Origin of the sequence: Sphingopyxis sp. SE2 (assembly GCF_032227185.1) — a bacterium.
Classification (GTDB): Bacteria; Pseudomonadota; Alphaproteobacteria; order Sphingomonadales; family Sphingomonadaceae; genus Sphingopyxis.
Window position 1 is genome coordinate 2551077 of sequence record NZ_JAPMXW010000001.1, and the last position, 57671, is coordinate 2608747.

Below are 57671 nucleotides of genomic sequence, written 5' to 3' on the forward strand. Positions count from 1 at the left end.
GGGCGAAGCCTTCGCACAGCGCCGCGTGCCACCGCGCCGCGAAGCCGGGATTGCGCCGCCGCTCGCAGTACATCGCATTCGCCGATATTCCCGCTTTGCGAGCCGAGGCGGCAACGTTCGAGGATTCGGCGAGCGCATCCAGAAAGACATCCATCTGCCGCCGGCCGGGGCGCGCATTGCCGGAACCGTCCGCCACCTTACCTGTCCGTCCCATCGCCCGTCTCCCGAAAAAGATCCGGGCCGGAAGGCCTCCCGCAAAACGGAAGGCCGCCGGCCCGACTCGCAATTCTTCATGATGTGACACTTGTGCCATAACAGCGTGACGATGTCAAGATATTTTCACCTATTAGGTTATATTATCCGATCGTGCGCGATTTCGATGCCGCTTAAAACCCGTAGCGCAGCGTCACGCGTGCATTGCGCGGTTCGCCATAGATGAAGCCGCCGAACCAGCTGTTGGTGTTGTAATAGCTCTTGTCGAAAACATTGTTGACATTGACCTGCACCGACCACGCCTCGGTCAGGGCGTAAGCGCCCATCAGGTTCACCAGCGCGTAGGCCTTTTGCCCAACCGGTTCATCCTGCCCGGTCACGGGATTGGGCGCCGTCTGCGGCGGCCGGCTTTCCCAGCGCAGCGAGCCGCCGAGGCTGAAGCCGTTCAGCGCGCCGCCGAATTCATATTTGGTCGCCATGCGGAACACGCGCCGCGGCTGGTGCGCCTGCACGTCGACGCCGTCGGGATCCTTCGCCTTGAAATGGCTCCACCCGACGCTGATGTCCCAGCCCCGAAGCGGCTCGCCCTGCATTTCGAGTTCATAGCCCTTCGACACCACGCCCTTGGCGGGGCGCGAGGCGACGTCGGTGGTGCCGGGCACGAAATAGGGATCGCCCGTTTCGGGATCGATGTCTGGAACGGCGAAATTGCTCTGCTCGACGCGGAAGACCGCCGCCGACGCGCGCAGCCGCCCGTCCATCAGGTCGGCCTTCAGCCCCGCTTCATAATTGTCGCCCTCGAGCGGGTCGAGATAGCGGCCGGTCCGGTCGCGCGCGGTCTGCGGGTTGAAGATGCTCGTATAGCTCGCATAGGCGGAGAGGAAGTCACCTAGGTCGAGGATCAACCCCGCATAGGGTGTAAACACCCCCTTGTGCTCGATCCGATAGGGTTCGGGCGTGTAAAGCGCCTCCTCCTCGTCGCGCGTCCACGAACTCAACCGCCCGCCCGCGATCAGCTTGAGCCGGTCGAGGATCTGGAAACGCGTCACGCCATAGATGGCGGTCTGCTCGGTCGTGCCGAAGCCGCTCATGCGATAGCGTTCGCCCCAGACGGGCTCGGGATAGCTGCCGTCCCATGCGTGGAAATCGCCAACCGGGGCGACGCTCGCGGGGTCGGGATCGCGATTGGTCCAGCCGCCCTTCTGGTGGCTGTACATCGCGCCGAACACCAGCTCGTGCTGCCGGCCGAAGAGCTGGTAATCGCCCTTCACCTGCAAATTGGCGCTCCATTGCTTGGGCTTGGAAAGATACCAATAGGGCCATATGTCCATTCCCGTCCCGGTTTCGCGGTCGGGGCTGCCCCACAGCCAGATCAGCTTCGAATCCTCGACCTGTTCGAAATAGGAGAGGTCGCCGCGCAATTGCCAGCTGCCGCCCAGATCCTGTTCGAGCGACACGAACGCCGCCTTTTCGGTGGTGTCCCATTCGTTCCAGTCGGCGCCGGTGGCCTTCGAACGCGCCCAGTCGGGACGCGAGCCGTCGGCATACCAATAGGGCAGCTGCGCCCACATCACGCCGTCGCGCTCGTCGCGCTGATAGCTCGCGCCCGCATTGATCCGCGTGCCGGGGCCGAGATCGGCAGCGATCGTGCCGTAAAGGGTGAAGCCGTTGCTGCTTTCAAGGTCGACAAAGGCATCCTGCGAATAGACCTCGGCGACAAAACGCGCGCGCACCGATCCGTCGGCGGTCAGCGGCGCGCCGATGTCGATCAGCCCCGAAACATGATTCCAAGAACCCGCTTCGAAATTCACTTCGCCGGTCAGCTCGCGGGCGTCGGCGCGCTTGCGGACCATGTTGATCGACGCCGAAGGCTCGCCCGCGCCCTGCAGCAGGCCGGTCGCACCGCGGACGACCTCGACCCGGTCATAGATGGCGGTGCTGGTCTCCTCGAGCCCGACATTGCCCGTCGCAAAGGGCAGGCCGTCGAGCTGGAAGGCGGTGATGTCGAAGCCGCGCGCCGACAGCAGGTTACGGCCGCGATCGACGCGCTTCACCGAAAGCCCGGTGGTATATTCGAGCACGTCGGCGACCGTCGACGCCCCCTGGTCGTCGATCTGCTCGCGCGTGATGATCGTGATCGACTGCGGCGTCTCGCGCGGCGTCAGGTCGAGCCCGGTGGCGGCACTATTGCGGTCGATGCCGCTGCCATAGACGACGATCGTATCGTCCTTGCGGCCGCTCGCCCCGCCCTCTTCCTGCTCCGGCGCGGTTTCCTGCGCAAAGGCCGGAACCGAAAGGACGCTGGCGGCGAGCAGCGCGAATTTGAAGACTGGACGAAACGAACGAACCATGATGCCCCCGGATATCCCTGCGATGAACGGGGGCCGCCTAAACTAATTGCAACTGCGACGCAATAGACAGTGAAGTCAGGGCTGGCGCGCTTTGGCCGATTGGATCGCGCCCGTCATTCGGCGGTCGCATAACTCGCCTCATAGGACACGGGGAAATTCACCGAGCGCGCGATAAAGCAGACCTTGTGGATTTCATGGTGGATCGCATCCGCGCGCGCCAGATCGCTGCCCCGCTCGACGACGATATGCGGTTTGAGGATCGCGCGAACGAAGCGGCCGGCGCCGTCGGGCGTGCTTTCGGCCGCTCCGATGGGCGTGTCCCGATAGCATTGCACGACAATCCCCGCCGCGCTGGCCAGATGAAGATACCAGAGCATGTGGCAGGCGGCGAGCGCCGACAGCAGCATGTCCTCGGGATTGGGCAGCGCCGGGTTTCCGCCCAGCCGCGGATCGTTCGAACAGTGGATGACGGGCTGGCCCGGCGTGGTCACGCTCCAGCTGCGATCGTAGCCGCGATAGCTGCGCGTTCCGTCGCCGCGATTGCCCGTCCACTCGATACGGCTCGTAAAATCATGCCGGGTCGCCACGATCAATCCTCCTCTTGAATTCATTGGGGCCAATGATCCCCGCACCATCGCCTCAGGCCGCAGCCGGAACCATCCGGATGGCATCGCCGGGCACCAGATAGTCGTCGAACCAGATATGGGGAAGCGCATCGGCCTCGCGCATCCATTCGGCAACGGAGGCACGCTCGAGCAGCGCCGTCGTCCAATTTCGCGAAAGGGGCCAGCGTGCGAAGTCGAGGTCGTGACGCGCCAGGCGCACCACCGTCGGCACGAGCATCAGGTCCGCAAGGCTCAGCGCCCCGAACAGATAAGGCCCGCCGCTCTGCTCGAGCGCCTGATCGAGGCAGTCGAACAGGCGTCGGCATTCGGCGCGCTCGGCGTCGGTCAGCGAACGCTTGAGCGGATAGAAAGCGCTTTCGAACGAGATCCGCGCGCAAATGCCCGACAGCCCCGAATGCTGCCAGGCCACAAGCGATCGCGCCCGGGCGCGCGCCACGCGGTCGGCGGGGAGCAACGCCCCGTCCGCCACCTCGTTCGCATATTCCATGATCGCGACCGAATCGAAGATCGCCATTTGATCGACGACCAGCACCGGAACCATGGCCGGGGGCGAGAAGACCCCGATCCGTTCCAGATTGGCGAACCGTTGCGGCCGCCGGATATCGACGACCTCTTCGTCAAAGTCGATCCCCGCCTCGCGCAGCGCGAGCCACGCGCGCATCGCCCAGCTCGAGGCATTCTTCGTTCCCGAATAGAGAAAAGGTTTCATGGCGAATGTCCAAAATCGTTGCTACGGATTTCATAGCGCGCTATCGAATCGATAGCAAGGACATTCCCGAAGACCGCCACCGCTTCTTCCGCAGCCGGGCTAGCGATCAAAATGCTAGCGCGCTACCAGCGGAGCAACGATCATCCGCACTCGCACAGGACCGTGCCCGCTCAGGAGAAACCCATGGCGAAACTGCCCAAACCCGGCCAACCCGTTCGCGGGTCGCGCTCCGGGGCGCCGATCATGGCGCTGTTCGATCTGCTCGGCCGCCGCTGGGCGATGGGGGTGCTCTGGACGCTCAGCGAAGGCGGGGCGATGACGTTCCGCGAGCTTCAGGACCGGTGCGAGACGATCTCCCCCTCGGTGCTCAACCAGCGCCTCGGCGAGTTGAAGCAAGCCGGATTCGTGACGCGATCGGCGCGCGGATATGTCCCGACGCCGCTCGGCGAGCGCATCTACCGGCACCTCGTCCCGCTGGGGGACGCGGCGCGCGATTGGTCCGATATTCTCGATCAAAGCGATCCGGTCTGAAGCCCGGCTCGATCCGCGGCGCGGCCATTTTTTCGCCTGACCGCCCCGATCAGCCCTTGGCGGGAGCCGCCTCCGCACCGTCGGCATATTTGATCGAACAGCCATAGGCTGCGCAAACGCCGTTGTCACCGGCCGCCCCGCGGCATGATCGTCGAGCGCCGCGCCCACGAAATTCTCCGCGTCGTCCAGATCCTCGACCTTGCTGGTCGGCTTGTCATCGATGCCGCCGGCGTAGATGATCCGTCCCTCGCCATCGATCACCCGCATGTCGGGGGTGGTCTTTGCGTTATAAGCCTTGCCCGTCGCGCCCGTCGGATCGAGCAGGAGATGGGTGAAGCCCGCATTGAAACGCTGGCCCCAGTTTCTCGCGCCTTCGCCCTCGACCAAGCCTTGCTCGCCGGGCGCCGACGAGATGATCGTCCGGAGCGAAGCGATCATGGATGGACCTGTCGACAGCTTTCCAACGCGACGCCCCGGTTTGCGCAGGGCAGGAGCATCACGACCTTGTCGCAACATTATGGCAGCGCGAAAGAATCTGTTCCAGGCTGGCCGGCTATGCAAGCCGAAGCCCCGATCTCCGTCGCTGCCCGCGGCGTGTCACGTCGGTGCATCATGATTGTCATGGCCGCGTCGTATCGCGGCCATCGAAACGCAACCCTGCGCGCCTAGCGGACGTGCCGACCGCAATCGGCGGCAATCCAATCCAGGGGTTTCAGAATGACGATCAGAGGTCTTGCCTCCGCCAGCCTATTTGTCCTTTTTGCGAGCACAAGCAGCGTCGCGCTGGCGCAGTCGGATGCCGATGACACCTCCGCCGCCGCGGCCGAATCGCAGGGCGAGGAGATCGTCGTGACCGGCCGCGCCGGCGCCGGCGACCGCACACGCATCGAGACCAGCTATGCGGTCACTTCGATCGACAATGACACGCTGCGTTCGCGCGCGCCCTCGAGCGTCACCGAAGCGCTGAAGTCGGTCCCCGGTTTCTGGGTCGAGGCATCGGGCGGCGAAGGCAGCGGCAACGTCCGCGCGCGCGGCATTCCGGTCGACGGCTTTGGATCGATCACCCTGCTCGAAAACGGCCTGCCGGTACAGCATGACCCCTCGCTCGGCTATCTCAACGCCGACCAGGCCTTTCGCATCGACGAATCGATCGAACGCATCGAGGTGGTCCGCGGCGGCCCGTCGTCGATCTTCTATTCGAACGCGCCCGGCGGTGCGGTCAATTTCATCACCCGCCAGGCCACCGACGAAATGACCGGTGTCGCGCGCATCCTCTATGGCCCGACCGCCGACCTCTTCCGCTTCGACGGCTGGGTCGGCGCACCGCTCGGCAATGGGTGGAGCTTCGGCGTCGGCGGCTATTATCGCAAGGAAGACGGCGTCCGCGATCCCGGTTTCACCGGCAATCAGGGCGGACAGGTGCGCGCCGACTTGGGCTATGATTTCGGCGATGGCCGGATCACGCTCGGGTACAAGCGGATCGACGACAGCACGATCTTCTACACCGGCATTCCGCTCACCAAGGACCGCAAGGGCGACATCGTCGGCCTTCCCGGCTTCAACCCGCATTATGGCACGACGGCGAGCCGCGCGACCGCGTTCCTGACGCTGCGCAGCGCCGACGGCCCGGTCCAGTTCGACAATGCCGACGGCACCGACGTCAATCTCGACCAGTTCAGCCTGCTCGCCGAATGGGAATTCGCGCCGGGCTGGAAGCTCAGCAACCGCGCGCGCTATCGCGATTCGCTGACGGTGCGCAACGGCGTCTATCCGGCCTCGATCAGCACCGCGACCGCCTTTCTCAACCAGAATAGCGCGTCGCTCCTCGCCGCCTTCCCGGGTGCGACGAGCATCCAGCTGCGTTACAGCGACACCGGCGAGGCGTTCGACGTCACCGGTCAGAACGGCAATGGCGACGTCTTCATCAACGCCGCGCGACCGGTCACCGTCGACGAGAGCGAATTTCTGAACGACCTCCGCCTCGCGCACAGTTTCGACATGGGCGGCACGACGCATGACTTCGCCATCGGCTTCTATTACGCGCGGATCGAGGAGACCTTCCGCCGCTATTCGGCATCGACGCTGCAGGACGTGTCGGACAATTCGCGCCTCCTCGACCTCGTCGCGCTGAACGGCGCCGGGCAGGTCGTCGGCGCCGCAACCGAAAACGGCGTCGTCCGCTACGGCTCCGAATTCGCGAACGGCAGCGGTACGCAGGACACGTTCGCGCTTTACGCCGCGGACGAATGGCAAATCCTTCCCTCGCTGCGCCTCGACGCCGGTATCCGTTGGGAAACGGTCAAGACCCGCGGCGCGCAAGAGGGCAGCCGCACGGTCGATCTCGGCAACGCGGCGACGCTCGCCGACAACAATGTGTTGACCGGAAACGGCGTCTTCACGCCCTTCGACAAGAAATTCGACAAGGTCGGCTACACGGTCGGTGCCGATTGGCAGTTCGCGCCGCGCGCCGGGGTCTTCGCGCGCTACACTTCGGCTTTTCGTCTGCCGAGCGTCGGCAACTTCATCACCAGCGCGACCGCCGTTCCGCGCACGCAGGGCATCGACCTTTGGGAAGCGGGCCTCAAATACCAGTCGCGCTTCGCCAGCGTTTATCTCACCGGCTTCCTCACCGACTTCAACTCCTACGGGATCGGCAACACGCGGTTCGACCCCGACACCAACGGCTATGTGTCGCAAACGGTCTACACCGACACGCGCGCCTATGGCATCGAGTTCGAGGGCACGGTGCGGCCGGCGCCCTGGTTCGATTTCACGCTCAACGCGACCTGGCAGGACCCGACCTTCCGCAACCTGCGCTACGACGAGCTCACGACGGTTGACGGACAACAGACGCTGGTGCCGCGCGACTATACGGGCAATCAGCTGATCCGCGTCCCGAAGATGGCGCTGCGCGCGACGCCCGCGGTGACGCTGCTCGATGACCGGCTGCGCGCCCAGCTCGACGTCGAACATTATACGAAGCGCTTTGCCGACGCGGCGAACATATCGAAGCTGCCGGCCTATACGGTCCTCAACGCCAGCGTCCGCTTCCGCGTCACCGACCAGATCACGCTTTGGGCCTATGGCGACAATCTCACCAACGAGATCGGCCTGACCGAAGGCAATCCGCGCGCGGGCGAGCTCACCAGCGGACAGGCCAACGACCTGTTGTTCATCGGACGTCCGATCGTCGGCCGCAATTTCCGCTTCGCGGTGGACTTCCGCTTCTGATGTGGACCCGGGCAACCCTGTTTGCCGCTGCGCTGGCGCTCGCCGGCGTAGCGGCGGCGGCCGAATCGTCGCAGCCGGACGTCACGGTTGCGGGCGAGATCACCGGCGCCGATCATCAGACCTATCGCGAAGTGCCGTTCGACGTGCCCGAGGGCACCGAACGGATCACCGTGACGCTGACCTATGACAAGGCGAACCGGACGGTCGTCGACATGGGGGTCTGGGATCCGGCGCGTTTCCGTGGCTGGAGCGGCGGCACGCGCGACCGCTTCACTATCGCGCCGAGCGATGCAACGCCCGGCTATCTTGCCGGGGCGCTGCCGTCCGGGCGCTGGCGCGTTTTGCTGGGCGTTCCCAATGCGCGAAAGGACAGCCGGGCGGCCTATTCGGTCAATGTCTTCTTCGATCGCGCAGGGCAGTCGCGCGCCAGCGCCGCGATCGCCGATCCACCGATCAAAACCGCGCCGGGCTGGTATCGCGGCGACCTTCACATGCACGATGCACACAGCGACGGCAGCTGCCAAAGCCGCGGCGGCCGAAAAGTGCCGTGTCCGCTGTTCCGTACCGTCCTCGCCGCCGCCGATGCGGGGCTCGATTTCATTGCGGTCACCGACCACAACACCACCGCGCATTTCGGCGGCCTGCGCGAACTCCAGCCCTATTTCGACACGATGCTGCTGATCCCCGGTATCGAGGTGACGACGTTCGGCGGTCACGCCAATATTTTCGGCCCAGCCCGTTTCGTCGATTTTCGCGTCGGAACGGCCGGCGTGCCCGATGTCGACGCCTTGCAGCGCGACGCCGCAGCGTCGGGGGCGATCCTGTCGCTCAATCATCCCGCCCTCCCATCGGGTGAGCAGTGCATGGGCTGCGGCTGGACCTGGCCCGACACCGATTATGGCAAGGTCGCCGCGATCGAGGCGATCAACGGCACGATGACCGAGGGCCCCTTCGCCGGGCTCGGCTTCTGGTATGCGCGGCTGAACGAAGGGCACCGGCTGACCGGCATTGCGGCCAGCGACAATCACGATCCCGACGTCGCGCCGGGCAATCCGCCGCCCGGCCCGGCGCCGATGGGCCGGCCGCGAACGGTCGTTCATGCGCGCGCGCTCTCGATGCCGGCGATCCTGAACGGCATCCGCGACGGCAATGTGTTCATCGATGTCGAGGGAACGCGCACGCGGCTCCTGGAAGTCGAAGCCGCGGCCGACGGACGCCGTGCCGCGATGGGGGAGATATTGCCGGGACGCCGCCCCACGACGATCCGGGCGCATGTTACGGACGCTGCGGGGTCGTTCGCCGAACTGATCCTCAACGGCCGGCCGGCCGGCGCGCGTCAACCGGTCGCGTCGGACGATGCCCGGCTGACACTGGTGTTGAAAGCCGAACAGGCTTGCGGCTGGGCCGCCGTCAATGTTCGCAGCGCCGAGGGCAAGCTGCTGCTTGTCGGCAATCCGGTCTATTTGTCCTGCGATACGGTCCGGCCGCAATAAGGAGGCGGCTGGCCCGGCGGCAAGCGCGCACCGAAAGGACCGAAAACAGCCGTTCTTAAGACCGCGGGGGCCGATCGTCGATTCACTCTAGTCGTCGCGGTTGGCGATGTTGGTGAAAGCGGCCCAGGCGGCGGGATGCGCCCAGCCGGCTTTCCAGCCCGCGACCGCCGAGCCGTCGGCGCGCTTGCCGCTGCGCACCGCCTTCATGCCCATCTGCAGCGCCTCGGCGCGCGAGGTTCCGGGGTTCGCGCGGCGCGCGGTGAGCGTTTCGACCGTGAGCACCGCGGTCGCCTGATCCGATACGCGCCAGTGGCTCGCGAGCAGGGCGTCGGCGCCCGCGTAGAGGAAACCGCGCGCGAGCGCCGACAGGCTGTCGCCGCCGCCCGAATTTTCGACCGACGCGGTGTTGCACGCCGACAGGATCACCCAGTCGGCCGACAGCGTTAGCCGCGCCGCCTCGGTCGCGGTGAGCAAGCCGTCGTCGGTATCGCTCGCGACGCCCGGCGGGGTGAGCACCAGCCCCGGCTCGCCGAAACCCAGCTCGGGATCGGGAAGCAGGCCGTGCGTGGCGATCGCGACGATGTCGCTCGTCGGTAGCGCCGGATCGCCGCGCAGCGCCGCCTCGGTGGCATCGCGGTCGAGCGTCAGGCTGGCGGGCGCGGCGCCGAACAGCTCGGCCATCGCCGCGAGTTCGACCTTCGTCCCCGGCAAGGGGGCGAGCTTGCGGAGCGCGTCGGGATCGGCGAGCGGCGAGCCCGCGGCCGACACCCCGTCGAAGACGCCGATCCCCGCCGCGGCGCGCGAACCCGTGTCGCCGCCGAGCAGCACGGGCGCGCCATAGCCGCGGAAATTCTTGCCGCGGCCGGTCCGTCCTTCGACGGGCAGCATCAGCGCCGCGACCGACGGCAGGCTGGTGAAGGCATAGCGATCGGCAAGCCAGCCCGCGCGGGCAAGCGTGTCGGGATCGGCCAGGTCGGCGCCTTCGGGCAAGGGGGTCGACGACAGCATAGCGAGCGGCAGATCGCCAAGCTTGCCCGAACTCGCGACATAGAGGCGCCGCGTGTCCTTCAGCAGCGGCTCGACCGGTGCGATCAGCTCCTTGTAGAGCGCGTGCGCGGTGTCGAGGTCGAAGCGGCGATGCCCCTCGAGCTCGCGCGTCGTCATCGGCAGCGCGTCGAGTTCGGCCTTGCGCGCCGCCGAACAGGTCGCGAAGTCGACGTCGCAGCGCAGGTCGGAAATCTGTTTCAGGATGACGTCGATCTCCTCTGCCGGCCGGCTCCAGCCGACGGCGTCGGGGGTGACGACGAAGAGGTGAAAGGTGTTCGCCGCCTCGGTCATCATCAGCAAGGCTTCGCCGGGCCGCAGCGCCTTCTGCGCTTCGGCAAGTCCGACGGGACGCGGCGACACGAGCTGGCGGTACGACGGATATTTCTTGTCGATCAGCGCGCCGATGTCGGCGAGTTCGGCCTGCACCCCGTCGAGTTCGCCGCGCAGCCGTGCGGCCTCGACGGATTTCCGGTTGCCGAGCGCGCGGAGCAGATTCTTGTCGATGACGTTCGCGCGCGCGGCCAAATCCTGCTCGCGGCGCACCGCCTCGGCCATTTGCGGCGTCTTCGCGGCACTGCGCGCGGCGGATTGCAGCACCGCGCGCCCCGAAGCCGAGCTGTTCGCATCCTGCGCCGCCTGAAAGGCGAGGTCCTGGAGCCGCGACTGTCCGGCCGCGTCGGGCGTATCGCTCATCAGGCCGAACGCCGCATTCATATAGGTGGTGAAGGTATCGCGGTTGGGGTCGACCTGTTGCCGGTCGAGCGCCGACAGGACGACGGCGTTGCCGCCCGCCGCGGTCCGGTCGTTCAGACGCCGCACGATCGCGACCGCCTTGGCCGCTGCCGCCTCGGCTTCGGCCGCCTTGCCCTGCCGGAGCAGACTCGCGGCAAGACCGCTATAGGCGTGCGCGGTCTCGATATGCGCTTCGCCGAGGCTGCGCTGGCGGATGGCCAGCGCCTGACGATAATAGGGCTCGGCCGCCTCGTCGCCGGCACGGTCGAGGCCGCTGCGGCGAACGAGCGCCGCGGCGACGCTGGCATAGCCATCGGCGGTGAGCGGATGATCCTCGCCGAGCAACCGGCGGCGGATAGCGAGCGCCTTGATCGCCATCTCGGCGCCCTCGGCGTGCCGGCCGAGCAGGCTGAGCGTTGTGCCGAGGCTGGCATAGGCATGCGCGGTCTCGGGATTGTCGTCGCCGAACTTGGCGCGGAAAATGCCGAGCGCCTCGCGCATCAACGGTTCGGCGGCTTCGGGGCCGAGATTATAGGCCAGGTTGATCAGCTGCGTCGCATAGGAGGGATGGTCCGCGCCCGCCACGCTCTTCTGGATTTCGATGCTGCGCCGGTACATCGGCTCGGCTTCGTCGAAGCGGCCCTGCTGGACCAGATTATGCGCGACATTGCCGTACATGATGGCGGTGCGATGGCTGCTTTCGCCGAACGCCTGCCGCGTGATGTCGAGCGCCTTGCGCAGCAGGGGTTCGATCGCCGAGGGCGGCAGCCCACGGTTTTCCATGATCAGCGCGACATTGCTATGGGCTTCGCCGGTCAGCGGGTGGGTCTCGCCAAGCGCCTTGAGCCGGATCGCGAGCGCCTTGCGGTAGGCGGCGTCGGCTTCCGCATAGCGTCCCTGCAACCGCAGGCTGTTGGCGACCGCGGTATAGCCGAGCGCCGCCTCGGCGCTTTCGTCGCCCTTGGCCGCGCGCCAAAGGTCGAGCGCCTTGTTCGCCGCTGCCGACGCCTCGTCATAGCGCCCGATTTCGGAGAAATTCGCCGAAACATTGTAATGGCTGAGCGCGATGTCGGCGGCTTTGCCGTCGGGCAGCGCTTCCTCGATCGCCAGCACCTTGGCGAAGATCGGCGCCGCCTCGTCGAAGCGCCCGAGGGTGCTTAGGACGGTCGCGAGATTGCCGTAATTCGCCGCGGTCTCGCGGTGATTTTCGCCATGGACCGCGAGGCTTGATTCGACCGCTTCGCGGTACAGCGGCTCGGCGCCCTTCATGTCGCCGCTTTCGGCCATGGCGCGCGCCAGATTGCTGGTCGCGATGATCGACTTGGGGTGGTGCTTGCCATTGCTTGCAAGGCGCGCCACGAGGATCGCGCGGCGCAGCGGGATCGCTTCGACGGGGCGACCCTGCGCCATATAATTGGCCGAGAGGCGGGCGTAGGCGAGCAACGTCTCGTCATCGCTTTCACCGAGCGACGCCCGGTTGATCGCGAGCAGCTGCTTCAGGAAAGGCTCGGCCTCCTTCAGCCGCCCCTCATCCTCCAGCACGCCCGCGAGCAGCCGATAGCCCATGCTGGTGATCAGATTGTCGGCGCCGTAGCGCTTCGTCGCTTCGCCGGTCCAGCGCCGGTAGACCGCCTCCGCGTCGCGTCGTTTGCCGGCGCGTTCGAGATCCATGCCGCGGTTGAGGAGGTCGAGCAGCTTCTGCTCGTCGCCGTCGAGTTTGGCGGGTGGCGGTGCTTCCTGCGCGAACCCCGTCGGCGCGGTCGTCCACAGCGGCGCCGCGAGGAGAAGAGCGAAAAAGCGAAGTCGGCGGCTGGCCATGGCGCTGCATTTCCCTGTTTTGACCCAACATACAGAATCTCTTGGGTTATTGTCATCCCGTTCGCGCTAGAACAGGGCGCGCGGCGGCGTTGTGACCACGGTCACGCTCGGTCGATATCGCTCGCAGAACACTTCGCTGAGCGACGACGGGCCTTCCAAACGCGAGCGTCCTCGACGCGGGCTCGGCCGATCGTCGCCCGTTGCGGCGGACCCATGGGTTATGCTAGTTTCGGTTTCGATCCAAAATCGTCAGGGGGCGCGGCAACGCATCGTCCCCTTTTGCATTCATTTGTAAGGACAACCGCCGACGAAGCCGTCGCGCGGAGAAAAGATGATTGGGACAGCGCATGGCAATACCGCACGACATTTCCATCTCCCGGCGCGGGCTGCTCGCGGGCGGCGCAATCTCGGTCGCTACCGCCGCGGTATCCGATCCCGCCGCCGCCGCGACACAGGAATCGGGGCGCCCGGCCAACGGACCGCCGACCGCACGCGTGCGCTTCGAGGTCAATGGCAAGGCGCACGACCTCGAACTCGACACGCGCACGACGCTGCTCGACGCGCTTCGCGAACATCTTCGCCTGACGGGCACGAAGAAGGGGTGCGATCATGGGCAATGCGGGGCCTGCACCGTCATCGCCGACGGTCGCCGGATCAACAGCTGCCTTTCGCTCGCCGTTCAGCATGACGGCGACAAGATCACGACGATCGAGGGGCTGGGCCTTCCGGGCAAGCTCCATCCGATGCAGCAAGCCTTCGTCGTCCACGACGGCTATCAATGCGGCTATTGCACCCCGGGACAGATCTGTTCGGCGGTCGCGGTCCTGGACGAAATCGAAGCAGGCATACCGAGTCATGTCACGATGGACCTGAGCGAAGCGCCCAAGGTCACGGCAAGCGAACTGCGCGAACGGATGAGCGGCAACATCTGCCGCTGCGGCGCCTATTCGAACATCATCGATGCGATCACCGATGTCGCGGGAGTGAAGGCATGAAAAGCTTCACCTATGAGCGTGCAGAGACGCCCGCGGCGGCAACCGCCGCCTTCGCGCGCACCCCGGGCGCGCGCTTCATCGCCGGCGGCACCAACCTGCTCGACCTGATGAAGCTCGAGATCGAGACGCCGGCGCATCTGATCGACGTGAGCCGCCTCGGCTTCGACAGGATCGAGGCGACGAACGACGGCGGACTGCGGATCGGCGCGATGGTGCGCAACACCGACCTCGCCTCGGACGCGCGCATCCGGCGCGACTATGGCCTCCTCGCGCGCGCGCTCGTCGCCGGGGCTTCGGGCCAGCTCCGCAACAAGGCGACGACCGCGGGCAATTTGCTCCAGCGCACGCGCTGTCCCTATTTTTACGACACCAACCAGCCGTGCAACAAGCGCAAGCCCGGCAGCGGCTGCGCCGCGATCGGCGGTTTCAGCCGCCTGCATGCCGTGATCGGCGCGAGCGAGGCGTGCATCGCCATCCACCCCAGCGACATGGCGGTCGCGATGCAGGCGCTCGACGCTGCGGTCGAAACGGTCGACGCGGCAGGCAAGGCGCGCAGCATCGCGCTCGCCGATTTCTATCGCGCGCCCGGCAGCACGCCGCATCTCGAAACGGTGCTCGCGCCCGGCGAGCTGATCACCGCGGTGACGCTGCCGAAACCGCCCGGCGGCACCCACATCTATCACAAGGTCCGCGACCGCGCCTCTTACGCCTTCGCGCTGATCTCGGTCGGCGCGGTGATCCGGCGCGACGGCAGCGGGCATGTTGCGCTCGGCGGGGTCGGGTACAAGCCCTGGCGCGTCGCGGCGGCCGATGCCGAATTGCCGCGCGGCGCCAAGGCGGCCGCCTCGGCGCTCCTTGCCGGCGCGAAGACGAGCCACGAAAATGCCTACAAGCTGCCGCTGGTCGAGCGAACGCTCGCTGCGGTGCTGGCGCAAGCAAAGGGTTGAGCCCATGAAGTTCGACACGCCCGCAACCGACAATCCGATCGACCGGCTGAAGGTCGTCGGCAAGCCGACGAACCGCATCGACGGCCCGCTCAAGACGAGCGGCACCGCACCCTATGCCTATGAACGGCACGACGTCGTGCCCAACCAGGCCTATGGCTATGTCGTCGGCTCGGCGATCGCAAAGGGCCGCATCACCTCGATCGACACCGCCGCCGCAAAAGCCGCGCCCGGCGTCCTCGCCGTCGTCACCGCCGCGAACGCCGGCAAGCTCGGCAAGGGCAACTTCAATACCGCGCATCTTCTCGGCGGTCCCGACATCGAACATTATCACCAGGCGATCGCGCTCGTCGTGGCCGAAAGCTTCGAGCAGGCGCGCGCGGCCGCCGCGCTCGTTCGCGTCCAATATGATCGCGCGAAGGGCAATTTCGACCTCGCGAAATCGATGGACGGTGCGGTCAAGCCGCCGCCGGCCTTCGGCACCGAGGCGGACACCCGCTTCGGCGATTTCGATGCGGCCTTTGCAAGCGCGCCGGTCAAGCTCGACGCGCGCTACACGACGCCCGACCACAGCCATGCGATGATGGAACCGCACGCGTCGATCGCGAGCTGGGACGGCGACAAGCTGACGCTATGGACGTCGAACCAGATGATCGCCTGGTCGGTCGGCGACATGGCGAAGACGCTGGGCATTCCCAAGGAGAATGTCCGGCTGGTCTCGCCCTATATCGGTGGCGGCTTCGGCGGAAAATTGTTCATCCGCTCCGACGCGTTGCTCGCCGCGCTCGGCGCCAAAGCCGCCGGTCGTCCGGTGAAGGTCGCGCTGCCGCGGCCGCTCATGACCAATAACACCACCCACCGCCCCGCGACGATTCAGCGCATCCGCCTCGGCGCGACGACCGACGGAAAGCTCACCGCGATCGGCCACGAAAGCTGGTCGGGCGACCTCAAGGGCGGCAGCCCCGAAACCGCCGTCGCGCAAACGCGCCTCCTCTATGCCGCGCCGAATCGGATGACCGCGATGCGCCTCGCGACGCTCGACCTTCCCGAAGGCAATGCGATGCGCGCGCCCGGCGAAGCGCCCGGACTGATGGCGCTGGAAATCGCGATCGACGAAATGGCGGAAAAGCTCGGCCTCGATCCGATCGCGTTCCGCGTGCTCAACGACACGCGGGTCGATCCCGAAAAACCCGAGCGGCGCTTTTCGCAGCGCCGCCTCAACGAGTGCCTCGAAATCGGCGCCGAGAAATTCGGCTGGAACGGCCGCAAGGCGAAACCCGGCGCCACGCGCGACGGGCGCTGGCTCGTCGGCATGGGCGTCGCCGCGGCGTTCCGCAACAATCTCAACGAAAAATCCGCGGCACGCGTCCGCCTCGACCGCAATGGGACGGTAACTGTCGAAACCGACATGACCGACATCGGAACCGGCAGCTACACGATCATCGCGCAGACCGCCGCCGAGATGCTCGGTGTCCCGCTCGACCGTGTCGAGGTTCGCCTCGGCGATTCGGCCTTTCCAGTCTCGGCGGGCTCGGGCGGCCAGTGGGGTGCGAACAGTTCGACCGCCGGTGTCTATGCCGCATGCGCAAAGCTGCGCACGGCGGTCGCCGAAAAGCTCGGTCTCGACCCCGCGGCCGCGGTCTTCGAAAACGGCAAGGTCCGCGCCGGGGGAAAGAGCGTCGCGCTCGCCAAGGCCGCGGCCGACGGCGACCTCGTCGCCGAGGATATGATGGAATATGGCGACCTCGCCCAGACATATCAGCAGTCGACCTTCGGCGCGCATTTCTGCGAAGTCGGGGTGGACGCGATGACGGGCGAGATACGGGTGCGCCGTATGCTCGCGGTCTGCGCTGCCGGGCGCATCCTCAACCCCAAGGCCGCGCGCAGTCAGGTTATCGGCGCGATGACGATGGGCGCGGGCGCGGCGCTGATGGAGGAACTGGCCGTCGACAAGAGGTTCGGCTTCTTCGTCAATCATGACCTCGCCGGCTACGAAGTCCCCGTCCACGCCGACATTCCGCATCAGGAGGTGATCTTCCTCGACGAGGTCGATCCGACGACGTCGCCGATGAAGGCCAAGGGCGTCGGCGAACTCGGCATCTGCGGCGTCGCCGCCGCGGTCGCGAACGCCGTCTATCATGCGACGGGCGTTCGCGTGCGGAACTACCCGGTCACGCTCGACAAGCTGATCGACAAACTTCCGGACCTCGCGTGAGTCACCATCCCGCTCAGCGCAGGTCTTCGGGACGGTCGATGTCGGCAAGCTCGAGCGGATCCCCGGCGACGAGCAGGGCACCGGCGAGCAATGCGCGGCCCCCGCGGTCGCCTTCGATGTTTCGAAGCGCCTCGAAGTGCGAACGTGCGAAAAGCGCCGGCGGCATGGCGGTGCCGTCGCGTCCCGATGCGACGATCGACGCTTTGGCGGGGTCGAATGCCGCCAGCAGCGACTTGATATGCTCCTGTCCGACGAACGGCATGTCGCCGAGCGCCACCAGCGCCGCATCGGCGCCCGACAGGTCGGCCCGCTCGATCCCGAGGGCGAGCGAGGATGACAGTCCGCGCGCGGGCTCGGCATTGACAATGATTTCGAATCCCAGGGCCGACAGGATTGCGGCGACCTCGCTTCCCGCGCGGCAGACGGCGATCAGGCGGCCGGGCCCGATCGCGACAAGGTTTTTCGCTGCGATGACCGCGACCGGTTCGCCGCGAACCCGCGCAAACAGCTTGTCGCGTCCGAAGCGCTCGGAACGGCCGGCCGCCAGCAGGACGGCGGCGATGCGATCGGCTTCGATCACGGCATTGTCTCCCATTGCGCGGCGGCCGGGCAACCCGGCGGGTCGATCGCCATGACCGGCTTGGCGACATCTTCGCTCGACATATTGCACTTTCTGCGCCGCCGGGGCGAGTCCGGCGACGCCTGCGTCCTCGCGACGCTCACCGGCATCGAAGGTTCGTCCCCGCGCGCGCTCGGCGCACAGATGGCCATCGCGGCGAACGGCGATTATGCCGGTTCATTCTCGGGCGGCTGCATCGAGGCGGCCGTCGTCGCCGAAGCCCTCGACGCGCTCGCGGCGGGTGCCCCGCGCCTCGTGCGGTTCGGCCTCGGCTCGCCCTATCTCGACATCCGGCTGCCCTGCGGCGGGGGCATCGACCTTCTGTTCGCGCCGCAGCCCGATCCCGCGGCGATCGAGACGGCCATCGCGCTCCTCAGCGCACGAAAGCCGGCAGCGTTTGCGCTCGCGCCCGCGGGGCTCCGCCTTGCCGAGGCGAGCGCGCCGACCGGCTGGCGCGGCGACGACTTCGTCGTCACCTATGTGCCGCGGCTCCGCATCCTGGCGTTCGGGCAGGGCGAAGAACTGACGGCGGCAGCGATACTGGCTGCGGCCTCGGGCGCCGCCACCGCCGCCTTCTCGCCCTATGCGCGCGACATCGCTGTCCTTGGCGCGGCCGCGGTCGACGCGGCGCTTCTCCCCTATCGAGGCTGGCGCCCGGACATCGGCTCCGACCCCTGGACCGCATTTCTTTTCCTTTTCCACGACCGCGACTGGGAAGAAGAGCTGATACCCTGGGCATTGGAACAGTCCCGCTTTTACGTCGGCGCACTCGGCAGCCGCCGGACGCATGCCGATCGCAAGATCATGCTCGAAGCCGCCGGCGTGGCGGCCGAAGCGATCGCATCGCTCCGATCGCCGGTGGGCCTCATCCCGTCGACGCGCGATCCCGCGACCCTTGCCATTTCGGTGCTGGCCGAAATCGCCGAGCAGTTTGCGGCCGACGCCTTTCTCCCCTTGGCAGCTCCGCGCCGCGAACCCGCCCTGAGCAAATCCTGACGTTTCTGGCCCATCGCCGCCCTTATAGTCGAACCGGTCGAGCGGCGTCCGGTCGCCGTCGAAGTCGTCGGCCGCGGCGCCCAAACCGCGATCGGTCCGGTCGATTATGCCGGGATGCGGATCGCCGTCCTGACCGATCCCGATGGCCACCAGATCGAGCTGCCGGCGCGCAGCCCGGCGACTTCGCTCGAATAGGCGGCGGCTCTCTGCGGAAATTATTCGCGGTGGATTCCGGGCTGTTGCGGAAGCGTCACCAGCGTCGCGATCTTCTGCTTGGCGCCGCTCCGATCGCTGACCTTGGTCACGCCGACCACATCGGTCCGCCAGCTGTCCTTCCCGATCGTGAAAAGCTGATACCCCCGGCGGTCGTTCAGCAATTTCGTATGGGGGTTTTGCTCGGGAACCTTCTCCCAGCCCGCGGGGATGTCCGCGCCGTCGCCGCCCGACGCAATCGAGCTCGCCACATATTCCGTCGCCGCGGCGGGTCCGTCGAGTTCGCCTTCGCGCAGCGGAACGATGCCCGCATGATGTTTGTGGACGTCGCCGGTGGATACGATGACGTTGGTGAGCTTTCGTTCGGCGATCGCGTCGACCAGCCGCCCCCGGGCGTCGGAATAGCCGCTCCAGGAATCGAGGTTGGTGGGCCCTTGGGCGCGGCTTTCGGGATAGACGAACGGCATCATCATCACCTGCTGGGCAAGCAGGTTCCAACCGAAGTCGCCCCCCAGCCCGTCCTTCAGCCACGCCTCCTGTTCGGCGCCCAGCATTTGCGAGGGACCGCGATCGCCGGCGGGACGACAGTGCGCCGCTTCCCCGGGACCGCAGCGCTGATCGGCGCGATACTGGCGCGTGTCGAGCAGATGGATACGCAGCAGCCGGCCGTAATCGAGCCGCCGGTGCATGCGCAGGCCCGCGGGCGTCGGGAACAGCGCGCGCCGGACGGGCATATTTTCGTACCACGCCTGCATCGCGGCGAAGCGGCGCAGCACGAATGCTTCGGGCGGCGTGCCGTTTTCGTCGCGATCGTCCGCCCAATTATTGTCGACCTCATGATCGTCCCAGGTGGACAGGAAGGCCGCGGCGCGGTGCGCCGACTGAAGGTCTTCGTCCATCTTGTACTGCGCGTGGCGTCGGCGATAATCGTCGAGCGAATAGATTTCGTCGCCGGCATGGCTGCGGAAACAGGATCGCTCCCCCTCCCCCGTCTTCGGACAACTGCGCCCCGACCGGCCTTCGTAGATATAGTCGCCATAGTGGAAGATGGCGTCGAGATCGGGCTCTTCGCTCAAATAGCGATAGGCGGTGAAATAGCCGCTCTCGTAATTCTGGCAGCCGGCAACGCCGATGCGGAGCCGGTCGACCGCGGCGCCCGCCGCCGGCGCCGAGCGCACGGTGCCGACCGGACTCGCTTCGCCTTCCACCAGGAAGCGATACCAATAGCGGCGGGCGGGTTCGAGCCCCCGGACCTCGGCATGAACCGAATGGCCGAGCTCGGGCCGCGCCATCGCCTCGCCCGACTGCACGACCTGCGCGAAACGCTCGTCCTTCGCCACTTGCCATTGCACGGGAACCGTCGCCATCGGCATGCCGCTGCCGGGTTCGAGCGGGTTGGGGGCGAGGCGGGTCCAGAGGACAAAGCCGTCGGGGTGGGGATCGCCCGAGGCGACGCCGAGCGTGAACGGGTAACCCTCGATCGGTCGCGCGAAAACGGGCCGGACGGACAAGCCCGCGAAGATGGCGAGCGAACCGGCGGATTTGATGAGGTTACGGCGATCCATGAGATTCTCCGGGACAGAATGAAAGGAAGCGGTCAGGAACCGCGCTTTGGCGGCGCGGCATCCGGCGCGCCGAAGCGCCGGTGGAAATCGTCCAGTTCGATCGTGAATTCGTCGCGCTTCAGATAATCGGCGTCGGACAGATCGTCCTGCCCGTCGTGCGCCTTGTACCACCCCGCATATTCGGGAAGCTCCGACGCATATTTCCCATAGTGGGTCGAAAAGGTCCGGACGTCGATACTCGGCTTCGCAGTGTCGAGGCGGAACGTCAGGAGCCGCAGCCAGCCATCGCCGACATCGCTGCCTTCGGCGCCGGCGTCTTTCGCCGTCTGGCCCCGTCCCTGATAGTCGGCCATCATCTGATAGACCTTACCGCCCGACCGGTTCGTGTCGATGCTGAAACCCTGGCCGCCGACATGACCGCTCAGCACCAGGAAAATCTGGTCGTGACGGCTGATGAACTCGTCCCACATCATCTCCGGATCATTGTCGAGCGGGTCGAGTATGCTGTTGCGGGGGTTCGACTTCAGATTGCGCCGTCCGTCGCGCCCCAGATAATCGTGCGTCGACACGATGGTCGGCAACCCCGGAAAGCGGTCGATCATCGCGCGCGCCCACGCGAGCGAGGCGTCGGGGGCATGATATTGCAGGCCGATATGCAGAAAGCGGCACTGTCCCGCGCGAAAGACCTGCGCGCTGTCGGCGCCGCCGTCATGCGATCCGACGTACCAGGGCTGCCCCGCAAAGAATGCCGATTTGTCCGAAAAGGCCGATCGGAAACCGGTCAGCCCCCCGACATGGCGCACCCCCGCCTTTTCTTGCTCGGGCTGCGGCGGATGCGCGGGATCGGTCCAGAGCGCGTCGAAGTCGTGATTGCCCGGCACGACCGAAAAGGGCAGCTTGCCCGCCACGAGCTGGTAGGCCTGCACCGCCACTGGTATCTCGAATCCCCTTGTATGGACCTTGGGCGACATCGCGACTTCCGAACCGCCGTTCGGAATCCATTTGAAGTCACGCGCGGCGTGCGCCGGGTCCATCCATTCGGAATAATGCTGCCAGACGTCGCCGACATGGGTCGCGAACACGATATCGCCGCCCGCCCCTGCGGAATTTTCGGCCACCCAGCGCATCTGCCCATAGAATTGTTCGACCGCATCGAAGGGAAAACCCGACCATTTCTGATGCCGGTAATCGACATAGTTCTGCGTATCGGGAATCATCGCGACCCTGAATTCGCCGCACGTCCGCCGGGGTGCCTCCGCCGCTGCGGCGCTGGCAGGACCGGCAAGCGCGGCGAGCAACGCCAACCCCGCCTTCAGCATGTTTCGATAGCGGACCATGGATGCCTCCTTCGCAGCGGCTAGAAGCGCGCCCGGACGCCGACCACGCCGCTGCGGCCATTGTGGACATAGATCGCGCTGTGATCGCCCAGCGGGCCGCTTTCGGCGAGACTGCCGGGCACGATGATGTTCACCGGTTCGTTCAGCAGGTTGCGAATCGAGAAAAAGGCTTCCCAGCCGCGATGGAAGGCGACGCTGCCCGACAGATTCATGTCGATGCGTTCCTCGAACCACGACGGCGTCGTGCTGCGATATTTTTCGCCGGTCCACACGCTGTTGAGATACAGCTTCACCGGTCCCTTCTTGTAGGAGAGGGAGAAGCTGCCGACATGATCGGCGACGCGGACGATCGGGATATCCGGGTCGTTATACATATAGGAACCGCGGACCGACAGGCCGTCGAACGGCGCGGGCAGATAGGTCAGCGCGTGGTTGAACTCGAACTCGACGCCCTTGATGTTGACCGCATCGCCGCCCACCGTCGTCGTGGTGATGAAGATATAGTCGGCATATTGGGTGCCGGTGTAGCCGAACTCCTCGGCGGTCAGCTCCTGTTCCTGAAACAGCCCCTTGGTCCGGTTCATGTAGAGGTTGATCGCGACCAGGCCGACAGGCTCGAAATAATGCGCGAGCCGCGCCGAAAAATTGTCCGAAACCGCGGGTTCGAGGTTGGGGTTGGGCGCCCGGATGATCCGGTCGAGATCGTTCACCGACCAGACGCCGGCCAGCTCGCTGACGGGCGGTCGCAGGATCGTGTTGCTGTAGCCAAGCTGCAGATCGGTATTGCGGCCGAGCGAATATTTCAGCGAAGCGCTGGGGAAGAAATAGTCATATTTCCCCTTCCGATAGACTTTCGGGCGCGAGAGATATTGATATTCGAGTCCCTCGATCGTCGTCGCCCGTCCGCTATCCTCCGACACATCGAAACCCGCCGCGCGGACTTCCTCTGCCGTCAGCGCGTCGAATTCGCGCGACGCGGTGCGGGTCTGCTCCCAGCGCAAGCCGCCGCGCAACCGCAGGCTCTCGAACGGCGTGATCGTCGCCATGCCATAGACCGCGGCGTTGGTTTCGCGGAAATGGGCTTCGCTCGCGACATTGGCGCTGTACCAGTTCGCCGCGGTGAAGCTGCGCTGCCAATGATCGGGATTCGCTTCGTACAACTGCCAGACCTTGTACAGGCTGGGCATGTAGAAATTCTCGCTTCCCGACAGCGTACTCAGGCTCAGACCACTATCGGAATAGGACGAAAGATCGGTGAACGAACCGATGGCGCGAAGGAAGTCGGCGTTGCTCATCGGACCGACATAGGAATATTCATTCTCGGCCGAGCGGTTCGAAAAATCATATTCGGCTCGCCGCACCTTGAAACCGGTCTTGAACGAAGCCTCGATCCCGCCAAGCGACGTATCATAGGTGAGGTTCATCGCCGCCGTCTTGAAATCCACCTCGGACGTATTGCCGTTGTTGAGCCGGATTCTCGGCGCACCCGACAGGGTGAAGGAATCGGAATCGCTCCAGTCGGGACCGCTGACCTGCCGGATGTCCCAGTCGGATTCGGTGAGTTCGCTCCGCGCGGCCGAGAAATTCCCGGTCGAATTGACCGTGCTCAACAGGGCGTTGACCGCGCCCTTCGACGGCGTGTCGTAATGGCTCTTGGCGCGCGACCAGGACAGATAGCCGTCGAGCCGCAGCCCCCCGCGGGTCCATTCGAAACCGGGCGTGAGCGAAAAACCCTTGTTGATCTTGTACTGGACCGCGCTCGCGGCCCGGAAGCTGTTCGTCGCCGCGCCTTGCTGGGTCGTGAAATCCAGCCCCGCATCGCCCGTCACGCCGACGGTCCGGGCGCCGGTGGTGAAGGTCGGCGTGAGTTCCTGCTGATAGACCCTGCCCCGGTTGAGGTTGCTCGCGAGCGACAGGATCAACTCGTCGCTGGCCCTGAAGTCGAGGTTGAGCGCGCCCGCCATCCGTGACGTCTTGCGATACTGGCTCTGCGCCGCGATGACCGTCGTCGCCATCGGATCGGGGCTGATCGCCGTCGGGACATAATTGCGGCTGTTGGTGATTTCCTCGCGCTCGACATAGGTGTTGGTGAAGCCGAAGCTCGCCATCACGCCAAGCCGCCGGCCAAAGAAGCTGTCGGAGAACTGGACCTCGCCGTTCGGCAGCAACGGCGCGTCGAAGCCGCCCTCCTGCGGACCGGTGTTGCGCCCCTCCCACAGATCGGCGCTCGTCGCGCCGCTCAACTGCACGCTGAACAGCCGGCGCTTGCGGTCGAAGGCGCGCTTGGTGCGGATGTTGATCGTTCCCGCCGGCGCATTGGCATCGACGTCGGCGCTGATCGTTTTCGAAATCTCGATCGAATCGATACCGGCGAGCGAGACGCCTTCGAAACTGAACACGCGCGCCGAACCCGCGCCGGTATTGGCATCGGCCGAGGCCATGCTGGTGCCGTTGAGCGTCACCTGCGTATAGTCCGACGGCATGCCGCGCAGCGAAACGCTGATCGCGGTGCCGTTCGTGCCGTCGGTGTCGACGCCCGGCATGAATTTCAGGAATTCGGCCGGGTTGCCGTCGGCGATATCGCCATAGGATTCGGCCGACAGATTATTCTTGATATCCATCGATTCGCGCTGGTTCATGATCGCGCGCGCATCGCCTTCGAGGACGCTGGCGACCACGACGATATCCTGCGCGCCCTCCGCCCCCGGGCGGACCAGCTCGACGTCGTGGCGTGTCGTGGCGCCGGCGGCGACGTCGATCGTTTCGACATGATCGCTGTAACCCGTATAGCTGATGGCGATGCTCGCCGGGCCCGCCGGGACGTCGACCATCCGATATTCGCCGCGCTCGCCCGAATTGGTCGAGCGGCGGCGGCCATCGGCGGTCTCGACGCTGACGATCGCGTTGCGCAGATATTCGCCCGTCGCGGGGTCGAGCACGCGGCCGGTGACGATGCCCTCGCCCGCGGCGCGCTGTTCGCCGGACCGGGCCGGGCTCGATCCGGCCGGGCTTGCCGAACCGTTCGCCGCGGCCCGGGCGCGCAGGACGACGACGCCGCCCGCGTCCGATACGATTTCGAGGCCCGTGCTCACCAGCAGCTTGCGCAGTGCGTCGCGCGACGTCATCTTTCCGACGATCGGCCGCGACTTGACATGTTCGAAGCCGGCGGCGGGCGCCACGATCTGAAGCCCCGCCTGGCGTCCGAAGGCCGAGATCGCCGCCGGAAGGCTCTGCGACGGAATGTCGAAGCTGATCGTCTGCGCCGCCGCCGGCGACGAAATTGCGAGTGCGGCAACGGCGACGCCGCTGCTCAATACCGACCTCAAATTCATGTTAACGCCCCCGAGCTTGTTGCTTCAGCCATGGTTCGGGGGCTGGATGACGTGCAGCGATCTTTCCGCCATCGCCGACGGAAAAAAACTTCGATCGCTATGGAAGGGCGAGCCTTACTCCGTCGGATGTCGGCTCGGCGCGGATACCCAGACTGAGCGCGGCCGCCTCGGCAAAGCCGATCGGATCGCTCGTCGAATAGACGCCCGCCACCTTCATCGCGCCGACCGTCCGGTCGCCGATCTCGATGCGATGGTCGGAATAGCGGGCATATTCGGCGGCCGCCTGGTCGAGCGTCATGCCTTCGAGGTCGAGAAGTCCGCGGCGCCAACCCACCGACCGTTCGAGCACGGCCGGCGCCAGACGCTCGGTGCGAAAGCCCCCACCGGCGAGGAGGCGCGTCCGCTGGCCCGCGCGAAGCAGTTGTTTTTGGCTTTCGCCGGCGCCTCCCACTTCGACCAGGCCTTCGAAGACGGTGACCTCGACCGCATCGTCGTCGAAACGCCGAACCGTGAAGCTCGTGCCGAGAACGCGAATGCGGGCATGTCCCGCCCGCACGATGAAGGGCCGTTGCCGGTCGCGCGCGACGTCGAACAGGACTTCGCCTTCGACCAGATCGACCTCGCGCGGCTTGTCCTCGATCCGCGGTTCGATGCGGCTATCGGTGTTGAGCGTAATCGCCGATCCTTCGGCCAGGGTGACGCGGCGCATGTCGCCCTTGCCCGTCCTGATCGTCGACCGCGCCGCCAGCAGGCCATAGCCCGCCAGCGCGACGACCGACGCCGCGAGCGCGCCGCCGCTTGCCAGAATGAATTTCCGCCGCGCCACCTGCGGCGCGGGCTTCGTCGCGTCCTCGAAATCGGCGGGCGAGAAATTCGTGCCCAAGGCGGCAGCGCGATCGAAATGCGCGTTGACGGCGAGCGCGCGTGCATAGGCGCCGATACGGCGGCTGTCGCCATGCAACCAGGCGTCGAGCGCCGCCTGATCGTCGGGAGCGAGCGGTCCGCGGTCGGTTCTGGCGGCCCATGCGGCGGCCGCTTCGTCAATTTGCGAGGCGGTTTCCCTGCGGCTCGGGTCGGGCGAAGTCTCGATCATGTGCATCAGATGCCGCGATCGCGGACTTTCCGCCATAGGCGATTGCAGTTGATAGAAGGCGGATCGCCTTGCCCATGTGCTTTTCGACCGTATTCTCCGAAATTCCCATCTTGCGGGCGACCTCGCGCTGCGAGAGTTCGTGAACCTTGCGCAGCGTGAACACCTCGCGGCATTTGGGCGGGAGTTCGGCGATCAACGCCGCGACGCGCGACAGTTCCTGACGCCCCGCCGCGATGCTTTCGGGTCCCGGGGCATCGCAGGATATTTCGAGTCCTTCGATGTCGGCGAGGGTGCTGAACGAAACGACGCGCGAGCGCCGCAACGACATCAGGACGACCGATTTGGCGACCTCGAACAAATAGGTTCGCGGGTTGCGGATGTGATCTACCGATCCGAGACCGGCCAGGATAACATAGGATTCCTGAACGACATCGTCGACGTCGAGTCCGACAAGCGGACGGCGCCGGAGCCAGGTGCGGAGCTCGGCTTCGTGCGGAAGAATCTTGCGCGCGAGCCACTCGATGCGTTGCGGAGATAACACAGCCATGCGGCGCCCGTAGGAGAGCTATGTTACACTTGTGGTTCAACGAACGGCGATGGACGCCGCACGCGCCATTTCGGTTTCGGCCGCTCGCGGGTTGGCCGGCACCGGTGCGATCATGCCGCTTTCGAATCGGCCCGGCGGCGCGAAAGTCCTTTCATGTCAACGACTCAGGCGCCGGACGAGAATGCGCCGGGGCGAATTTCCCGACCAGGCGAGACAGCTTGCAATCGGCCCGGAAGTCCCCGCGACCCATCGCAATAACCGCTCCGATGATCAGGATAACGCTGGCTTAACCATGGTGCTGTGCAGCATGTCGGATGGGTCGAGGTTAACCTCGACGTAACAGCAAGGGGTCGTTCGTCATGCCAAGCCTGTATATCTCACCCGCCGGATCCGGCGACCAAAGCGGTAGCGATATCAACAACGCGGCGTCGATCGGCTCGCTCAACACGCTGATCGGACGCGCGGGGCCGGGAGGCGAAGTGCTGCTGCTCGCCGACCAGGGCGATTACAACGTCACCGGCATCCTCGGCATCACGCGCGGCGGGGCCGAGGGCGAGCCGGTGGTGGTGCGCGGCATCGATTCGGACGGCAATGCGATGGCGGCGCAGTTCACCGGCTCGCGCCCGGCCGACTGGCAGGCGGGAGACGCCGCAGGCAACGAATTGTTCAAGCTCGGCACAGGCGCCGACAATCTCGAATTTCGCGACTTGCGGATCGACAATGTCGGCACCGCCTTCCGCGTCACCGCCGATCTCGCCAATCTCCATATCGAGGATGTCGATGCGAACAACGTCCGCCGCTTCTTCGAAGATTATGCCAGCGCGCCCTCAGGCACCGCGACGATCAGCGGGCTGACGATCCGCGACGTCGATGTGCAGGGTTTCTCCAGGGTCGCGATCCGCCTCCAGTACGACACCAACAATGTCGTGATCGACAATGTCAGCGCGGACATGGCGGGACAGACGGGCGACGACCTGCCTGCGGGAATCCATCTCGACGACACCGTCCACAACGTCACGCTCAGCCGCGTGGTGATGGAGAATATCCAGAGCACCGCCGGCGCCTATTTCAACGGGGACGGCTTCGCGACCGAGCGCGGCGTCTATGACGTGCGTTTGATCGACACGGTCGCGCGCGGCAACAGCGATGGTGGCTACGACCTCAAGTCGAATGCCACTCTGGTCCTCCGCGCGCTCGGCGAGGAGAACGGCCGCAACTACCGGCTCTGGGGCGAGGCGACGCTGATCGACTCGACGGGCCGCAATCCGGTGCTGCGCGGCGGCATTTCCGAACAGAACCAGCTCTGGCTCGATGACGCCGCAAATGTCACCGTGATCGGCGGCCGCTTCGAGGATGCCGGGTCGCGCACCAAGGTGATCTCCTCGCAGGGGCGGCTCATCCTGCAGGGCGTCGAGATCACCCTGTCCGAACTCGCGACTTTGCTCACCCGCGATTCGCTTCCCGGCCTCAGCGGCACCGAGACGATCCGCGAAACGCTGACCGTCGACCGCGGCGACGCCTCGCCCGGAGCGACCGACTTTATCGCGCTGCTTCCCCTGCCCGACACCGCGACGGCCGATGCGCTGCAGGGCACGGCCGGTGACGATATTTTCCTTGTCGACGACACCGGTGACCGGATCACCGAGACCGCCGACGCCGGGTTCGATCGGGTGGAGACGACGCTGGAGGGCTACACGCTCGCCGGTCATATCGAACAACTGATCCGCCGCGGCGCCGCCGATTTCATCGGCAATGGCAACGCGCTCGCCAACAGCCTGATCGGGGGCGCGGGCAACGACACTCTGGGCGGGCTCGACGGCAATGACGACATCGCCGGCAATTCGGGAGACGATTGGCTCGTCGGCAGTAATGGCGAGGACCTGCTTCAGGGCCAGTCGGGCGCCGACATGCTGCTCGGCGGCTGGCAATCCGACGCGCTTTTCGGCGGCACGGGCGCGGACCGGCTGATCGGCGACCAGGAATGGCTGAGCAGCCGGGGCGCCAACGACCGGCTCGACGGCGGCGACGATGCCGATCTGCTGATCGGCGATGCCACCAATATCTATGGCAGCGGCAGGGGAGGCAACGACCGGCTGACCGGCGGCGCGGGCAACGATATATTGATCGGCGACGGCGACGCGATGACGGACAGCGCCCGCGGCGGGGCCGACACGCTGGAGGGGGGCGACGGCAACGACTGGCTCTATGGCGACGGACGCGAGTCGGCCGCGACGGTGGCCGGCGGCGACGACAAGCTCTATGGCGGCGACGGTCCCGATCACCTGATAGGCGGCGGCGGCGACGATCTGCTGGCGGGCGGCGCGGGCGCCGACTGGTTCGTCTTCGCGCCGGGTTCGGGCGCCGACGAGATCAGCGACTTCGCCTCCGGAGCGGACCATATCGACCTCAGCGCCTTCGACATCGCCTATGAACAGCTCGGCTTCACGGCGAGCGCGGACGGCGTCCGCATCACGATGGGCGCGGACAGCATCTTCGTTCGCGGCGCGCAGGCGTTTTCGCCCGACGATTTCGTCTTCGGCTGACTCTCCCCCGCCCTTCGCGGGAGAGGGCTGTGCGGGTTCCCTCGGCCGAACGGTGCGATGCTCAGCCGAAGACGAAGTCCGCCTGATCGAGCGCAGTCACCCCGCGCACGAAGATCGTATCGGTGCCGCCAAGCTGGACCGTCACCCCCGCGCTGCCGACGGTAAAGCGCAGCGCCTCATAGGCGATGTCGAAGGCGCTGAGATCGATCCGGTCGGCCTCGGCGCCGCCGCGCGTGAAATCGGTGATCTCGTCGGCGCCCGAACCGGCGGCGAAGACGAATCGGTCACTCCCGCCGCCGCCGGTCAGCTTGTCATTGCCCCCGCGCGCTCCGACCGCCATGGTCATTGCGTCGCCGTACAGCACGTCGTCGCCGAGCCCGCCGATCAGCGTATCCACGCCGCCAACGCCGCTTGCCGTCATGCTCATCCCGTCGCCGACCAGCACGTCGTCGCCCTCGCCGCCATCGAGCGTATCCCGCGCCGCCAACGAAGAAATCCATTCGGTATCGCCGACCAGAAGGTCGTTGCCCGCGCCGCCATAGAGCCGGTCGGTCTGCTGCCCGCCGTACAGCGTATCGTCATCGTCGTCGCCGTAGAGCGCATCCTCGTTCTTGCCGCCATCGAGCCGGTCGACGCCCGCCCCGCCACGCAGCGTGTCGTTGCCGGCATCGCCGGAGAGTGCGTCGTCGCCTTCGCCGCCGGTCAGCACATTGGCCCCGGCGCTGCCGAGCAGCACATCCGCAAAGGCCGAACCCTCGGCATTTTCGATAGCGATCAGCCGGTCGCCGGTGGCATCGCCGCCGGTCGCGGTCTGGCTGCGCAGGTTGACCAGCACACCGCCGAGCGAGCCGGCATATTCGACGGTATCCGATCCCGCGCCGCCGTCGAGCAGATCGCCGCCCGCGCCGCCGCGCAGCACGTCCGCGCCGTCGCCCCCGGCCAGCTGATCCTCGCCGCCGCCGCCGACGACGAAATTGTCGAGCGCATTGCCGGTCATCGCCGCGCCGATCGTCCCGGTATAGACCAGCTCCTCGATATTGGCGCCGAGCGTGTAGCTGCGCGCCGCGGTCCGGATGCGGTCGCGGCCTTCGCCGGCCGCCTCGATCACCTGGTCGCCGGCCTCGTAAACGACATAGAGGTCGTTGCCGGCGCCGCCGCGCAGCACATCGTTGCCGCTGCCGCCGTCGAGCTGGTCGTCGCCCGCGCCGCCGACCAGCACATCGCCGCCGCCGCGGCCGTACAGCGTGTCGCCCGCCAGCGGGTCGTCGCTGCCGGTGATGCTGTCGGCATAGTTGGAACCGATCACGATCTCGATGCCGGCCAGCCGGTCACCTTCCGCCTCGCCGCCGTGATTGACGTTGGTGACCAGATTCACGGTGATCGCGGCGGATTTGGTATAATCGACCTGGTCGCGCCCGGCCCCGCCGTCGAGCAGGTCCGCGCCCGCGCCGCCCACCAGCTTGTCGTCGCCGTCGAGACCGTAGAGCGCGTCGTTCAGCGCCTTGCCATAGAGGCTGTTATCGAGCGCGTTACCGGTGCCGGAGAAGCCGCCGCTACCGACATAGCTCAGATCCTCGACCCCGTCGGCGAGTGTCAGCGAGGACAGGCTGGTGCGCACGATGTCGATCCCGCCGCCGACCGCCTCGACCACCTGGTCGCCGGCGTCGTCGACGATATAGGAATCATTGCCCTCGCCGCCGATCATCACGTCCGCGCCCGCGCCGCCGTCGAGCGTGTCGTTGCCGCCGCCGCCCTCGATCCGGTTCGCATTCGCATCGCCCGTCAACGTGTCGGCGAAGGCGCTGCCCACCACCCCCTCGATTCCGGAAATGCTGTCACCCTGCGCGTCGCCGCCCGACAGGATATTGGTCGCGAGGTTGACCTTCACCCCCGCCGCGCTGCCCGAATAGACCAGGACGTCGAAACCGCCCGCGCCGTCCAGCCGGTCGCCCGCCGCGCCGCCGACCAGTATCTGGTCCGCCCCGTCGCCGATGATCGTATCGGCGAAGCCGGTGCCGATGAAATGCTCGACCCCGTCGAACCGGTCGCCCTCGGCATCGCCGCCGCCGCTCGCGCCGGTCTGGAGGTTGATCGAGACGGCGCTTGCATTGGCGCTATAGTCGACCGTGTCGATACCGGCGCCGCCGATCAGCATATCGGCGCCCGCCCCGCCCTCGAGCCGGTCGTCGCCGCCGCGCCCTTCGAGCCGGTCCGCTCCCGCGCCGCCATACAGCGCTTCGGCGCCATCCACGCCTGTCAGCGAATCGTCGAACGCCGAACCCACCAGCGCCTCGATGCTTACCAGCCGGTCGCCCGCCGCATCGCCGGTGCCGCCCTGTACCGACAAGGCAAGGTCGACTCGCACCGACGCGGCCGAACCCGAATAGTCGGCGGTGTCGAAGCCGTCGCGCCCGTCGAGCAAGTCCGCACCCCGGCCGCCGATCAGCAGGTTGTCGCCGGCGTCGCCGTTCAGCGCATCGTCGAACGCCGATCCGGTCAGGCCCTCGATCGCGGTCAGGCTGACCCCGCCCGAAACCGTGCCCGCCGCAAGGTCCGCCGTCACCATGTTCGCGCTGGCCGAAAAGTCGGCCACGTCGAACCCCGCTCCGCCGTCGAGCCGGTCCGCCCCGCCATCACCGGCCAGCCGGTCGTCGCCGGCACCGCCCGACAGGACATTGACCGCGCCGTCGCCGACCAACACGTCGTCAAACGCGCCGCCGACCAGATTCTCGATTCCCCCCAGCACGTCGCCCTCGGCATCGCCGCCGCTGCCGGTGCCGCCCAGCACCGCGGTCACCGCTGCATCGCTCGCCGAATAATCGGCGGTGTCAATTCCGGCGCCGCCGGTCAGCTGGTCCGCGCCTCCGCCGCCGGTCAATATATTGTCGAAACCGTCGCCGGTGAGCACATCGCCGAAACCCGAACCGATCAGTTGCTCGATCCCCTCGATCCGGTCGCCCTCGGCATCGCCGCCGCTTCCCGTGCCCGCGACAAGGTCGATGGTGACCGCCCCGCCGCTCGCCGAATAATCCGCGCGGTCGATCCCCGCGCCGCCGATCAGCGTATCGGCACCCGCCCCGCCGAGAAGCAGGTCGTCGCCGCCGCGCCCGTCGATGCGGTCGTCGCCCGCGCCGCCCTCGATCCAGTCCGCGCCGTCGCCCCCCGACAGCGTATCGGCAAAGCCCGACCCGCGCACCGCCTCGATGCTCTCCAGCCGGTCGCCCGCCGCCTCGCCGCCGCTCGCCGCGCCATTGGCGAGATCGACGACCACCGCCGCGGCGCTGCTGCCATAATCGACGCAATCGAACCCGGCGCCGCCGTCGAGCAGGTCCGCGCCCGCGCCGCCGTCGAGCATGTCGTCGCCCGATCCGCCCGAAAGCGCGTCGTCGCCCGCGCCGCCGAACAGCCGGTTCGCGCCCGCGTCGCCCGCAAGGACATCGGCAAAGGCCGATCCTTCGACCCCCTCGAACCCGTCGAACAGATCGCCTTCGGCATCGCCGCCACCGGCGGCGAGGCGCAACAGGTCGATCCGCACGCCCGCGGCGCTGCCCACATAGCTCAGCAGGTCGCTCCCCGCGCCGCCGACCATGATGTCGCGCCCGGCGCCGCCTTCGACGCGGTCGTCGCCCGAATCGCCGACCAGCATGTCGTCGCCCGCGCCGCCCGCGAGCAGATCATCGCCCGCCCCGCCGCTCAGCATGTCGCGCCCGGCGCCCCCCGCCAGCGCATCGGCGGCGGCAGTGCCCGCCAGCAGGTCGTCGCCCGCGGTCCCCGCCGTCACCGCGATACGCTCGCCGGTCAGCGTCAGCACCGATCCGGAGCCGCGCACCGACTGGGTCGTGCCGGATCCGGTGACGAATCCGAAATCCTCGACCGCCAGCTGGCCGTTCCGCTCGGCGAGGTTGAACAGGGTCGGCGAGCCCGGGTCGGAAAAAAACGCCCCGTCGATCGTCGCGCTCGCACCTTCGGCCAGCCAGATATGCTCGCGGTTGCCGCCCGCCAGCGGCGCGCCCGCGTCGAGGCTGACGATATTGCTCAGCACAGCGCCCGTGCCCCACAGCCGGATATTGCGGCCGTTGCCCGAAACGATCGCGCCGTCGATCACGATATTGTCGCTCTTGAGGTCGAGCCCGCCGTCGCTGTTGCCCGTGGCGATCACGTCGCGCAGCGTGATGTCATAGGTGCCGCGCTCGGTCGCAAACCCATCGCCGTTGCGATAGTCGTTCACCGTGTCGAGCGCGTTGCGCATCGCGACGCGATCGATCGTCACATCGTGCACGGTGTCGGTGAGATGCACGCCGATCGCGAAATTGTCGCCGTCCTGAAACCGGCTGTCGCCGCGCACATCCTCGATCAGAATGTCATTGCTGTTGTACTGGATGCGGATCGCGCCCTTGGAATAGCCGTTCACGGCGACGTCGCGGATCGTGAGGCCGGTGATCGTCGCGCTGGCGTTGGCGCCCGAGACCATATTGTCGAAGAAGCGGGCGACGTTCGTCGCCTCGACATGCTCGATCGCCAGGTTGCCGACGTCCGCGCCGACGCGAAAGGCCGTGCCGACATTCTGGAAAGCCAGATCGCTGAAGCGCAGATTGTCCGCGCCGTCGAGCAGCCGGAATATCTCCTCGCCCGGCGGCATGGCCGGGTCGAAGGGCTCGCTCCGCGTGCCGGTGATCGTCGCCGCCATCGCATTGCCCGCGCTGTCGACGCCGCGGACCGTCACCGGCGCGCTCGCCGTCCCGCCCGCGACGATCGCCAGCGCGCCGGCCGGCGCGGTATAAGCGCCCTGGTCGGCGAGCAGCAGCACCTCGCCGCCCGGCCCGGCCGCCGCGATCAGTTGCGGCAGATCCTCCAGCGTCGCGGCGTTCGCCGCGCTGGAGCCGTCGCCCGAGCCGCTGCCGGTGGGAGAGATGTAGAGGGTCGGCATGGCAGGGCTCCCGTCACAAGCTTGAAAAGCGACCCCCCGCAATCGCGAGCAGACAGCCCGCGACGGCATCCGGGTCAACCATATGCTGCGCCTGCGAAAGGCGAATCGCCCCTTTGCTCCGACGACCGGAGGCTCGGCGCCTTCGCTCGCCGGGATTTGGCCGCTACCAAGGACCGTGCCGGACGATTCAGCTTGCCGCACCCCGCAGATTATCACCGCCTCAAGAATCCGATCGGAGACCCACCGTGCAGCAGGACCTGTCCCCCGGGACGTCGCAGCCGCCCGCGGACAACGGGCTCGCCGCCTTCGCGCTGATCCTCGCCATGCACCGCATCGCCGCCGACCCCGTCGAGCTGCGCCACGATCTGGGTCATGCCAACCCCGTCACCGAATCCGACCTGTTACGCCTGGCAAAGCGCATCGAAGGCGTCCGCGCCCGCGCCACCACCGGCGATTTCGAGCGATTGCAGCGCCTTCCCATGCCGGTGCTGGCCGGCGGGCCCGAGGGCTGGTTCGTGATCGGCCGCGTCGGCGAGGACGCCGTGGCCGTCCAGCGCCCCGGCGCCGAGATCGAGCGCTGGGATCGCAGCGCGCTGGAAGCCCGCTGGTCGGGCGCCTTGCTCCTCGTCGCGACGCGCGATGCCGCGCAGGTCGCCGCGCCCGCCTTCGACATGACCTGGTTCGTCCCCCAGATCGTCAAATATCGAAAGCTGATCGGCGAGGTGCTGCTGATCACCCTCGCGCTCAACCTGCTCGGGCTCGCGGCGCCGCTCTTCTTCCAGAACGTCGTCGACAAGGTGCTCGCCCACAACAGCCTCGCCACCCTCCAGGTGCTCAGCATCGGTCTGGTGATCGTCTCGCTCTGGGAAGTCGCCTTCGGCTGGCTGCGCACCCGGCTCTATTCGGAGACCAGCCAGAAACTCGACGTCGAACTGGGCAGCCGCCTCTTCCGCCACCTGCTCCGCCTGCCGCTCGCCTATTTCGAGAATCGCCGCGTCGGCGACACCGTCACCCGCGTCCGCGAGCTGGAAACGGTGCGCGAGTTCATGACCAATGCCTCGCTCACCGTCCTGATCGATCCGCTGTTCACGATCGTCTTCCTCGTCGCGATGTGGCTCTATTCGCCGCTCCTCTTTGTCATCGTCGCGCTGACGCTCCCCGCCTATGTGATCGTGTCGCTGCTCGTCACCGGGCCGCTGCGCCGCCGGCTCGACGAAAAATTCGCGCGCGGCGCCGCGAACAACGCGCTGCTCGTCGAAAGCGTCTCGGGCATGCAGACCCTCAAGGCCGCCGCGGTCGAGCCGCAATGGCAGGAGCGCTGGGAACGCCAGCTCGCCGCCTACAGCGCCGCCAACCAGCGCGTGATCAACCTCGGCAATTCGGGCAGCCAGGCGGTCCAGCTCATCTCGAAACTCAGCCTCGCCGCGATCCTGTTTTTCGGCGCGCAACAGGTGATCGCGGGCGCACTGACGATCGGCGGGCTGGTCGCGTTCAACATGTTCGCGCAGCGCGTCTCGGGCCCGGTCATCCGCATGGCGCAGCTCTGGCAGGACTTCCAGCAGGTCCGCCTCTCGATCGCGCGGATGGGCGACATCCTCAACACCGGCGGCGAGCCCGGTGCCGGATCGCGGACCGCACTGCCCGCGCTCGCCGGCCATATCCGTTTCGAAAATGTCCGTTTCCGCTATGCCGCCGACGGTCCCTGGACGCTCGACGACATCGACATCGACCTGCCCGCCGGCGCCACGCTCGGCATTGCCGGCGCCTCGGGCTCGGGCAAATCGACGCTCACCAAATTGCTCCAGCGCCTCTATCTGCCCGCCAGCGGCCGGGTGCTTGTCGACGGCGCCGACATCGCCCAGATCGACCCCGCCTGGCTGCGCCGCCAGATCGGCGTGGTGCTGCAGGAGAATATCCTGTTCAACCGCTCGATCCGCGAGAATATCGCGCTCGCCGATCCCGCGATGCCGATCGAGCGGGTGATGACCGCCGCGCGGCTCGCGGGCGCGCATGATTTCATCCTCGCGCTCCCGCACGGATATGACACGATCGTCGAAGAGCGCGGCGTCAACTTCTCGGGCGGCCAGCGCCAGCGCCTCGCCATCGCTCGCGCGCTGATCACCAATCCGCGCATCCTGATCCTCGACGAGGCGACCTCCGCGCTCGATGCCGAGAGCGAGGAGATCGTCCAGCGCAATCTGAAGGCGATCGCCGCGGGCCGCACCGTGCTGATCATCGCGCACCGCCTTTCGGCGATCCGCCAGTGCGACCGCATCCTGACGCTCGACAAGGGGCGCATCGTCGAGAGCGGCACGCACGACGAGCTGCTCCGCCTCGGCGGGCGCTATGCGGCGCTCCATCACCGCCAGATCGGCGTCCAGGCGGGGGCGGCGGCATGAACGCGATCGCCCGCCACTGGACCGCCGTCCGCGACGCGCTCGACAATGAACGCGTGCGCTCGCGCGCGGTTCTGCGCACCGAAGAGACCGACTTCCTTCCCGCCGCGCTGGAGGTGGTCGAGCGCCCGGTGTCGCCGACCGCGCGGGTCACCGCCTGGCTCTTGCTCGGGCTGCTGGCGGCCGCGCTGCTCTGGCTCGTGCTGGGCCGGGTCGACGTCGTCGCCTCGGCGCCGGGCAAGCTGGTTCCCGCCGACGACGTCAAGCTGATCCAGCCCGGCGCGGCGGGGATCGTCCACGCGATATTGGTCCGCGACGGGCAGACGGTGCGCGCGGGCCAGCCGCTGGTCGAACTCGATCCCACCGTCTCCGATGCCGACGCGGCGCAAGCCCGCAAGGCGCTCGAGACCGCCGAACTCGACGCCGCGCGGCTTCGCGCCATCCTCTCCGCGCTCGACGGCCGGGGCCTGCGCTTCACGCCGCCCGCCGGAACCTCCTCCGAGGTCGCCGACACCCAGGTCGCGCTCGCCCGCGCCCAGCTCGCCGAGATCCGGGCGGGCAGCCAGACGCGCGCCGCCGACACCCGGGCCGCGCGCGCGAGCCGGGCCGAAGCGCAGATTCAGGCGGACAAGCTCGACGAAACCCTCCCCCTGCTCGACGAGCAGATCGCCGCCAACGAGAAGCTGCTGGAGAAGGGCTATGTCTCGAAGCTGCGCGTGATAGAGATGCGCCGTCAGCGCATCGCCGCGGCGCGCGACCGCGACGCCGCCCTCGCCACCGCCCGCAAGGCCGACGCGCAGATCGCCGCGGCGGGCGGCAGTTTCAGCCAGTCCGCCGCAGAGGCCCGCGCCCGTATCCTCGCCGACCTTGCGAGGGCCGAAAGCGACGCACGGCTGCGCAAGGAGGAGCTGACCAAGGCGGCGAAACGCAGCAGCCTCCAGCGGCTGGTCAGCCCGGTCGACGGCACGGTCACGCAGCTGGCGGTCCACACCGTCGGCGGCGTCGTCGAAGCGGCCAAACCGATCATGGTGATCGTGCCCGCGCGCGGGAAGCTGATCGCCGAGGTGACGATCGCCAACAAGGATGTCGGCTTCATCGCCGCCGGCCAGCCCGTCGCGCTCAAGGTAGAGGCCTTTCCCTTCACGCGCTACGGCGCGGTACCGGGCAAGCTCGAGCATATCAGCTCGGACGCGGTACAGGACGAAAAGCGCGGACTGATCTACACGGCGCGGGTGACGCTGGACCGCGCGACGATCGTGCGCGATGGCAGGGCGATTCCTCTCACCCCCGGCATGGCGGTTACCGCCGACATCCGCACCGGCCGACGCTCGCTCGCCTCCTATCTGCTGAGCCCGATCGACGAGATCCGCACGACGGCGGCGCGCGAGCGATAGCGCCCCGGAAGTCGGGTAACGCGCGCGGCGGCAACGCCAATCTTGACGGCGAAGCGATTGGAACGATTGGAATCGGGATGGTTTCACCTGTATAGACGGGTGATGGATCTTATGCCTCGACGAAGCTCGAACAACACCAGGCGGTCTTCCGGCCGCGCTTCCCCGGACACCCCTCCGCGCTACGCGGCGATCAAGCAAAGCATCCATGATGCCATCCGCGACGGGCGCTTGAAACCGGGCGACCGCGTGCCGTCGGAGGCCGATCTGGTCGGACAGTTCGACGTTTCGCGCATGACGGCAAACCGCGCGCTCCGCGAGTTGCAGGCCGCGGGCATCATTGTCCGCCGCGCCGGCAGCGGCTCGTTCATCGCCGAACCGAAGCCGATCGGACATATGATCGAAATCCGGAACATCGCCGAGGAAATCCGCGGGCGCGGCCATGACTACCGCGCAAGGGTCATCCAGAATATCGAGGAAAAGGCGGGCGCCGAAACCGCCGTGTTGCTGGAGGTGCCGGTGGGCACGAAAATCTTCCACTCGATCATCGTCCACCACGAAGCCGAGTTCCCGATTCAGCTCGAGGAACGCTTCGTCCTCGCCTCGGTGGCGCCCGACTACGGCCGGATCGATTTTACGCAGATGACGCCGAACGAGTATCTGACGCGCACCGCGCCGCTCGAACGGGTCGAGCACCGCGTTTGCGCGACGATGCCCGACGCGCGCACCCGCGGCATGCTCGGCCTCGACGAGAATGAGCCGGTCCTGCGAATGACCCGGCGAACCTGGAGCCGCGGGCGGCTGGTGTCGCACGCCTGGCTTTCCCATCCCGGCACGCGTTTCGAGCTTTCGGCCGCCTTCTCGGTCGACGACTGACGCGTCAGGACGTGCTGCGCGTCACCACGGGCTTGCGGCGGCGGCGAAGCCAGCGAAAATCGGCGCGGCTGAAGCTTTTGAACAGCAGGTAAAAGCCCGTCCCCGACAGCCAGAGCGCGCCGAAGCCGACGAGGATGATCAGCGGGTGGTTAAAGCTCTTGCGGTTCAGATAGTCCATATTGTGGAGCATCCAGAAGAAGTCCCAGGTGCGCCAGGTGTCGCCGCGCATCACGAGGAAGCGCGCGGTATCGAGCGTGACATAAGCGCTGCTGTTTTCGGCATCGGCGAAATCGACACGCCACATCGCGCCTTCATGGTCGCGCGATTCGAGATTGGGCTTGGCGATCGCGCTCACCTTGCGGACCGGCGCCTCGTTCATCATCATCGCGACCGCGCGCGCCATGTCCTGATCGACGCGGATATCCTCGCCCGTCGTCGCATCGACAAGGCGGGTGCCCTTCGCGCTCTCGACCTCATAGACCGGCCGCGCGCCGAGATCGCGCAGCACCACTCCCGTCACCGGCTCGCCGTCGGGCAAGGCGGCGACATCATAATATTCGCCCGGCGGCAAGGGGTGCGAATGCGACATGCCGCCGCCGTGGCCGCCGACCTTGTCCTTGTCGAGCAGCGCCATCACCGAACCGCTGAGCGCCCAGAGGAGGAATTGAAGGCCGAGGATCAGCCCGACCCATTTGTGGATGCGCCGGAACAGCAGCGGCGACAGGCGAAGCTTTTTCATGCCTTTTTCCTCTTGCGGCGCGGGAAGGACCAGATCAGCAGCCAGGCGCCGGTCGCCGCCATGGCAAAGGTGCTCCAGGTCGCGACGCGAAGCAGCGGATTGTTGACGTCGGTGCGCTCGTCATAATCCATGATGTGCAGCATCCACGCGAAGTCAAAGACACGCCACAGCGCGTGGCGGCGCGAGATGAGCTCGCCCGTCGCCGGCGACAGATAGAGCGTCGGCCGGTTCCAGCCTTCGAAAACGACCTGCCAATAGGGTGGCTTGCGCGCCTGCATTTCCTGGGGCGCCTCGGTCAGCAGCCGAACCGAAACGATCTTGCCGTCGCCCGTATAGATGCGCCGCGCCTGTTCGCGCACCTGCGTCTCGGTCAGCGCGGGCAGCGGCGCTCCGGTGCGCGCATCGAACAGGCGCGCGCCGTCGGGCGTCTCGGCGCGCCAGACCGGCCGGCCGGAAAACCGCTGGAGGCGCATTTCCGAGACGCCCGGCGCCGCCGCGACGATCTTCGACGGCGCGGCAAGCCCGTCGAGGTCGAACGGCTGGGCAACCGGCGCGCGCACCAGATCGTCGCCGTGGATGATGTCGATATGCACCGCCACCATGTAAAAGCCGGTCAGCGTCCAGAGCAAAGCCTGGACCCCGACCACGAGGGCCAGCCATTTATGCGTCCGGCGAACGACCAGCGGCCAACGAATTGCCATGCTCCCCTGCCCCTTTAAAAGGCGGTACGGAAGCCGACATAGAAGCGCCGGCCGAGCAGATCATAGGTCATCGTGTCGGTGTTCGCATCGGTGAAGCTCTGGATATAGGGCGCCTTGCGATCGAACAAATTGTCGACGCCGAGCTGGAAACGCGTCTTCTCGTCGATCTCGTAGGCGAGCTGGAGATTGTGATAGAAGACATTCGGGGTGCGATAGCCGATCTCGCCGGGCGCGGCGTTGAAATCGGTCGCCTTGCCGATCCACTGCGTCGACCAGGTCGCGCTGACCCCGTCCTTCTCGGCCGTCAGCACGCCATAACCGCGCCACTTCGCATAGCCGCCGTTGCCGCCGCCGATGAAACCGTCGAAATCGATCGGGGCGCCGCCGGGGAAGGGCAGCACGACATATTTGTTGAGGTAGGTCAGGTTGACGTCGAGCGAGAGGTTCACGCTGCCGATGCCACCGGCATAGACGAGCCCCAGATCGAGCCCGTTCATTTCCTCGCGGCCGGTGTTGATCGGCTGCGCGGAGAGGAAGGTCACTTCGCCGGTCAGCGTGCTGCGCGTGAAATCGTCGCAGAAGGGATGCGACAGATTCTGGCTCGCGTAACAGATCGACAATTTGGTCGAGCCGGGAATCGCGCGGATCGCGTCCTTGATCTTGATGTCGAACCAGTCGGCGGTCAGCGACAGGCCGGGCACGATGCTCTTGGGCGAGATGACCGTCCCGACGGTCCAGGTCGTCGAGCTTTCGGGCTTCAGATTCTCGTTGCCGCCGACCGTCGTCAGGATCGTCGTGCCGAGCTGGACGTAATTGGCGGGCACCCCCGAGGCCTGGCAATTGGCGATCAGCGTCGCATCGCCGCTGGTCGAATAGCGCGAGCAGGGATCGGTCGTCGTCAGATTGCCTTCCGAAACGCCGCCGTAAAGTTCGGGCACGTTCGGGATGCGGAAGCCCGTGCCATAGGTGCCGCGCAGGCGGAAGCTGTCGCTGATCATCCAGTCGAGGCTCGCCTTGTAGTTCCAGTCGCTGCCGAACAGGTCATAATCGGAAAACCGCACCGCACCGCCCGCGGTCAGCGCTTCGAAAAAGGGCGTGTCGGCGAGGATCGGGACCGACAGCTCGAGATAGGCCTCCTTCGCCGTGGTCGAACCCGAGATCGGATCCTGCTGGTTGGTGTTGGCGATGCCGAGCACGGTCAGGGGATCGGGGTCGCGCCAGCCCTTTTCCTTGCGGTAGACAAGCCCGGTCGCGAACGACACCGGGCCGGCGGGCAGGTTGAACAGGTTGCCGTTCAAATCGGCGGTGACCGTCGCCAGCTCGTTGCCGCCGCGATCGCGCGAGGTGAAGAGGATATAGTCGAGAACCTCGGGCGTCAGATCGCCGAAGCCCAGATAATCGGCACACGGGATCGAGGCGCCCGCCGCCAGGCTGCACTTGCTCGTGTCGAGCGTATTGGCGACGCGCTCGAGATTGGCGATATTGGTCGAGCCGTCGACCGCCGTGTTGCGCCCGAACGCGCCCGCGACTTCCCACGCCCAATCGTTCGACAATTTCCCGCGCAGCCCGAACGTGCCCTGCCAGGTGTCGGTTTCCTGAAAAAACTGGCGCGGCCCCGGTTCGGCGAGGCGGCGCTGGATGAGCACGATATTCTCGCCCGTCGGGTTGGTGGGGTTGCTCGCGGCGATCGACAGGTTGCGCAGCGTTCCCGGGGTCGCGATCTGGTTCGACTTGCGGAAGGTATAGAGGAACTCGCCGAACGCCTCGATATTGTCGCTGAGGTCATAGTCGGCGAAGAAGGCCGTGCTGACGCGCTCGACCGGGCTCACCGCGTTGAGGAACGGGTTCGAATTGAAATTATGCTTGGCGGGGCTGTAGGGCTCGAAGAAATCGCCGTCGCCGCCGGGCTGCTGGTTGAAATTGATCTGCTGCCCGTTCGGGAGCACGGCGCGCCCGCCGATCGTCGAGGCGCTGTTGACGCAGCTCAGCGCGCCCGGGGTCGTTTCGGCAAGCGAACAGGGCGCGCGCGTCGCCATGTTGACCGCCCGCGTCTTTTGATAGGTGACCGCGGCCATGAAGCCGCCGCGATCACCCCGGACGCCCCACAGGAGATCGGCGGTAAAGTCGGACCCGTCGCCCCTTTCGGTGATGCCCTGGCGCACGCTCAGGCCCAGACCTTCATAGTCGGTGCGGGTCACGAGGTTGACCACGCCCGCCATCGCGTCGGCGCCGTAGATCGCCGAGGCGCCGTCCTTGAGCACGTCGGTGCGCGCGAGCGCCGCGACCGGGATCATGTTGAGGTCGGGCGAGGAGTTCGCCCCGGTGCCGCCCGCGACGAGGCGGCGGCCGTTCAGCAGCACCAGCGTGCGCTTGATGCCGAGGCCGCGAAGGTTGACCTGCGCCGTGCCATAACCGTTGTTCGCCCAATAGGCCGAGGTCTGGTTGCCCGCGAAGCCCGCGTTGGCGGGCAACCGCTGCAACACGGTTTCGATATTCACGAGGCCGGTATTCTCGATCTGTTCGGCCGAGACGACGGTCGCGGGCCCGACGCCCGCAAGGTCCTGCCGCCGGATGCGCGACCCGGTGACGACGATGTCGTCGGGGCTCGCCGCGCTTTCGGCGCCGCCGTCGGCCGGCGCTTCGGCCTGCGCGAAGGCGGGCGTGGAAAGGCCGGCGGCGAGCGCGGCGCTGGCGAGCAAAACTGTCCTGATCGTCATGGCAAACCCCCATCTGGTTTTGTGCATGGCGGCAGAAAGCATCAATTGTATATACAGGTCAACGGAAATTTCGTTTTTATTTCAATATCTTATTGACGCTTTCGCAGGACGCATTGCCAGTCGATATACGCAGGCGAAAGCCCCACCCCTCAAAGTCGCACGATTTTTTTGCCCGCACGGGAAATCGGCGCAATTAAATTACGCGAGCTTGTCGGGAAGGGGGCGATGCAGCACGCAAGCGCCGGGGCGCCCGCAGGCGGAAACCCCCGAGTCGCGGCGGCGAACCGGCTTGTCGATTGGCTTGTCCGGAGCGTGCCCCGGGGGAGGCGCTCAGGGTCGGGACCCTGGGGTCCTGACCCTAGGGTCAGGACCCATTAATTCCGCGATCGAGGCGTCGAAATGGCGAAGATATCGGGCTTGGGCGGGCGCAGCGGGTAGCATCGCTACCCGTAAGCCCGCGCGAACCTGAGATCGAAGCCATTTCGACGTCCCTTCGGGATTTGACCGATTTTGCCCATGGCTTCGTCGAAAAGCCTTGAAATATATTCATATTCCTCCGCCTTTCCTTCTCGCCCTGAGCAAAATCGCTTCAAACCTCGAACGTGGAATTAATGGGTCCTGACCCTAGAACCAGGCGCGCACCCCCATGACAAGCGCGACACTGCTGGGATCCTCGCCCGCCGCGCGCGCGAAGCGGGCGGTGTCGCCGAACTGGCGCGTCCATTCGACGCCGATATAGGGCGCGAATTCGCGGACGATCTCATAGCGCAGGCGGAGGCCCAGCTCGACGTCCGACAGGCCCGATCCGATGCCGTTCGCGGGCACGTCCTGCAGCGCGAAATTCGCTTCGACGGCGGGCTGGAGCACCAGCCGCTGCGTGATGCGCTGGTCATATTCGCCCTCGATCCGGGCAAGAAGGTCGCCCTTGTCCGACAGGAAAAGCGCGCCGCCCACCTCGAACCAATAGGGGGCGAGCCCTTCGATCGCGACGGTGGCATAGCTCCGGTCGGGACCGGGGCCGAAATCATGGCGGACACCGGCCTGCGCATTGAAATAGGGGCCGATGGCGCGGCTGTAGAGCAATTGCGCCTCGCCCTCCTCCAGCCCTTCGCCGATCGCGCTTTCGCCTTCGCTCTTGATCGTCAGCCGGTCGATGTCGCCGCCGTACCAGGCCTCTCCCTCCCAGCTGAAGCCGTCACGGCCCTTGCGCGCCTGATATTCGAGGTCGGCGGTGACGAAGCCGAAGGTCTGACCGCCGTTCTCCCTCATCATCTCGTGCCGCGAATGATCCATCGCGGCCTTGGAAAAGACGCGGTCGGCATACCAGTCGTCCGGCGGCGGCGGCGCTGGCGCGTCGCCCGGCGGCAGGTCGGTGCCCGTCGCACCGCCGGGGGACTGCGGCGGCGGTGCGACGTCGGGCGTGCAATGCCCCATGGCGGCATGTTCGGGCGGACAGGCGGGATCGCCCGCCGCGGCTTGCGCGGCCGGCGCCATCGCATGGCCGGCATGGGGATCGGCTTCGGCCGGGGCAGGCCCGGCTGGCTCGGCATGGTCGCCGTGCGCGCCATGATCGGGGTCGTCGTCGGCCATGGTGCAATGGCCCATCGCCGCATGTTCGGCGGTGCAGCCGCCGTTCATGCCCTGCTTCTCTGCTTCGGGCGCCGGAGCTTCCTGCATGGACGGTTGCGGCGCACCATGCCCCGCATGGGGGTCCGACTGCGCGACGGCGGGACCGGCGAGCGCGAGGGCCGACAGGCCGGCGAGCAGCATCGACGCGCGCCTCATGCCGCCTCTCCCTTCGGGCGGACGCTGACGACGCGCATCATGCCGGCGTGCATGTGATAGAGAAGATGGCAGTGGAACGCCCAGTCGCCGAGCGCGTCGGCGGTAAAGTCGAATGTCGCGATTCCGCCCGGCTGGACGATCACCGTATGCTTGCGCGGCGCGTGATCGCCCTTGCCCGTCACCAGTTCAAAGAAATGGCCGTGCAGGTGGATGGGGTGGCTCATCATCGAATCGTTGATCAGGTTCACGCGCACCCGCTCGCCCTCGATAAAGGGGATGGGTTCGTGATGGTCGGACATCTTCACGCCGTCGAACGACCACATGAAGCGTTCCATATTGCCGGTCAGGTGGATGTCGAGCGCGCGTCCGGGCGCGCGCACGTCGGGATTGCGGTCGAGCGCGGCGAGGTGATGATAGGTCAGCACCTCGTGCCCCACATCCTCCAGCCCCTGCCCAGGTTCGGCCATCCGGTCGACCGGCATCGGCGAAATCGACTGGACGCTGGGGTCGCGCTTGACCTGCGGCGCGACGCTGAAATCGCGCATGCTGTGCTCCATGCCGCCCGCGCCATGCCCCATTGCGGCATGATCGGTGGCGGGCGCGGCGCCGGCGGGGGTGCAGTGCCCCATCGCGGCATGTTCGGGTGCGCAGGTCGCGTCGCCGCCGCCCGGCATGTCGCCCATCCCCCCCATCCCCATGTCCTTCATCGTCGCGAGCGGGCGCGGGCGCAGCGCCGGAACCGGCGCGGCCATGCCCGCACGCGGCGCGAGCGTCGCGCGCGCCATGCCCGACCGGTCGTTCGCTTCGGCGACGAATGTATAGGCGCGGTCCTCGGCCGGGGTGACGACGACGTCATAGGTTTCGGCCACGCCGATCTGGAATTCGTCGATCGCGACCGGCCGGACGTTGAGCCCGTCGGCCTGCACGACGGTCATACGGAGCCCCGGAATGCGGACGTTGAAGATCGACATCGCCGACGCATTGATAATGCGCAGCCGCACGCGCTCGCCGGGCGCGAACAACGCGGTCCAGTTGTCGCGCGGTCCATGGCCGTTGACGAGGAAAGTGTATGTCGAACCGTTGACGTCGGCGATGTCGGTCGGATCCATCCGCATCCGGCCCCATTCGACGCGGTCCTTGAGCGTCTGGTCCTTGCCGGCGAGCAGCCCCGACAGCGTCTGGCGCTGCATGTTGAAATGCCCCGGATTGACCTTCATCTTGCGAAAGATTTCTTCGGGCGCGAGCTGGCTGTGGTCGGACAGCACGATCACATGTTCGCGGTCATAGGCGACCGGATCGGCATCCTTCGGATCGATCACGATCGGACCATAATGGCCAAGCTGTTCCTGCAGCCCCGAATGGCTGTGATACCAATAGGTGCCCGACTGGACGACGGGAAACTCGTAGACGAAGCGCTTGCCCGGCTTGATCCCGGGAAAGCTGACCCCCGGCACCCCGTCCATGTGAAAGGGCAGGATCAGCCCGTGCCAGTGGATCGAACTGTCCTCGTCCAGATCGTTGACAACCGTCAGGCGCGCCTGTTGCCCCTCCTTCAGCCGGACCAGCGGCGCGGGAACGGTGCCGTTGATCCCGATCGCCCGGCTGAGCTTGCCGTCGATGCGCATCGTCTGGCGCGCGATGCGCAGCGTGATGTCGTTGCCCGACACGGTCGGAAGGGGCGCGGCGATACCGGCCGAAACCGGCTGCGCCCAGGCAGGGAACCAAGCGGCCAGCGCGGCCGTCGCCCCTCCCCCCGCTGCCGCACCGATGAAACGCCGCCGATCGATTGTCATATCCGCCTTCTCATTTTTCCAAATGCTTCGAACCCCATACGCGCCGCGGCGGCGCGCCCCTCACCTCCCCGCCGTCCCCAATATCGCGCGGAGTTTGGCGCGCGCGCGATAGAGCCTCGTTTCGACGGTCTTTTCGCTGACGTTCAGCAGTTCGGCCGTCTCGGCCTGGCTATATTCCTCGACTCCGCGCAGCACGACCACCTCGCGCAGATTGGCCGGCAGGTCCGCGATCGCGAGCTGCACCCGCGCCAGTTCGGCGCGGTCGGCCGCCTCGACGTCGAGCGGCGGGCTGTCGCCGGCGACGTCATAAGCGCTTTCGAGCGGCAACGCGCGCGTGAAGAAGGCGCGGACCGCGCGGCGACGGCCCCAGTCGCGGCATTTGTTGAGCGCAATGCGCGAAATCCATGTGCGAAAGGGCCGCTCGCCATCATAACGGGCGAGCGCGGCGAACCCCGCGACAAAGGCCTCCTGCGTCAGGTCCATCGCCTCGCCCTCGTCGCCGACATGACCCCGGATCAAGCGGAAGACCGGCGCCTTGTAGCGCACCAGAAATTCGCGATAGGCGTCCTGCCGCCCCGACAGGGCGAGCGCCGCGAGGTCGCGGTCGGGGCATTGCGACAGGTCGGGCGTCACCTCGCATCGGCGGTCAGCGCCTTGACCACAACCTTGTCGAACATCGCCGCCTGTTCGCGGTCGAGAACCGCGCGCATCGCAAAAAGATGCTGCAATGTTTCCTTCTGAAGTTCGCCCATCACTTCATGCGTCTCGTCGATCGCCTTGGTGACCCGCGGGCCATAGCCGTGCTCGGCCTCGATCGCCTGCGCGAGCCGGATATTGGCGGCGCGCATCTCGAGCTCGAGCGCGGTGCGGCGCGCGGCGAATTTCGCCTCGATCGCGTGGATGCGCTTTTCCTGGTCCGCCGACAGCGTCAGTTCGCGGTGCAGCAGCGCGTGCAATTCGGTCTCGTCCTGCTTCGGCGCGTCGACGAGCAGGCGACCGAGGAAGACGCCCGCGATCGCGGCGAGAAAAGCGATGAGCCCGACGATCGCGAGCCGGCGTGCAGACGTCATCGGCGCGCGTCCAATATCGTCGACGGCGCGAGCGGGCTCGCGGGAATCAGCGGCATCAGCGGCTTTGCCTCGACCGCGGTCGGCACGAAAATGCTGCCCCCGACCATTCCGCCGCCGAGCGATACCAGCGCGGCGACCGCCATCAGCCGGCGCGTCGCTGCGGCTTCGCGTTTCCGGACGGCGAGCGCGGCGAGGACGCGGTCGTCGAGCGCGTCGAGCGCCGACGGCATTGCGGCCGCGTGCAGTTTCCGAAATTCGTCGTCCATCACCGTTGCTCCGGTCCTTTCATCGGGATCATACGCAGCGGCGCGCATCACCCCTCATCCTATCCCGTTCGGGCCGCGACCTTTTCGTACGAGGGACGGCGCCCTGCGATGCGTATTAGCAGCACAGACATGCTGTTGGAGCTTTTTATGCACAAATTCCGTCTCTCCCCTCTCGCGCTTTTCGCCGCGGCCGCGCTGGCGCTGTCGCCCGCCGCGGCGCTGGCGCATGCCAAGCTGGTCGCATCGACCCCCGCCGCCAACGCCAAGGTCGCGAAAGTGACGTCGGTGCAGCTCAAATTCAGCGAAAAGCTGATCGCGTCGACGGTGCGCGCCGAACTGGTGATGACCGCGATGCCGGGGATGACCGACCACCCGCCGATGAAGATCGCGATCGGATCCGCGATGGGCAAGGACGGCAAGTCGATGACGCTCACCCCGAAACGCGCGCTCGTCCCCGGCACCTACAAGGTCAAATGGTCGGCGGCGGGCGCCGATACGCACCGCATGGGCAGCGAGTTCAGCTTCACGGTAAAATAGGGCGGTGGCCGACCCTGTTCTGATCGGCATCAGGTTCGCACTTTACGCGGACCTGATGCTGGTTGCCGGTCTTGCCGCATTCCCGCTCTATGCGCTGACATCAAGCGAACGTCTCGAACCACGGACCGCGATGGCCGCGATCTGGCGTGCGGAGCGATGGCTGTGCGCCGCCGGGCTGCTTCTCTCCACCCTCGGAATGGCCGTGCTCGCGGCTTCGATGCAGGGCGTGGGGCTCCTCTCGCTGGAGCTTCGGCCTTTGCTGGATCTGGTGCGCGAGACCGACGTCGGGATGGCCTGGCTCTGCCGGAGCGCCGCGCTCCTGCTCGCGCTCGCGGTCGCGCTCCGGATGACGCGCTGGCCGACGGCCGCGGCCGCGGCGCTCGCGGCCGCCGGCTCGGTGGCCACCGCGACGCTCGTCTGGTCCGGGCACGCGGGCGCGACCGGGGGCGCCGCAGGCACCGTGCACCGGATCAGCGACATCCTGCACCTGATCGCGGCCGCGGCGTGGCTCGGCGCGATCGGCGCCTTCCTTCTCCTGATCGCGCCGCACCGCCTTCGCGAACGGCGGGACGGGCTCCGGATCGCGGTGCGGAGTCTCGACCGGTTTTCGCGCGTCGGAACGATATGCGTCCTCGTCGTCGCCGCGACCGGCCTCATCAACGGCCAGATGATCGTCGGCGTCCAGAATCTCGGCCGGTCGCTCGGATCGGCCTATGGGCAGTTGCTCCTTGCCAAGCTCGCGCTGTTCGCGCTGATGCTCGCGCTCGCGGGCGCCAATCGCTGGCGGCTGACGCCGGCGCTCGCGACCGCCGCGACCGCCGCCGATGCCAACCCCGAAGCCGTGCTTTCGGCCCTGCGCAGGAGCCTGATCGTCGAAGCGTCGGCGGCGCTCGCCATCCTCGCGCTGGTTGCCTGGTTCGGCACGCTCGAACCCTTCGCCGCGCCGCCGGCATAAGATATTCTGCGCGAAAGCGTGCGCACCGGTATCGTAAAGACAGGGCAAAATTGTCCCGACAATCGTCGAAGGATGTTGGCGCGCCCGGCAGGATTCGAACCTGCGGCCACCCGCTTAGAAGGCGGGTGCTCTATCCAGCTGAGCTACGGGCGCGCGGCACGGCTGTGCGGCGCCGCGAATAGCGCGGTTTGCGTCCGCCGCAAAGCAGGTTAAGCAGCGGCCGATGACCGATTCCGACGCGACCCCCGCCGAACCCGCGCATGTCAGCGCCGGAAGCATCCGGCATTTTCGCTATTACGACCTCGTCATGGCCGCGTTCGTCGCGGTGCTGCTGCTCTCGAACATCATCGGCGCGTCGAAACTGTCGATGGTTGGCGGGCTGACCTTCGGCGCGGGCATCCTCTTCTTTCCGATCAGCTATGTCATTGGCGACGTGCTGACCGAGGTTTATGGCTATGCGCGCGCGCGCCGGGTGATCTGGACGGGTTTCGCCGCGCTTCTGTTCATGGCGGTGATGAGCTGGATCGTGCTCGCAATGCCGCCTGCCGCCGACTGGTGGTGCAGCGGGACCGAGACGCTGGCGCTGAAATCGGGCGTCGAGGCGGCGGGCCCCGGCGCGGTCTGCCAGCAAACCTATGAAAGCGTGTTCGGCGCCGCCTGGCGCATCGTGCTCGCATCCATGGTCGCTTTCTGGGCGGGCGAGTTCGTCAACTCCTATGTCCTCGCGCGGATGAAGCTCGCGACCGAAGGGCGCCACCTGTGGATGCGCACGATCGGCTCGACGATTTTCGGCCAGGGCGTCGACAGCCTGATCTTCTACCCCATCGCCTTTCTCGGCATCTGGGAAACCGAACAGGTGTTTCTCGTCCTCACCACCAACTGGGCGATGAAAGTCGCGTGGGAAGCCGTGCTGACCCCCGCAACCTATGTCGTCGTCGGCGCGTTGAAGCGCCGCGAAGGTGTCGACGTGTTCGACGAAGGCACCGACTTCAACCCCTTTGGCGCCAAAGTCTGACCGCGCATGACCCTGATCGAAATCGCGTCGCTGTTCGAAGCCCGCAAGCTGTCGGTGATCGCGGCGACCGGCCTCGGCAAGGATGCGCTGCACATCTATTTCGGCATGGCGCTGTTCCTCGCGGTGCGCCTCGCGTGGCGCCGCCGCGGCGGATGGGTCGCGGCGTGGCTCGCGGTGCTCGTCATGGCCTGCGGCGGCGAATGGCTCGACCTGACCGCCGAATACAGCCGTTCGGCGATCCAGCCCGACGCGGCGCACTGGCACGACATCTGGAACACGATGTTCTGGCCGACGGTGCTGCTGCTCGTCGGGCGCTGGCTGCAGCCGCAGCGCGGCGCAGCCGATCTAGGCGATAACGCCGAGCGCCGCCTCGAACAGGCGTAGCCCGTCGGTGCCGCCATGCGCGCGGTCGATCGCGCGTTCGGGGTGCGGCATCATGCCGAGCACATTGCCCGCATCGTTGAGCACGCCCGCGATACCCCGCGCCGATCCGTTGATGCCGTCGGCGTAACGAAACGCCACGCGCCCCTCGCCCTCGATCCGGTCGAGCGTCGCCGCGTCGGCGAAATAATTGCCGTCGTGATGCGCGACGGGGATGTCGATTTCCTCGCCCGCGCGATAGCCCGCGGTGAACAGCGACTGGCTGTTCTCGACCGTCAGCGGCACGGTGCGGCAGACGAAGTTGAGCCCCGCATTGCGCATCAGCGCGCCGGGCAGCAGCAGCGCCTCGGTCAGCACCTGAAAGCCATTGCACACACCGAGCACCGGCACGCCGCGCCCCGCGGCGTCCGCCACCGCGCGCAGGATCGGCGACCGCGCCGCCATCGCGCCCGAACGCAGATAATCGCCATAGGAAAAGCCGCCGGGCAGCGCGATGAAGTCGACCCCGTCCGGCAATTCGCTCTCGCGGTGCCAGACCATCGCGGGCGCCTTGCCCGTGACAGCCTCGAGCGCGACCGCCATGTCGCGGTCGCAGTTCGAACCCGGAAAGACGATGACGGCGGTCTTCATGGGCCTGCTCCTTTACGGCCGTTCGATGCGGTAGTTTTCGATCACCGTATTGGCGAGCAGCTTGGCGCACATGGCGTCGAGATCGGCGTCGCTCGTGCCGTCGGCGACGTCGAGCTCGATGAAACGGCCCGCGCGCACGTCCGATACCCCGCCGAAACCCAGCCCTTCGAGCGCATGATGGATCGCCTTGCCCTGCGGGTCGAGCACCCCCGGCTTGAGCGTCACATAGACATTCACTTTCATCGGGGCGGACCTTTGCTGGAAGGGCGGGGGAAGATGGGCGCGCCTATGCCCGCGAATCACTTCGGGGGCAAGGGGGTGGGCGGCGGTCGCGGCGCCAAAAATGCGGCTGTCCGGATTGCGAACCAATCGCATCTTTCCTGTTGCGAATCCTTCGCACTATCCCTAAATCAGCATTGTTGAGAAGGATTCGCACATGGTCGTCTGTGTCTGCAACGCAATTAGGGAAAGCCAGCTGCGCGATGTCGCGCGGAGCGGTCAATTGCGGTGCGCGAAGGCGGCCTATGCGCAATTGGGTCGCAAACCCAAGTGCGGACAATGCCTGTCATTCGCTCGCAATATCATCAGCGACGCCGCCGCGACTGCCTGATTTTTCTTGGTTTTCCGCCATTTTTGACCTTGGCCTGATGGGGCCGGGGCGCGTATAATGCGCCCACTCCATTCCAAGACAAAATGACAGGATAGACACCATGAAGGGCGACGAAAAAGTCATCGATTTCCTCAACGAGGCGCTCAAGAACGAGCTGACCGCGATCAACCAATACTGGCTGCATTACCGGATGCTCGACAATTGGGGCGTCGCGCGCCTCGCCGCGTTCGAGCGCGAAGAGTCGATCGACGAGATGAAGCACGCCGACAAGCTCGCCGACCGCATTCTCTTCCTTGGCGGCCTCCCCAATTTCCAGCTGCTCGGCCGCCTGCGTGTCGGCGAAACGGTCGAGGAGATCCTCAAGGCCGACCTCGCGGTCGAGGAAGAAGCGATCCCGCTGCTCAAGGACGCCATTGCGCACTGTGAAAGCGTGCGCGACTATGTCAGCCGCGACCTCTTCGCCGACATCCTCGAAAGCGAGGAACATCATGTCGACGAGCTCGAAAAGCAGTTCGAGATGATCGAGCGCATGGGCATCGAAAATTATATCCAGCTCCAGTCGAAGCCCGCGGGCGACGACTGAACCGAATCCGTCATCCCGGCGAAGGGCGTTCAGAGGCACGCGACTCTGAAACACGATCTCGCCGGTGCGTTATGATGCTAGGTCGAGATCCCGGCTTTCGCCGGGATGACGAAACAAAAAACCACGGTTTTCAGGGGCGCTTTCGGGCGCCTCTTTTTTCGCTTGTATTTGCGAATAATTCGCAATAGCAAGGTGAGGCAGTCCCCTCCTGCCGGCCGCTGCAACTTCAAGCTGCACCAAAGCGGCCGGCATCTTTTTCCCCAAGAGGCGAAGCGGACCGGGGAACTGCAAGGGCCGGGAGAAACGAACCTCATGCAAAGCAGCGAGCTGATCCGCCAACTCACCGAACAGCCGCTGGTGCGCGACCTTACGGTCGAAGCCGCGCAGGCGGTGCTTGCGCTGCGCTATTGCATCCTCTGCCGCCGCAGCGAGCGCGACCCGATGCCCGAACTCGAACGCCGCTGGGGCAATATCCTCGCGGCGCGCCGCTATCGCCTCGTCGTCGAGGCGATCGGCCATGTCTGGCCCGAACCCTTCGCCGTCGCCCCGCCCTGCTGCCCGCGCGTCAGCTTCGACGAAGCGCTGCTCGCCGCGATGGTCGACGCATCGTCGCGCCGCGACCGCGTCCATTTCGACTGGCTGACTGCCGAGATGCTCGGCAGCGACGCGCGCGAGATGCTCTTCGTCGCCCTCGAAAACTTCATCCGCGCCCGGGCCCCGCGCCCGGTGTGACCGGCGGCATTGGGGTGGGAAGCGGACATTCCACAACCGTCGCCCCCGCGAAGGCGGGGGCCGCTAGCGGCCTTACTCAGCGGCATTGTGTAAAACGACAGCGGCCCCCGCCTTCGCGGGGGCGACGGCTAGGTTCGGTCGTTAGCCGACCTTCGTCATCCCGGACTTGATCCGGGATCCATCGCAGCGCTGAAGTCGCGGACCCCGGATCAAGTCTAACGAGCCACGTGTCTCGTTAGAGGGTGACGATGTAAGATGGACCGCTACCCGCCGAAACCGGATATCCCACGAAGACGAATTTGCATCCGTCCCCCCGCCTCCCTACATAACTCCCTCATTCGCACCGGAGTCTCCACGCCATGAACGACAATCTGACCGCAACGCCGCCCCGCCTTGCCGCCAGGAAAGTCCTTGTTCATGCCTCCCGTTTCTCCCTCGATCACCATCGCCAACCTCGGCTGGTCCACGCCTGACGGCCGCGCCGTCCTTTCGGGCCTCGATCTCCATTTCCAGCGCGAGCGGGTCGGCGTCGTCGGCCGCAACGGCGTCGGCAAATCGACGCTGCTGCGCCTGCTGACCGGCGAGCTTGCGCCCGTCACCGGCAGCATCGCGATAAATGGCAGCATCGCGATGCTAAGCCAGACGGTGCAGGTCGCGGCGCACGAAAGCATCGCCGACCTGTTCGGCGCGCGCGCCGCGCTCGCACTGCTGCGCAGGGCCGAAGCGGGCGAAGCGAGCGTCGAGGAGATCGCCGACGCCGACTGGACGCTCGACGCGCGAATCGATGCGGCGCTGGCGGGCGTCGGCCTGCCGCTCGCCGCCGACACGCCGCTCGCGGCGCTGTCGGGCGGTCAGCGCACCCGCGCCGCGCTCGCCGGCGCGATGTTCGCCGCGCCCGACTTCCTGCTGCTCGACGAACCCACCAACAATCTCGACCGCGACGGCCGCAAGGCGGTGCGGGGCCTCCTCGCCGGCTGGCGCGGCGGCGCGATCGTCGTCAGCCACGACCGCGAATTGCTCGAGGAGATGGACGCGATCGTCGAGCTCACCAGCCTCGGCGCGACGCGCTACGGCGGCGGCTGGAGCGCCTATCGCGCGCGCAAGGACATCGAACAGGCGGCGGTCGAAGCCGAACTCGCAGGTGCCGAAAAGGAACTCGGCCGGGTGCGGCGCCAGGCGCAGGTCACCGCCGAGCGGCAGGCGCGCCGCGACGCCGGCGGCCGGCGCAAGGCGGCGCGCGGCGACGAGCCCGCGATCCTGCTCGGGACGCTCAAGCGCCGCGCCGAGGAAAGCGTCGGCGCGAACCGGCGCCTCGCCGAACGCCAGCGCGCCGACGCCGAGCAGGCACGCGACGCCGCGCGCGGCAGGATCGAGGTCGTCGATCCGCTCGCGGTCGCGCTGCCCTCGACCGGGCTCCCCGCCTCGCGCACCGTCCTCGCGCTCGACCGGATCAGCGCGGGCTATGTCGAAGGCCGGCCGGTCATCGAAGGCCTGTCGCTCACGCTCACCGGCCCCGAGCGCGTCGCGATCGCGGGCCCCAATGGTTCGGGCAAATCGACGCTGCTCGCGCTGATCGCCGGAACGCTCGCCCCCTGGTCGGGCGAGCTGCGCGTCGGCGTTCCGCTCGCGCTGTTCGACCAGCGCGTCGCCCTGCTCGATCCCGCGCTTTCGATCGCCGACAATTTCCTTGCGCTCAACCCGGGGACGACGAACAACCAGTGCCGCGCCGCGCTCGCGCGCTTCCGCTTTCGCGCCGACGCCGCCGACCGCATCGCCGGGACACTCAGCGGCGGCCAGATGCTCCGCGCCGGCCTCGCCTGCGTCCTCGGCGCGCCGCACCCGCCGCAATTGCTGATCCTCGACGAACCCGGCAACCATCTCGACATCGAATCGCTCACCGCCGTCGAAACCGGCCTCGCCGCCTATGACGGCGCGCTGCTGGTGGTCAGCCACGACCGCGCGTTCCTCGATGCGATCGGGGTGCAACGGGTGGTCGAGTTGGGTGCGGGATGACGGGCGCCCAAGACGGTTTTGAGCGGGGAGCGGACACTAAGATCCTCCCCATCGACTTGCGATGGGGAGGGGGACCGCCGCGAAGCGGTGGTGGAGGGGTCGCGCGCGTAGCGCGCTCGCTTCGCTCGCACCCCTCCGTCAGCCTTGCGGGCTGCCACCTCCCATCGCAAATCGATGGGGAGGATTTTGTGGGCAGCTGCCGCCCCCCGCCCTTCGGCCAAACTCAGCCCGCCAGCACGCGCTCGATCAGCCGCTCTTCCTTGGCGATCCACGGCGCCATGCTCGGCCGCGACAAGATCGCCTCGCTCCACGCCGCGATCTTGGGGTATGCCGCCGCATCGACGCCCGCGCCGCAATGGCGGAAATTCATCAGCGGCGACGCGACCGCCAGGTCGGCGAGCGTCAGCCGGTCGCCGACCAGATAACCCGACGCCGGGATCGCGCTTTCCAGATAGGCGAGCAGCTTCGGCAATTCCTCGCTCTCGGCCTGCGCCGCCGCAGCGAGATCGCCCTCGCGGCCGAGGAATTTGGGCGCGACGATGCGGTTGAAGAATATCTTGCCGCTGCACGCCGCGAACACCGTGTCGGCGAACTCTTCCCACCAGATCACGCGCCCGCGCTCCTGCGGGTCGGCGGGGATCAGCGCGGGTTCGGGATATTTCGCTTCGACATATTGGATGATCGCGCTCGAATCGGCGAGCAGGAAGCCCTCATCGTCCATCGCCGGCATCTTGCCGAGCGGCGAGGCGGCCCGAAAGCCGGGGTCGGGATCGCCGATGCCGACGCCCTTCAACTCGAATTCGATCCCTTTTTCGCCCAGATAGCCGAGCAGCTTGCGCACGAACGGCGATACCACCGACCCGTAAATGATCATCGCGTCTCTCCTTTTCTTCGCGCCACCATATGCGAAAGGTTGCGGATCGCAACCCGCCCATCGCTGCCGCATGCGCGCGAAATAAACTTGCCAAGGACGGCGCGGCATGGAACATCGGGCGGCAGAGGGGGGCGCTGCCGCGGCAGCCATCAGGCAGGATGAACAGATGCGCCCTTCGTTGTGGGCAGATCGGCTGCTGGCGCTCTCCGCCCGCTTCGTGGGTCTTGTGATATTGGTCGCCACGCTGCTCGCCGCGGGTGCAAGCTTTCTTTACAATCGCGGCGAGGAAGCCGACCGCGCCGACCGCGTCGCGATACAGGTCAACATGCGGCTGCGCGATCATATCGCGGTGCTCGAAGGCGTGCGCGCCCTCTATCAGTCGGACAGCCAGTCGAGCGGGCCGGGCATTCGCGCCTATCTCGCGTCGCTGCGGCCGCAGGTGCACGCACCGGGGATGGAGGGGATCGGCATCGCGGTGGCGATGCGGCAGGGAACGCCGGCGGCGGCCGAGGCGATGCTGCGCCAGAATTACGGGCGCGACATATCCGTCTGGCCCGCGACCAGCCAGCCGATCGGCTTTCCGATCATACTCGTCGAACCCTATACGCCGCGCCGCCACAATGCGCTCGGCTATGACATGTACAGCGAACGCATCCGGCGCGAGGCGATGCGCCGCGCGTGGCAGACCGGCCAGCCCGCGGCGAGCGGCATCGTCCAGCTCGTTCAGGAAAAGGGCGTCGCGCGGCGGCAGCCCGGCTTCCTGATCTACGTCCCCATCTATGCCGGCCGCACCGCGCCCGGCGGCGCGCAGCCGCCCGGCGAGGCGTCGCCGCCACCGGTCTTCGCCACCGCACCGAACGCGCGGCCCATCGAGGCCTTCGTCTATGCGCCTTTCCGCACCAACGACCTGATGACCGCGGTGCTCGGGTCGCAGCTCGACACGATCGCGGGGCTCGAAATCTATGCCGGCGAAGGCCCGTCGGCGCCGCTCGTCTTCCGCCACGGCACGATGGGCTGGGACACGCACGAACAGAAACTCCGCGTCGCCGACCGGCAATGGACGATGCGCATTTCCTACGGCCGGCTGCTCGAACGGATCGGGCGGCCCTTCGCCATCTTCCTCTTCGGCTTCGCGATCATGCTGCTCGCGATGCAGCTCCACCGCCTCCAGCAACGCCGCGTCGGCGCGTTCCAGGCGCTCGCCGACGAACAGGCGCTCCGCGCCGCCGACCGCGAACTGATGATCGGCGAAATGGCGCACCGGATGAAAAACGCCTTCGCGCGCATCGGCGCGCTCGCGCGCATCACCTTGCGCGAATCGACCAGCCTCGAGGATTTCGAGACGCGCTTCGACGGCCGCATGCGCGCGCTGTCCGACGCGAAGCAGATGCTCGTCACCGGCGCGCTCGACAGCGTCGATCTTCGCCAGATCGTTCACCGCGAACTCGATCTTGCGGGCGTATCCGCCGAACAGCTTGCCGCCATCGCCGGGCCCGACGTCCGCCTCGACGACGAGGGGGCGCAGGCGAT

The 57671-nt window shown here is 66.8% G+C and carries 44 protein-coding genes and 1 tRNA gene (2 of these 45 cut by a window edge); 21 read left to right on the forward strand and 24 right to left on the reverse strand.

Annotated elements, in window-relative coordinates; genetic code table 11:
* The 4 genes from OVY29_RS12155 to OVY29_RS12170 form a co-directional block, all read right to left on the reverse strand.
* Positions 1–214, reverse strand: the start of a protein-coding gene (locus OVY29_RS12155) for a hypothetical protein (RefSeq protein ID WP_313911474.1). The gene continues 254 nt to the left of window position 1, outside the view; 214 of the gene's 468 nt are visible here — the first part of the coding sequence; its start codon is at positions 212–214; its stop codon lies off the left edge, out of view.
* 172 nt (positions 215–386) lie between these two features.
* Positions 387–2564, reverse strand: a complete 2178-nt coding sequence (locus OVY29_RS12160) for a TonB-dependent siderophore receptor (RefSeq protein ID WP_037555393.1) — start codon at positions 2562–2564, stop codon at positions 387–389.
* A gap of 113 nt (positions 2565–2677) precedes the next feature.
* Positions 2678–3151 (reverse strand): OsmC family protein, encoded by a 474-nt coding sequence (locus tag OVY29_RS12165; protein WP_037555410.1) that lies wholly within the window; start codon positions 3149–3151, stop codon positions 2678–2680.
* Positions 3152–3203: 52 nt separating this feature from the next.
* Positions 3204–3899 carry a glutathione S-transferase family protein gene (locus OVY29_RS12170; protein WP_313911475.1) on the reverse strand — a complete coding sequence of 232 codons (696 nt, stop codon included), beginning with the start codon at positions 3897–3899 and terminating at the stop codon, positions 3204–3206.
* A gap of 183 nt (positions 3900–4082) precedes the next feature.
* Here OVY29_RS12170 and OVY29_RS12175 point away from each other — a divergent pair, with 183 nt between their 5' ends.
* The 4 genes from OVY29_RS12175 to OVY29_RS12190 all read left to right on the forward strand — a co-directional run bounded on the left by OVY29_RS12175 (position 4083) and on the right by OVY29_RS12190 (position 9154).
* On the forward strand, positions 4083–4430 hold the full coding sequence (locus OVY29_RS12175) for a winged helix-turn-helix transcriptional regulator (protein ID WP_037555392.1): 348 nt from the start codon (positions 4083–4085) through the stop codon (positions 4428–4430).
* Positions 4431–4574: 144 nt separating this feature from the next.
* Entirely contained in the window at positions 4575–5099 is a 525-nt protein-coding gene (locus OVY29_RS12180; RefSeq protein WP_037555391.1) for a hypothetical protein, read from the forward strand.
* 48 nt (positions 5100–5147) lie between these two features.
* Entirely contained in the window at positions 5148–7661 is a 2514-nt protein-coding gene (locus OVY29_RS12185; protein ID WP_037555390.1) for a TonB-dependent receptor, read from the forward strand.
* Positions 7661–9154 carry a CehA/McbA family metallohydrolase gene (locus OVY29_RS12190; protein WP_037555389.1) on the forward strand — a complete coding sequence of 498 codons (1494 nt, stop codon included), beginning with the start codon at positions 7661–7663 and terminating at the stop codon, positions 9152–9154. Before OVY29_RS12185 ends, OVY29_RS12190 begins: the two co-directional genes overlap by 1 nt.
* Positions 9155–9241: 87 nt before the next feature.
* On the opposite strand, the gene OVY29_RS12195 is transcribed toward OVY29_RS12190, so the two are convergent.
* On the reverse strand, positions 9242–12751 hold the full coding sequence (locus OVY29_RS12195; protein WP_052182239.1) for a CHAT domain-containing tetratricopeptide repeat protein: 3510 nt from the start codon (positions 12749–12751) through the stop codon (positions 9242–9244).
* Between the two features lie 347 nt (positions 12752–13098).
* Here OVY29_RS12195 and paoA point away from each other — a divergent pair, with 347 nt between their 5' ends.
* Genes paoA through paoC form a run of 3 tightly spaced genes read left to right on the forward strand, consistent with a single transcriptional unit; the run spans position 13099 to position 16905 of the window.
* Complete coding sequence (paoA, locus tag OVY29_RS12200) at positions 13099–13746, forward strand: aldehyde dehydrogenase iron-sulfur subunit PaoA (RefSeq protein WP_037555388.1); 648 nt, start codon at positions 13099–13101, stop codon at positions 13744–13746.
* Complete coding sequence (locus OVY29_RS12205; RefSeq protein WP_037555387.1) at positions 13743–14693, forward strand: FAD binding domain-containing protein; 951 nt, start codon at positions 13743–13745, stop codon at positions 14691–14693. The genes paoA and OVY29_RS12205 overlap by 4 nt, the downstream gene beginning before the upstream one ends.
* Before the next feature lie 4 nt (positions 14694–14697).
* Complete coding sequence (gene paoC / locus OVY29_RS12210; protein WP_313911476.1) at positions 14698–16905, forward strand: aldehyde oxidoreductase molybdenum-binding subunit PaoC; 2208 nt, start codon at positions 14698–14700, stop codon at positions 16903–16905.
* A gap of 13 nt (positions 16906–16918) precedes the next feature.
* Here paoC and OVY29_RS12215 read toward each other — a convergent pair whose 3' ends face one another.
* Entirely contained in the window at positions 16919–17485 is a 567-nt protein-coding gene (locus OVY29_RS12215; protein ID WP_037555385.1) for an NTP transferase domain-containing protein, read from the reverse strand.
* A 51-nt stretch (positions 17486–17536) separates the two neighbouring features.
* Here OVY29_RS12215 and OVY29_RS12220 point away from each other — a divergent pair, with 51 nt between their 5' ends.
* The gene (locus OVY29_RS12220) at positions 17537–18520 is read left to right on the forward strand and encodes an XdhC family protein (protein WP_052182237.1); all 984 of its coding nucleotides are present in this window, start codon (positions 17537–17539) and stop codon (positions 18518–18520) included.
* A gap of 215 nt (positions 18521–18735) precedes the next feature.
* Here the strand turns inward: OVY29_RS12220 and OVY29_RS12225 are convergent, their stop codons facing one another.
* From OVY29_RS12225 to OVY29_RS12245, 5 genes are all read right to left on the reverse strand, one after another.
* On the reverse strand, positions 18736–20298 hold the full coding sequence (locus tag OVY29_RS12225) for an alkaline phosphatase D family protein (RefSeq protein WP_313911477.1): 1563 nt from the start codon (positions 20296–20298) through the stop codon (positions 18736–18738).
* 32 nt (positions 20299–20330) lie between these two features.
* Entirely contained in the window at positions 20331–21635 is a 1305-nt protein-coding gene (locus OVY29_RS12230) for a serine/threonine protein phosphatase (protein WP_313911478.1), read from the reverse strand.
* A gap of 20 nt (positions 21636–21655) precedes the next feature.
* Positions 21656–24967, reverse strand: a complete 3312-nt coding sequence (locus OVY29_RS12235) for a TonB-dependent receptor domain-containing protein (protein WP_313911479.1) — start codon at positions 24965–24967, stop codon at positions 21656–21658.
* A 97-nt stretch (positions 24968–25064) separates the two neighbouring features.
* Positions 25065–26066 (reverse strand): FecR family protein, encoded by a 1002-nt coding sequence (locus OVY29_RS12240; protein WP_313911481.1) that lies wholly within the window; start codon positions 26064–26066, stop codon positions 25065–25067.
* Positions 26008–26607: an RNA polymerase sigma factor gene (locus OVY29_RS12245; RefSeq protein ID WP_052182235.1), complete on the reverse strand. Its 600-nt coding sequence runs from the start codon at positions 26605–26607 to the stop codon at positions 26008–26010. The genes OVY29_RS12240 and OVY29_RS12245 overlap by 59 nt, the downstream gene beginning before the upstream one ends.
* A gap of 359 nt (positions 26608–26966) precedes the next feature.
* Here OVY29_RS12245 and OVY29_RS12250 point away from each other — a divergent pair, with 359 nt between their 5' ends.
* Positions 26967–29150 carry a calcium-binding protein gene (locus tag OVY29_RS12250; RefSeq protein ID WP_313911482.1) on the forward strand — a complete coding sequence of 728 codons (2184 nt, stop codon included), beginning with the start codon at positions 26967–26969 and terminating at the stop codon, positions 29148–29150.
* A gap of 61 nt (positions 29151–29211) precedes the next feature.
* Here OVY29_RS12250 and OVY29_RS12255 read toward each other — a convergent pair whose 3' ends face one another.
* A complete protein-coding gene (locus tag OVY29_RS12255; RefSeq protein WP_313911483.1) occupies positions 29212–34077 on the reverse strand; it encodes a calcium-binding protein in 4866 nt (1621 codons plus the stop codon).
* Between the two features lie 245 nt (positions 34078–34322).
* Here OVY29_RS12255 and OVY29_RS12260 point away from each other — a divergent pair, with 245 nt between their 5' ends.
* The 3 genes from OVY29_RS12260 to hutC all read left to right on the forward strand — a co-directional run bounded on the left by OVY29_RS12260 (position 34323) and on the right by hutC (position 38740).
* On the forward strand, positions 34323–36476 hold the full coding sequence (locus OVY29_RS12260) for a type I secretion system permease/ATPase (RefSeq protein ID WP_313911484.1): 2154 nt from the start codon (positions 34323–34325) through the stop codon (positions 36474–36476).
* The gene (locus tag OVY29_RS12265) at positions 36473–37867 is read left to right on the forward strand and encodes an HlyD family type I secretion periplasmic adaptor subunit (RefSeq protein ID WP_313911485.1); all 1395 of its coding nucleotides are present in this window, start codon (positions 36473–36475) and stop codon (positions 37865–37867) included. Before OVY29_RS12260 ends, OVY29_RS12265 begins: the two co-directional genes overlap by 4 nt.
* A gap of 111 nt (positions 37868–37978) precedes the next feature.
* Positions 37979–38740: a histidine utilization repressor gene (gene hutC, locus OVY29_RS12270; RefSeq protein WP_081933083.1), complete on the forward strand. Its 762-nt coding sequence runs from the start codon at positions 37979–37981 to the stop codon at positions 38738–38740.
* 4 nt (positions 38741–38744) lie between these two features.
* On the opposite strand, the gene OVY29_RS12275 is transcribed toward hutC, so the two are convergent.
* The 8 genes from OVY29_RS12275 to OVY29_RS12310 form a co-directional block, all read right to left on the reverse strand.
* Positions 38745–39479 carry a PepSY domain-containing protein gene (locus OVY29_RS12275; protein ID WP_037555378.1) on the reverse strand — a complete coding sequence of 245 codons (735 nt, stop codon included), beginning with the start codon at positions 39477–39479 and terminating at the stop codon, positions 38745–38747.
* On the reverse strand, positions 39476–40180 hold the full coding sequence (locus OVY29_RS12280) for a PepSY domain-containing protein (RefSeq protein ID WP_313911486.1): 705 nt from the start codon (positions 40178–40180) through the stop codon (positions 39476–39478). Before OVY29_RS12280 ends, OVY29_RS12275 begins: the two co-directional genes overlap by 4 nt.
* 14 nt (positions 40181–40194) lie before the next feature.
* Positions 40195–42897 carry a TonB-dependent receptor domain-containing protein gene (locus OVY29_RS12285; protein ID WP_037555376.1) on the reverse strand — a complete coding sequence of 901 codons (2703 nt, stop codon included), beginning with the start codon at positions 42895–42897 and terminating at the stop codon, positions 40195–40197.
* Between the two features lie 624 nt (positions 42898–43521).
* The gene (locus OVY29_RS12290) at positions 43522–44682 is read right to left on the reverse strand and encodes a copper resistance protein B (protein WP_037555375.1); all 1161 of its coding nucleotides are present in this window, start codon (positions 44680–44682) and stop codon (positions 43522–43524) included.
* Positions 44679–46475, reverse strand: coding sequence for a copper resistance system multicopper oxidase (locus OVY29_RS12295; protein ID WP_037555374.1), 1797 nt, complete (start codon positions 46473–46475; stop codon positions 44679–44681). Before OVY29_RS12295 ends, OVY29_RS12290 begins: the two co-directional genes overlap by 4 nt.
* A 60-nt stretch (positions 46476–46535) precedes the next feature.
* Complete coding sequence (locus tag OVY29_RS12300) at positions 46536–47108, reverse strand: RNA polymerase sigma factor (RefSeq protein ID WP_313911487.1); 573 nt, start codon at positions 47106–47108, stop codon at positions 46536–46538.
* Positions 47105–47545: a periplasmic heavy metal sensor gene (locus OVY29_RS12305; protein ID WP_037555372.1), complete on the reverse strand. Its 441-nt coding sequence runs from the start codon at positions 47543–47545 to the stop codon at positions 47105–47107. The genes OVY29_RS12300 and OVY29_RS12305 overlap by 4 nt, the downstream gene beginning before the upstream one ends.
* Positions 47542–47859: a hypothetical protein gene (locus tag OVY29_RS12310; RefSeq protein ID WP_313911488.1), complete on the reverse strand. Its 318-nt coding sequence runs from the start codon at positions 47857–47859 to the stop codon at positions 47542–47544. Before OVY29_RS12310 ends, OVY29_RS12305 begins: the two co-directional genes overlap by 4 nt.
* 99 nt (positions 47860–47958) lie before the next feature.
* Here OVY29_RS12310 and copC point away from each other — a divergent pair, with 99 nt between their 5' ends.
* The gene (gene copC, locus OVY29_RS12315; RefSeq protein ID WP_313911489.1) at positions 47959–48348 is read left to right on the forward strand and encodes a copper homeostasis periplasmic binding protein CopC; all 390 of its coding nucleotides are present in this window, start codon (positions 47959–47961) and stop codon (positions 48346–48348) included.
* Between the two features lie 4 nt (positions 48349–48352).
* Positions 48353–49303 (forward strand): copper homeostasis membrane protein CopD, encoded by a 951-nt coding sequence (gene copD / locus OVY29_RS12320; RefSeq protein WP_313911490.1) that lies wholly within the window; start codon positions 48353–48355, stop codon positions 49301–49303.
* Between the two features lie 76 nt (positions 49304–49379).
* On the opposite strand, the gene OVY29_RS12325 is transcribed toward copD, so the two are convergent.
* A tRNA-Arg gene (locus OVY29_RS12325) sits at positions 49380–49456 on the reverse strand.
* A 70-nt stretch (positions 49457–49526) separates the two neighbouring features.
* Between OVY29_RS12325 and OVY29_RS12330 the strand changes: the two genes are divergently transcribed.
* Positions 49527–50318, forward strand: a complete 792-nt coding sequence (locus tag OVY29_RS12330; RefSeq protein ID WP_313911491.1) for a queuosine precursor transporter — start codon at positions 49527–49529, stop codon at positions 50316–50318.
* A 6-nt stretch (positions 50319–50324) separates the two neighbouring features.
* On the forward strand, positions 50325–50702 hold the full coding sequence (locus tag OVY29_RS12335) for a hypothetical protein (RefSeq protein WP_313911492.1): 378 nt from the start codon (positions 50325–50327) through the stop codon (positions 50700–50702).
* Here the strand turns inward: OVY29_RS12335 and purQ are convergent.
* Complete coding sequence (gene purQ, locus OVY29_RS12340; RefSeq protein ID WP_313911493.1) at positions 50664–51329, reverse strand: phosphoribosylformylglycinamidine synthase subunit PurQ; 666 nt, start codon at positions 51327–51329, stop codon at positions 50664–50666. The two genes, OVY29_RS12335 and purQ, sit on opposite strands and share 39 nt — an antisense overlap.
* A gap of 12 nt (positions 51330–51341) precedes the next feature.
* Positions 51342–51572, reverse strand: coding sequence for a phosphoribosylformylglycinamidine synthase subunit PurS (gene purS, locus OVY29_RS12345; RefSeq protein WP_037555366.1), 231 nt, complete (start codon positions 51570–51572; stop codon positions 51342–51344).
* A 193-nt stretch (positions 51573–51765) separates the two neighbouring features.
* Here purS and OVY29_RS12350 point away from each other — a divergent pair, with 193 nt between their 5' ends.
* The 4 genes from OVY29_RS12350 (at position 51766) to OVY29_RS12365 (ending at position 55267) form a co-directional block, all read left to right on the forward strand.
* Positions 51766–51939 carry a bacterioferritin-associated ferredoxin gene (locus tag OVY29_RS12350; RefSeq protein WP_081933078.1) on the forward strand — a complete coding sequence of 58 codons (174 nt, stop codon included), beginning with the start codon at positions 51766–51768 and terminating at the stop codon, positions 51937–51939.
* A gap of 100 nt (positions 51940–52039) precedes the next feature.
* A complete protein-coding gene (gene bfr / locus OVY29_RS12355; RefSeq protein WP_037555365.1) occupies positions 52040–52522 on the forward strand; it encodes a bacterioferritin in 483 nt (160 codons plus the stop codon).
* Positions 52523–52834: 312 nt separating this feature from the next.
* Positions 52835–53254 (forward strand): addiction module antidote protein, encoded by a 420-nt coding sequence (locus OVY29_RS12360; protein ID WP_313911494.1) that lies wholly within the window; start codon positions 52835–52837, stop codon positions 53252–53254.
* A 417-nt stretch (positions 53255–53671) separates the two neighbouring features.
* Entirely contained in the window at positions 53672–55267 is a 1596-nt protein-coding gene (locus OVY29_RS12365) for an ABC-F family ATP-binding cassette domain-containing protein (RefSeq protein WP_313911495.1), read from the forward strand.
* A 223-nt stretch (positions 55268–55490) separates the two neighbouring features.
* On the opposite strand, the gene OVY29_RS12370 is transcribed toward OVY29_RS12365, so the two are convergent.
* Positions 55491–56141, reverse strand: a complete 651-nt coding sequence (locus OVY29_RS12370) for a glutathione S-transferase family protein (RefSeq protein ID WP_313911496.1) — start codon at positions 56139–56141, stop codon at positions 55491–55493.
* 166 nt (positions 56142–56307) lie between these two features.
* Here OVY29_RS12370 and OVY29_RS12375 point away from each other — a divergent pair, with 166 nt between their 5' ends.
* Positions 56308–57671 carry the 5' portion of a CHASE domain-containing protein gene (locus tag OVY29_RS12375; protein ID WP_313911497.1) on the forward strand. It continues 283 nt past the right edge of the window, so only the first 1364 of its 1647 coding nucleotides appear in the window; the start codon lies at positions 56308–56310; its stop codon lies beyond the right edge, outside the window.

Excerpts from the sequence above, each read along its gene's own strand:
- OVY29_RS12160 (WP_037555393.1), bottom strand. The coding sequence starts at position 2,564 with ATGGTTCGTTCGTTTCGTCCAGTCTTCAAATTCGCGCTGCTCGCCGCC.
- OVY29_RS12170 (WP_313911475.1), bottom strand. The coding sequence starts at position 3,899 with ATGAAACCTTTTCTCTATTCGGGAACGAAGAATGCCTCGAGCTGGGCG.
- OVY29_RS12175 (WP_037555392.1), top strand. The coding sequence starts at position 4,083 with ATGGCGAAACTGCCCAAACCCGGCCAACCCGTTCGCGGGTCGCGCTCC.
- OVY29_RS12180 (WP_037555391.1), top strand. The coding sequence starts at position 4,575 with ATGATCGTCGAGCGCCGCGCCCACGAAATTCTCCGCGTCGTCCAGATC.
- OVY29_RS12185 (WP_037555390.1), top strand. The coding sequence starts at position 5,148 with ATGACGATCAGAGGTCTTGCCTCCGCCAGCCTATTTGTCCTTTTTGCG.
- OVY29_RS12190 (WP_037555389.1), top strand. The coding sequence starts at position 7,661 with ATGTGGACCCGGGCAACCCTGTTTGCCGCTGCGCTGGCGCTCGCCGGC.
- OVY29_RS12195 (WP_052182239.1), bottom strand. The coding sequence starts at position 12,751 with ATGGCCAGCCGCCGACTTCGCTTTTTCGCTCTTCTCCTCGCGGCGCCG.
- paoA (WP_037555388.1), top strand. The coding sequence starts at position 13,099 with ATGGCAATACCGCACGACATTTCCATCTCCCGGCGCGGGCTGCTCGCG.
- OVY29_RS12205 (WP_037555387.1), top strand. The coding sequence starts at position 13,743 with ATGAAAAGCTTCACCTATGAGCGTGCAGAGACGCCCGCGGCGGCAACC.
- paoC (WP_313911476.1), top strand. The coding sequence starts at position 14,698 with ATGAAGTTCGACACGCCCGCAACCGACAATCCGATCGACCGGCTGAAG.
- OVY29_RS12220 (WP_052182237.1), top strand. The coding sequence starts at position 17,537 with ATGACCGGCTTGGCGACATCTTCGCTCGACATATTGCACTTTCTGCGC.
- OVY29_RS12225 (WP_313911477.1), bottom strand. The coding sequence starts at position 20,298 with ATGGATCGCCGTAACCTCATCAAATCCGCCGGTTCGCTCGCCATCTTC.
- OVY29_RS12230 (WP_313911478.1), bottom strand. The coding sequence starts at position 21,635 with ATGGTCCGCTATCGAAACATGCTGAAGGCGGGGTTGGCGTTGCTCGCC.
- OVY29_RS12235 (WP_313911479.1), bottom strand. The coding sequence starts at position 24,967 with ATGAATTTGAGGTCGGTATTGAGCAGCGGCGTCGCCGTTGCCGCACTC.
- OVY29_RS12240 (WP_313911481.1), bottom strand. The coding sequence starts at position 26,066 with ATGCACATGATCGAGACTTCGCCCGACCCGAGCCGCAGGGAAACCGCC.
- OVY29_RS12245 (WP_052182235.1), bottom strand. The coding sequence starts at position 26,607 with ATGGCTGTGTTATCTCCGCAACGCATCGAGTGGCTCGCGCGCAAGATT.
- OVY29_RS12250 (WP_313911482.1), top strand. The coding sequence starts at position 26,967 with ATGCCAAGCCTGTATATCTCACCCGCCGGATCCGGCGACCAAAGCGGT.
- OVY29_RS12255 (WP_313911483.1), bottom strand. The coding sequence starts at position 34,077 with ATGCCGACCCTCTACATCTCTCCCACCGGCAGCGGCTCGGGCGACGGC.
- OVY29_RS12265 (WP_313911485.1), top strand. The coding sequence starts at position 36,473 with ATGAACGCGATCGCCCGCCACTGGACCGCCGTCCGCGACGCGCTCGAC.
- hutC (WP_081933083.1), top strand. The coding sequence starts at position 37,979 with ATGCCTCGACGAAGCTCGAACAACACCAGGCGGTCTTCCGGCCGCGCT.
- OVY29_RS12275 (WP_037555378.1), bottom strand. The coding sequence starts at position 39,479 with ATGAAAAAGCTTCGCCTGTCGCCGCTGCTGTTCCGGCGCATCCACAAA.
- OVY29_RS12280 (WP_313911486.1), bottom strand. The coding sequence starts at position 40,180 with ATGGCAATTCGTTGGCCGCTGGTCGTTCGCCGGACGCATAAATGGCTG.
- OVY29_RS12285 (WP_037555376.1), bottom strand. The coding sequence starts at position 42,897 with ATGACGATCAGGACAGTTTTGCTCGCCAGCGCCGCGCTCGCCGCCGGC.
- OVY29_RS12290 (WP_037555375.1), bottom strand. The coding sequence starts at position 44,682 with ATGAGGCGCGCGTCGATGCTGCTCGCCGGCCTGTCGGCCCTCGCGCTC.
- OVY29_RS12295 (WP_037555374.1), bottom strand. The coding sequence starts at position 46,475 with ATGACAATCGATCGGCGGCGTTTCATCGGTGCGGCAGCGGGGGGAGGG.
- OVY29_RS12305 (WP_037555372.1), bottom strand. The coding sequence starts at position 47,545 with ATGACGTCTGCACGCCGGCTCGCGATCGTCGGGCTCATCGCTTTTCTC.
- OVY29_RS12310 (WP_313911488.1), bottom strand. The coding sequence starts at position 47,859 with ATGCGCGCCGCTGCGTATGATCCCGATGAAAGGACCGGAGCAACGGTG.
- copC (WP_313911489.1), top strand. The coding sequence starts at position 47,959 with ATGCACAAATTCCGTCTCTCCCCTCTCGCGCTTTTCGCCGCGGCCGCG.
- OVY29_RS12330 (WP_313911491.1), top strand. The coding sequence starts at position 49,527 with ATGACCGATTCCGACGCGACCCCCGCCGAACCCGCGCATGTCAGCGCC.
- OVY29_RS12335 (WP_313911492.1), top strand. The coding sequence starts at position 50,325 with ATGACCCTGATCGAAATCGCGTCGCTGTTCGAAGCCCGCAAGCTGTCG.
- purQ (WP_313911493.1), bottom strand. The coding sequence starts at position 51,329 with ATGAAGACCGCCGTCATCGTCTTTCCGGGTTCGAACTGCGACCGCGAC.
- purS (WP_037555366.1), bottom strand. The coding sequence starts at position 51,572 with ATGAAAGTGAATGTCTATGTGACGCTCAAGCCGGGGGTGCTCGACCCG.
- OVY29_RS12350 (WP_081933078.1), top strand. The coding sequence starts at position 51,766 with ATGGTCGTCTGTGTCTGCAACGCAATTAGGGAAAGCCAGCTGCGCGAT.
- bfr (WP_037555365.1), top strand. The coding sequence starts at position 52,040 with ATGAAGGGCGACGAAAAAGTCATCGATTTCCTCAACGAGGCGCTCAAG.
- OVY29_RS12360 (WP_313911494.1), top strand. The coding sequence starts at position 52,835 with ATGCAAAGCAGCGAGCTGATCCGCCAACTCACCGAACAGCCGCTGGTG.
- OVY29_RS12365 (WP_313911495.1), top strand. The coding sequence starts at position 53,672 with ATGCCTCCCGTTTCTCCCTCGATCACCATCGCCAACCTCGGCTGGTCC.
- OVY29_RS12370 (WP_313911496.1), bottom strand. The coding sequence starts at position 56,141 with ATGATCATTTACGGGTCGGTGGTATCGCCGTTCGTGCGCAAGCTGCTC.